Source organism: Pseudomonas sp. NPDC088414, from assembly GCF_044753325.1.
Lineage (GTDB): Bacteria > Pseudomonadota > Gammaproteobacteria > Pseudomonadales > Pseudomonadaceae > Aquipseudomonas.
Genome location: NZ_JBIVMY010000007.1, coordinates 62,328 through 119,557, shown reverse-complemented (window position 1 = coordinate 119,557; position 57,230 = coordinate 62,328). Strand labels below are relative to the sequence as shown.

Sequence of the window (57,230 nt, the reverse complement as noted above, 5' to 3'; positions counted from 1 at the left end):
GCATTTCCTCCGTACACAGTAACGGCCGTCATGGCCCGCGCAGCTTAAGGCCAACGCCGGTTCACGGCTAGGGCCGGCAAGCGCGCGAATCCATTTGCCCAGGCAAATTAAATATTTAACAAAGTTTTCACTATCGATTCACAACCTGACTACAGTGGCGCCGCGACACTCGCGCGCCATTGATATAAGGAAAACGAAACAATGGACTCTTTCAAGACAGCGCCTATGCGCTTTCTGCTGCTGATCACTGGCGCCTGGCTGGTCATCTTTCTTCTGACCCGAGCGGTACTGCTGCTGACTCACCTGGATGAGGCCGGCGGCTTTGCCCTTTCGGTGTTCGGCATTGGCGCGCTCTACGACCTGGGGTTCCTGGCCTACGCGGCATTGCCGCTGGGCTTGTACCTGCTGCTCTGCCCGCCGGGCCTGTGGCGGCGTCGTGGACATCGCGGGTTCCTGCGCGCCCTGTTGACCGTCAGCCTGTTCGCCATGCTGTTCGTGGCGGTGGCTGAATGGCTGTTCTGGGACGAGTTCGGCGTGCGCTTCAACTTCATCGCCGTCGATTACCTGGTGTATTCCGACGAAGTGCTGAACAACGTCCTCGAGTCGTACCCGATCGGCAAGCTGCTAAGCCTCCTCGCGGTACTGGCCGTGGTGATCAGTTTTGCTTTGGGCAAGCCGTTCAATGCCGCCATGAATGCCCCGCTGCCAGCGCTGCGCGGGCGTCTGCTCAGTGCCTTGGGCCTGTTGATCGTCGCGGGTCTGAGCCTGCAACTGCTCAGCCAGGACGCCCCGCGTGCCCAGGGCGGCAACGCCTACCAGAACGAACTGGCCAGCAACGGCCCGTATCAGTTCTTCGCCGCATTCCGTAACAATGAACTGGACTACACCCAGTTCTACAAGAGCCTGCCCGCTGAAAAAGTCGCCAGCCAGATCCGCGCCGAGCTGAGCGAAAGCGACGCGCGCTTCATCGGCAAGGACCCACAGGACATCCGCCGGGTGATCGACAACCCGGGCACCCCGCGCAAGCCGAACATTGTGCTGGTGACCATCGAAAGCCTGAGCGCCAAGTATCTGGGCAGCAATGGCGACGGTCGCAACCTGACGCCGAACCTCGACGCCTTGCGCAAGCAGAGCCTGTATTTCAATAACTTCTACGCCACCGGCACCCGCACCGACCGCGGGCTGGAAGCGATCACCCTGGCCATCCCGCCGACGCCAGGTCGCTCGATCGTCAAGCGCATCGGCCGTGAAAGCGGTTTCGCCAGCCTTGGCCAGCAACTGAGCGCGGTGGGTTACGACAGCGTGTTCGTCTACGGCGGACGCGGCTACTTCGACAACATGAACGCGTTCTTCAGCGGCAACGGCTATCGCGTCGTCGATCAGAGCAGCGTCGATGAAGCCGAAATCCACTTCAAGAACGCCTGGGGCATGGCCGACGAAGACCTGTATCGCCAGACCCTGAAACTGGCGGATGCCGACTACGCCAAGCAGCAACCGTTTCTGCTGCAACTAATGACCACGTCCAACCACCGTCCTTACACCTACCCGGACAACCGGATCGACATCAAGTCCGGCAACGGTCGTGATGGCGCGGTGAAGTACACCGACTACGCGATTGGTCAGTTCCTCGAGCAGGCGCGGCAGAAGCCGTGGTTCGACAACACGATCTTCATCTTCGTCGCCGACCACACCGCGGGCAGCGCCGGCAAAGAAGACTTGCCGATCGCCAACTATCAGATCCCGCTGTTCATTTACGCGCCGAAAATGATCGAAGCTCGCGAGAGCGCGCAGCTGGCCAGCCAGATCGATCTGGCCCCGACGTTACTGGGCTTGCTCAATCTGGATTACACCTCGACGTTCTTCGGTCGCAACCTGCTGCAGGACAACCCGCTGCCACCGCGCGTGGTAGTCGGCAACTATCAGCATCTGGGTCTGTTTGATGGCAAGGATCTGGCGATCCTCAGCCCGCGCCAGGGCTTGCGCCGGCATGACGATGCGCTGACCGAGAGCCGCGAGTCGCGGGTCAGCAGCGATGATCCGCTGGTCAGCCGGGCGATTGCGTATTACCAGGCGGCCAGTTATGGCTTCAAACAGCAGTTGCTGAGCTGGAAGCCGGCGAAAGAAGACACTCCGCAGGTCAGTGATCGTTAACTGAAGATGGACGTTGTTGCGTCAGTCAGCCTCTGTGTTGACTGACATGACGCCATCGCTGGCAAGCCAGCTCCCACAAGGATTGCGCTAAACCTGTGGGAGCTGGCTTGCCAGCGATGGCCTCACCTCGGTTCAGGGTCAACATGAAATCGAAGGCAATAAAAAACCCCGCCTGCTCATCGCAGGCGGGGTTTTTCGTTACAGGGGTAAGGCTGGCTTACATCATGCCGCCCATGCCACCCATGCCGCCCATGTCTGGCATACCGCCGCCAGCCGAGCCTTCTTTCTTCGGTGCATCGGCAACAGCCGCTTCGGTGGTCAGGATCAGACCGCCGATCGAGGCTGCAGCTTGCAGAGCGGAACGAGTGACCTTGGTTGGGTCCAGGATGCCCATTTCGATCATGTCGCCGTATTCGCCCGAAGCAGCGTTGTAACCGAAGTTACCTTTGCCGTTCTTCACTTCGTTGACGACTACGCTTGGCTCGTCGCCGGAGTTGGCAGCGATCTGACGCAGCGGCGCTTCAACAGCGCGACGCAGCACAGCGATACCGACGTTCTGGTCAGCGTTGTCGCCGGTCAGTTCGGTCAGGGCTTCCAGAGCACGGATCAGCGCAACGCCACCGCCAGGTACCACGCCTTCTTCAACGGCTGCACGGGTTGCGTGCAGGGCGTCTTCAACGCGGGCCTTCTTCTCTTTCATTTCGACTTCGGAACCTGCGCCAACCTTGATCACTGCAACGCCGCCGGACAGTTTGGCCAGACGCTCTTGCAGTTTTTCACGGTCGTAGTCCGAGGAAGTTTCGGCAACCTGGGCGCGGATCTGAGCGATACGGGCTTCGATGTCACCTTGTACGCCAGCACCGTCAACGATGATGGTGTTTTCCTTGGACAGGGTCACGCGCTTGGCGTTACCCAGGTGCTCCAGGGTGGTGCTTTCCAGGCTCAGGCCGATCTCTTCGGAGATCACGGTACCGCCGGTCAGAACGGCGATGTCCTGCAGCATGGCCTTGCGACGGTCGCCGAAGCCTGGCGCCTTGACGGCTGCAACCTTGACGATGCCACGCATGTTGTTCACGACCAGAGTCGCCAGGGCTTCGCCCTCAACGTCTTCGGCAACGATCAGCAGTGGACGGCCGGCTTTGGCAACGGCTTCCAGCACTGGCAACATTTCGCGGATGTTCGAGATCTTTTTGTCGACCAGCAGGATCAGCGGGCCGTCGAGCTCGGCAACCATGGTGTCCGGCTTGTTGACGAAGTACGGGGACAGGTAGCCACGGTCGAACTGCATGCCTTCTACAACCGACAGTTCGTTTTCCAGGCCCGAGCCTTCTTCAACGGTGATCACGCCTTCTTTACCGACTTTTTCCATGGCTTCGGCAATGATGTCGCCGATGGAGTTGTCGGAGTTGGCAGAGATGGTGCCAACCTGAGCGATAGCCTTGGTGTCAGCGCATGGCTTGGACAGGGCTTTCAGCTCTTTGACGATGGCGATGGTCGCCTTGTCGATACCGCGCTTCAGATCCATCGGGTTCATGCCGGCAGCGACGGCTTTCAGGCCTTCGTTGACAATCGACTGAGCCAGAACGGTCGCAGTGGTAGTACCGTCACCAGCGTCATCGTTGGCACGGGAGGCAACGTCTTTGACCAGCTGCGCGCCCATGTTTTCGAAGCGATCTTCGAGTTCGATTTCCTTGGCGACGGAAACGCCGTCCTTGGTGATGGTCGGAGCGCCGAAGCTCTTCTCGAGGATCACGTTACGGCCTTTCGGGCCCAGGGTCGCTTTTACCGCGTCAGCCAGAACGTTGACGCCTTTGAGCATCTTGGAGCGAGCGGCATCGCCGAACTTAACTTCTTTAGCAGCCATGATCGATATTCCTTAAATACTTTGTAGTAACGGGAAAATGAACGGGGGGTATCAGCCTTCGATAACAGCGAGGATTTCGTTCTCGCTCATTACCAGCAGGTCTTCGCCGTCGACTTTCACAGTGTTGCTGCCGGAGTAAGGACCGAACACAACCTTGTCGCCTTCCTTCACGGACAGTGCACGCACTTCACCGTTTTCCAGAGCCTTGCCCGGGCCTACAGCGAGAATCACACCGTGGTTGGCTTTTTCAGCAGCCGAACCTGGCAGGACGATACCGCCAGCGGTTTTCTTTTCTTCTTCGCTGCGACGGATGACGACGCGGTCATGCAGAGGACGAAGCTTCATTGTCGATCTCTCCTAATTGTGGTTTTCATCGGCCGGTGTAGTCCCGGCGGGTTTAACGAATCCGGCCTGCGCCGGTTGCGGTTCGTCGAGCGAACCGCGGAAGTCTGTCCGGCTCAACGCCGGAAACCTTTCGGTGACCGATACATAAGGGCGCATAAGCTTATTACAAGGGCGGGGGCAGAAAATTTTTCATCGATTTAGCCCTTGAATGCCGCGCATAAACAAACGGCACCCGAAGGTGCCGTGTCGATGCAGCGGTTATTTGCTGTCGCGATGTTCGAACTCGCCTTCGATCACATCACCCTCGCGGCCCAGAGGCTGACGCGGTGCAGGACCGCCACGGGGTTGCAGGTCGTCGGCGAAGGCACGCTGACGAATTGCCTGTTCTTCGGCGCGCTGGCGCATCTTGTTCGCCAGCAGGCGACGGGTAAACGGCAGCAGCATCATCAGACCGACCACGTCGCTGATGAAGCCCGGCAGGATCAACAGGCCACCGGCCAAGGCGAGCATCAAGCCTTCAAGCATGGTCTGTGCGGGCAACTCACCGCGATTCAGGCTTTCACGGGCACGCAGTGCCGTGGCCAGACCGGCGACGCGCAGTACGAACACACCGAACATCGAGCCGAGAATGATCAGCAGCAGGGCCGGGAAAAACCCGATCGCCCCTGCCACTTTGACGAATACGAACAGCTCCAGCACCGGAAACAGCAGAAAGAGCAACAAAAAAGGGCGCATCAAAGATTCCTCAACGCAAGAAATGCCTTGCAGTAAGCCTTAGATGACGTCGCCCTTTCGTGAATTCAAGCGTCGGCCACCGCATTTTTTGGCCAGACCTCGGCGTGAGCCAGAGAAACCAAGGCTTCGCGCACTTGTATCGGCGTATGACAAGGCGCTGGAAACGGCAGCCAGTACAACGCCTGGCCGATGCGCAAGTGCATGCCTTCGCTGTCGATTCCGGCCAGTTGCGCCGGCAGGGTTTTCGGCAGCCCGCTGAGCTCCACGTAGTGGGCGATGGCTTTGGCGTGATCGCTGTTCATGTGCTCGACCATGCTGATTTCCGCCTTGCCGGCGAACGGGTTGGCCAAGGTCAGTTGATCGACCCAGTGAATCGCACCGAAACCGCCGATGTAGCGGTGACGCACCGGATTGAGCACCCAGAAATCGAAGTCGTGGGCCTTGTGGTAGTTCTGCGAGTCGGGGAAATACCGGTAATAACGCTCGGCGGCAGCTTCGATGACAGCCGGGGCTTCGAGCTTTTGTGCCTCGGCCAGATAGGTCAGGCGACCAACGGCCTGCACGTCGTCGGCTTCGCGCTCACCTACCAGCAGCGAACATTTCGAATCTTTCTGCAGGTTGTGGGTGTGCTGGGCGATGCGGCTGATCAGGATCAGCGGACGGCCCTGCTCATCCAGGCAATACGGCACCACCGAGCCGAACGGGAAACCGGGCATCGATTTGGAGTGGGTGGACAATACGCCACGGTATTCCTTGAGAAGCAATTCTCGGGCATTCTTGGCCGCTTCAACGCTCAATTTATGACTCCTTAAATAGAATCCGTCGAAAAAACGGACAGGCGCCTGGGGATAAGTCCCGGTCACGCCATCGGGCAATGCTCATGTGCAGATCGAGCGTCGCCAATAACAAAAACCACTCAGACCGGCTATCGGGGCATGCGAATGCAACTCAACGACAAAGTAATCATTATCACCGGCGGTTGCCAGGGTTTGGGCCGTTCCATGGCCGAGTATTTCGCCGGCAAAGGCGCGAAGCTCGCGCTGGTCGACCTCAATCAGGAAAAACTCGATGACGCGGTGGCCGCCTGCAAGGCCAAGGGCGTCGAGGCGCGCAGCTATCTGTGCAACGTGGCCAATGAAGAACAGGTCGAGCACATGGTCGCGCAGGTCGCCGAAGATTTCGGCGCGATCCATGGCCTGATCAACAACGCCGGGATCCTGCGTGACGGCCTGCTGCTCAAGGTCAAGGATGGCGAAATGACCAAGATGAGCCTGGCCCAGTGGCAGGCGGTCATCGACGTCAACCTGACCGGCGTGTTCCTGTGCACCCGTGAAGTGGCGGCGAAAATGGTCGAGCTGAAAAACAGCGGCGCGATCATCAACATCTCGTCGATCTCCCGCGCCGGTAACGTCGGCCAGACCAACTATTCCGCCGCCAAGGCTGGCGTGGCCGCCGCCACCGTGACCTGGGCCAAGGAACTGGCGCGTTACGGCATTCGCGTGGCGGGCATTGCACCGGGCTTCATCGAAACCGAGATGACCCTGGGCATGAAGCCGGAAGCGTTGGAGAAGATGACCTCGGGTATTCCGCTCAAGCGCATGGGCAAGCCGGAAGAGATCGCCCATTCGGCGGCGTATATCTTCGAGAACGACTACTACACCGGGCGGATTCTGGAGATGGATGGCGGGTTGCGGATCTAAGCGCCACCTCAAAACCAACTGTAGGAGTGAGCCTGCTCGCGATTGCGGTCATTCATTCAACATTTGCGTTGAATGTTAATCCGCTATCGCGAGCAGGCTCACTCCTACAGGTTTTCAGCGTTACCGATTGATCAATCGTCACTGATGCTGATGTTCGGCATCGCCGGTGTCGCCGCTTCCTGCAACACAATGCGCGCGCCGACGTGGCGGGCCAGTTCCTGATAGACCATGGCGATCTGGCTGTCCGGTTCGGCGATCACCGTTGGCTTGCCGCCATCGGCCTGCTCGCGGATCAGCATCGACAGCGGCAGCGAGGCCAGCAGCTCGACACCATATTGGGTCGCCAGCTTCTCGCCGCCGCCCTCACCGAACAGATGCTCGGCATGTCCGCAGTTCGAGCAGATATGCACCGCCATGTTTTCCACCACGCCCAGCACCGGAATGTTGACCTTGCGGAACATTTCCACGCCTTTGCGCGCGTCGAGCAGCGCCAGATCCTGCGGCGTGGTGACGATCACCGCGCCGGCCACCGGGACTTTCTGCGCCAGGGTCAGCTGGATGTCGCCGGTGCCTGGCGGCATGTCGATCACCAGATAATCCAGATCGCCCCACGCGGTTTGCGTAACCAGTTGCAGCAGCGCACCGGAGGCCATCGGCCCGCGCCAGACCATCGGCGTGTTGTCGTCGGTCAGGAACGCCATCGACATGACTTCCACGCCGTGGGCCTTGAGCGGCACGAACCACTTCTGATCCTTGACCTCGGGGCGGGTGCGCTCGGGGATGCCGAACATGATGCCCTGGCTCGGGCCATAGATGTCGGCGTCGAGAATGCCGACCTTGGCGCCTTCACGGGCCAGCGCCAGCGCAAGGTTGGCCGCGGTGGTCGACTTGCCCACACCGCCCTTGCCCGAGGCCACCGCGACCACATTCTTGACGTTGGCCAGACCCGGGATCTGTGCCTGGGCCTTGTGCGCGGCGATTACGCTGTTGACCTCGACCCTGGCGATCGTCACCCCATCAAGATTTTCGATGGCCAGCTGCAGCAACTGTGCCCAGCCGCTCTTGAACAGACCGGCGGCGTAGCCGATTTCCATCTGAACCTTCACGCGGTCGCCATCGATCTCGATGTGTTTCACGCAACCGGCGCTGACCGGGTCCTGGTTCAGGTAGGGGTCGGTGTATTGGCTGAGGACGGCTTCCACCGCTGCGCGAGTGACGGCACTCATGGGCAACTCCGTTAACAAGACTGGGAAAAGATGGCGGGTATCGTACCCCGCAGATTGATTTGTGGTCAGGCGATTTATGCGTCGACTCGACTTTGTGGCGAGGGAGCTTGCTCCCGCTCGACTGCGCAGCAGTCGCGATCCGATTGATCTGGTCTATCTGCCATTGCCGGATGGGGCGGCTTCGCCACCCAGCGGGAGCAAGCTCCCTCGCCACAATGTATTGCAGTCAGTCCATCCGGTTATTGCAGTGGCCGCATCCGGAAACAGGTGCACAGGGTGAAAAATATGCGCCAGCGCTTTATAGTGGCCGACCTCCGTTTCATCAAGTAGCGAAGCCCCACATGTCCGAACCACGCAAGATCCTCGTCACCAGCGCCCTGCCCTACGCCAACGGTTCGATTCACCTTGGCCATATGCTGGAATACATCCAGACCGATATGTGGGTGCGCTTCCAGAAGCATCGCGGCAATCAATGCATTTATGTCTGCGCCGACGACGCCCACGGTTCGGCGATCATGCTGCGCGCGGAAAAGGAAGGCATCACCCCGGAACAACTGATCGCCAACGTGCAGGCTGAACACAGCGCCGACTTTGCCGAGTTCCTGGTCGATTTCGACAATTTCCACTCCACTCACGCTGAAGAAAACCGTGAGCTGTCGAGCCAGATCTACCTGAAACTGCGTGATGCCGGGCACATTGCCCAGCGTTCGATCACTCAGTATTTCGACCCGGAAAAGAAAATGTTCCTGGCCGACCGCTTCATCAAGGGCACCTGCCCGAAATGCGGCACTGAAGACCAGTACGGCGACAACTGCGAAAAATGCGGTGCGACCTACGCCCCGACCGATCTGAAGGATCCGAAGTCGGCGATCTCCGGCGCCACCCCGGTGCTCAAGGATTCCCAGCACTTCTTCTTTAAACTGCCAGATTTCCAGCAGATGCTGCAGACCTGGACCCGCAGCGGCACCCTGCAGGACGCCGTCGCCAACAAGATCGCCGAGTGGCTGGACGCCGGCCTGCAACAGTGGGACATCTCCCGCGATGCGCCGTACTTCGGCTTCGAGATCCCGGACGAGCCGGGCAAGTATTTCTATGTGTGGCTGGATGCGCCGATCGGTTACATGGCCAGCTTCAAGAACCTGTGCAACCGCACGCCGGAGCTGGACTTCGACGCGTTCTGGGGCAAGGACTCCACCGCCGAGCTGTACCATTTCATCGGCAAGGACATCGTCAACTTCCACGCCCTGTTCTGGCCTGCCATGCTCGAAGGCGCCGGTTTCCGCAAGCCGACCGGGATCAACGTGCACGGCTACCTGACCGTCAACGGCCAGAAGATGTCCAAGTCCCGTGGCACCTTCATCAAGGCTCGCACCTACCTGGATCACCTGTCGCCGGAATACCTGCGCTACTACTACGCGGCCAAACTGGGCCGTGGCGTCGATGACCTCGACCTGAACCTCGAAGACTTCGTGCAGAAGGTCAACTCCGACCTGGTCGGCAAAGTGGTCAATATCGCCAGCCGTTGCGCCGGTTTCATCCACAAAGGCAACGGCGGCCTGCTGGTCGACAACAATGCCGCGCCAGAGCTGACCGAAGCGTTCCTCGCCGCGGCGCCAAGCATTGCCGACGCCTATGAGGCCCGCGACTTCGCCCGCGCCATGCGTGAAACCATGGCCCTGGCCGACCGCGCCAACGCCTGGATCGCCGACAAGGCCCCATGGTCGTTGAACAAGCAGGAAGGCAAGCAGGATGAAGTCCAGGCGATCTGCGCCACTGGCATCAACCTGTTCCGCCAGTTGGTGATCTTCCTCAAACCGGTGCTGCCGCTGCTGGCCGCCGACGCCGAGGCCTTCCTCAACGTCGCCCCATTGACCTGGAACGACCACACCACGCTGCTGGCCAACCATCAGCTGAACGAATTCAAGCCGTTGATGACCCGCATCGACCCGGTAAAAGTGCAAGCCATGACCGACGCCTCGAAAGAAGACCTGACCGCCAGCCAGACCGACACCGGTGCAACCGCCCCTGCGGGCAACGGCGAACTGGCCAAGGATCCGCTGTCGCCGGAAATCGACTTCGACACTTTTGCTGCTGTCGACCTGCGCGTCGCGCTGATCGTCAAGGCTGAACACGTGGAAGGTGCCGACAAGCTGCTGCGCCTGACCCTGGACATCGGTGACGAGCAGCGCAACGTATTCTCCGGGATCAAGAGCGCTTACCCGGACCCGTCGAAACTCGACGGTCGCCTGACCATGATGATCGCCAACCTCAAGCCACGGAAAATGAAGTTCGGCATTTCCGAAGGCATGGTGATGGCGGCCGGCCCTGGCGGTGAAGAAATCTACCTGCTGAGCCCGGACAGCGGCGCCAAGCCGGGTCAACGCATCAAGTAAGGCCCAGCGGTAAAACAATCCCACAGGCATGTTCCGCAGGCCTGTGGGATTTTTCATATCTGGCCCACCCATCGCGGGTGCCGGATAATGCCTAACCTTAAGTGACACCCGCCCGTTGCTGCCGGCAGAACCATGACCGAACTTGCGCTTACGCTGATCAGTGCCGCCCTGCTCAACAACTTCGTGTTGCACTGGCCGCTGGGCGTCGATCCGTTGCTGGCCGGCAGTCGGCGCCAGGTGCATGCGCTAGGGCTGGCGACGGCGTGCCTGATGCTGAGCGTCGGCGTTGTCGGTTACGTGCTCTGGCACTGGCTACTGGTGCCGCTGCAACTGCAGGCCCTGCAGCTGTTTGTGTTCCTGCCGCTCAGCGTGCTGCTGATCGCGCCGCTGCTGAAACTGTTGGCGCGTGCGCTGCCTGACTGGCCGTTTGACGGACTGTGGCCACTGTTGCTCGGTAATGCCGGTGTACTGGGGCTGGCCTTGATCAATGCGCAAAATGATCGCGGCCTGCTGCAAGCAACAGCGCTGAGCATCGGCGCCGGGCTGGGTTTCTGGCTGGTGCTGAGCCTGTTCAACGATTTGCGTGAACGCACGGCGGACAATGACATTCCCCTGCCCTTTCGCGGCTTGCCGATCGACCTGATCGGCGCCGGACTGATCGCAGTGATTTTTCTCGGATTCAGTGGACTGATCAAAACATGAGTCTGATTCAACTCATCGATGCCCTCCTGCCGCAGACCCAATGCGGCAAGTGCGGCCACCCCGGCTGCAAGCCCTATGCGCAAGGCATCGTCGATGGCGAACCGATCAACAAGTGCCCGCCCGGCGGTGACGAAACCGTCGCCGCCCTGGCAGAACTGTTGAACGTGCCGGTGCTGGAGCTGGACGTCAGCCGTGGCTCGGCACCGCCACAAGTGGCGTACATTCGCGAGGCTGAGTGTATCGGCTGTACCAAGTGCATCCAGGCCTGCCCGATCGACGCCATCGTCGGCGCGGCGAAACTGATGCACACCGTACTGATCGACGAATGCACCGGTTGCGACCTGTGCGTGGCGCCGTGCCCGGTGGACTGCATCGAGATGCATCCACTGCCGCTCGGCACATTGCCGGTGGTCGGTGGCCTGGCATCCAGCCTTGAAGAACAGCGCGCACGCGCGGCCAAACGCGATCATGCGCGCCAGCGGTTTGAACGCCGCAACGCCCGCCTGCAACGCGAGGAACAGCAGAAACAGGCTGAGCGCGAAGCCCGGGCGCAGCGCTCAGCGCAACCGGCGGTGGCCACTCTCGATCCGGTGCAGGCCGCTCTGGAACGGGTGCGCGCGCAGAAAGCCGCGACCGCCGACGCCGCGCTGAAAAAAGCCAAGATCGATGTCGCCATGAGTCGCGCGCAACTGCACAAATCGCTGAAAGCCTTCGGCCATCCGCCGACCTTCGAACAGCAATCGCAACTGATCGTGTTGCAACAGCAGTTTGAAGCCGCCGAACAGGCGTTGGCGAAACTCGAAAGCAGCGCCGCCACCGCTCCAGCCGCTGCGGCCCCGGCTCCGGCGAAAGACGCCGACCTGAAGCGGGCGAAAATCCAGTTGGCCATGCGCCGCGCCGAACTGAAAAAGGCTCAGACTGCCGAGGCGCCGCCGGAACAGATCGCCACGCTGGAACAGGCCTTGCGTGATGCCGAGCAAGCCCTTCACGCTGCCGAAGCCGCGAGCGAGCAGGCTGTACCGGATCTGATGCGTGTGGAAAAACGTCCGATCGACAGCCAGCTCCGTCAGTTGAAAACCGAACTGGCCTACGCCCGTGCCGACCTGAGCAAACTCGAGCGCCGCGCCGACACGCCGGACGACATCCTCGACAAGGCCCGCGCGCGCCTGCAAGACGCCGAGCGGCAGGTGCAAGATCATGTCGCCCCGTGAAGCACCGGATGATCGCCTGCAACAGGCGATGAAGCAGGTGCTGCTGGCCACGCTGCCGGGGCTGTTGGCGTTGTTCTGGTTTTACGGCTGGGGCGTGTTGATCAACCTGATCCTGGCGGCGAGCACCGCGCTGCTGATCGAGGCTGGCGTCGCCCGCCTGCGTCGACAACCTTTGCAACCAACGCTCAGTGATGGCAGCGCACTGGTCAGCGCGGCACTGCTGGCCGCTGCGCTGCCGCCGTATTGCCCGTGGTGGCTGACCGTTAGTGCGGTGGCTTCGGGGCTGCTGTTCGGCAAGCATTTATACGGTGGCGTCGGCAAGAACCCGTTCAACCCGGCCATGCTCGGTTTCGCCCTGGCGATGCTGCTGTTCCCGCAGCCAATGACCCACTGGCCGGCGCATGGCATGAATCTGCAGACCGCTTTTGCACACGTCTTGAATCTTGGTCAGGTCCCGGACGCCTGGGTTCAGGCCACCGCGCTGGACAGCCTGCGCATCAACAAAAGCCTGACCATCGATGAATTGTTCGCGGCCAATCCGGCGTTCGGGCGTTTCGGTGGACGCGGTGTGGAGTGGATCAATCTGGCGTTTCTCGCCGGTGGACTGGTTTTATTGCAACGCCGGGTGATTGCCTGGCAAGCGCCAGTTGGCATGTTGGCCAGCCTGTTTGTCGTCAGCCTGCTCTGCTGGAACGGTTCGGGTTCTGATTCCCACGGCTCACCGCTGTTTCATCTGCTGAGCGGCGCAACCATGCTCGGTGCATTTTTCATCATTACCGAACCAGTATCCGGCGCCAAAAGTGCGTTGGCCCGACTGCTGTTCGGCGTGGGTGTCGGCTTGCTGACCTACCTGATCCGCACCTGGGGCGGCTACCCGGACGGTGTTGCGTTTGCGGTGTTGCTGATGAATCTGTGTGTACCGGCTCTGGAACGTTTTGCCGCTGCCCGCCAGACGCAGGTGCAATCATGAACCGCGTGGCTGCAGTCGTGACGCTTGTACTGATGACTGGCGCCGGTCTCGGCCTGACTTATGTGGTGCAGCGCGCCAGTGCGCCGCAGATTGCCAGCGAGCAACGCTTGCTCGACAGCCGCAAGCTGCTGGATGTACTCGCAGCCGATGCCTACGACAACCAGCCACTGGAACAGCCGCTGGCGTTGACTGATATGACGTTGAGCCACAGCACCCTGCTGGCAGGCTACCGCGCTACCAGACTCGGGCAGCCGGCGGCAGTGTTGTTGCGCTCGCAAACCGAGGGCTATGCCGGCGTTATCGAACTGCTGATCGCCATCGATGCCAACGGCAGACTGCTGGGGGTAAAAACCCTGCGGCACTACGAAACGCCGGCGCTCGGCGGACTTATCGGCGACTGGCCGAACCCCTGGTTGGCGACATTCACCGGCAAGTCGCGCAATGCACCTGACGACGCAGGCTGGGCACTGAAAAAAGATCAGGGACAGTTCGATCAACTGGCGGGAGCCACCATTACATCCCGGGCCACCGTCAATGCCATCCATGACGCCCTGCGCTACTTTGATGAGCACCGCGCAACCTTGCTCGGGGGCGGATCATGAACCGACCGGTGAACCTGACGAATGCCTTGTTGCTGGTTCTGCTACTTGGCACCAGTACGACACTGGCTGGCGCGCTGGGCATGCTGCTGATGTCGGGCGCCGTCGTGGCGGTTTACGGCGTATGTATCGCTCCATTGCGCTCGCGACTGTCTGACAGCAACCTGATACTCGCCAGTCTGCTGCTGGCCGCCACCCTGACCAGTTGTGCCAATATCCTCGCGCAGCGTTGGGCGTTGCAGTGGCAACAATCACTCGGAATCTATACCGGGCTGATCGCCTTGCAGTGTGTGGTGCTGGAATACAATGGATTCTTTCGTCAGGCGCTGACCGAATGCCTGAAGTTTTTTGTCCTGTCGAGCGCACTGCTACTCGCGCTGGCTGCGCTGCGTGAACTGTTCGGTCAGGGCCACATCGGTCGTGGCCTGTCTGAGCACTGGCAAGGCCTGATTCTGTTCAGCGACGGGCTGCACTTGCTCACCCTGGTTCCCGGCGCCTTCATCCTGCTCGGACTACTGCTCGCCGCCCGCCAGGCCTGGACCCGCTCGAACGCTACCTCCAAGGAAACACATCATCCATGAATGCCGCAAAACGTCTGGAAATCTTCCGCAGACTTCATGAGGACAATCCCGAGCCGAAGACCGAACTGGCCTATTCCTCGCCGTTCGAGTTGTTGATTGCGGTCATTCTTTCGGCGCAATCAACCGACGTCGGCGTCAACAAGGCCACGGCCAAACTGTTTCCGGTGGCCAATACCCCGGCAGCGATCCACGCGCTGGGCGTCGAAGGACTGTCCGAATACATCAAGACCATCGGCCTCTATAACAGCAAAGCGAAAAACGTGATCGAGACCTGCCGCATGCTGGTCGAGCTGCACAATGGCGAAGTCCCGCAGACGCGCGAAGAACTGGAGGCGCTGCCCGGCGTCGGCCGCAAGACGGCCAACGTGGTCCTCAATACCGCTTTCCGTCAGTTGACCATGGCGGTCGACACGCACATTTTTCGCGTGAGCAACCGCACCGGCATTGCCCCGGGTAAAAATGTGGTTGAAGTGGAAAACAAGCTGATGAAGTTTGTGCCAAAAGACTACCTGCTGGATTCTCACCACTGGCTGATTCTGCACGGTCGCTATGTGTGTCTGGCGCGCAAGCCCCGCTGTGGCAGCTGCCGGATCGAAGATTTGTGCGAGTACAAACACAAAACTTCGGACGATTGATTGGCTATTGGAATAATTGATTCGTCGATTGAAAAAATCTTTTTTACCCGCAGCAGGAATATCGATATAAGGAGCGCCAAAGGCAGTCTTAGCCTGGAGTTCACCTTATGACTGACAGCAAAGAACAACTGGACGTAGATGACGATTTTACCGCTGTGGAAACCGACGACGCCGAACCGGTGGTCGAGGTTGCCAAGACCAATCTGAGCAAACGTCGCACCATCGATAACCTGCTTGAGGAGCGCCGACTGCAAAAGCAATTGGCTGATTACGATTTTGACCTCTGACACTTGAAAGCCTCCCGAACCGGAGGCTTTTTACTGTCTGGGAAATCCGACACTGAGTGGCCCATGATTCCTCGGCAATCAGGATCATCAGACCAGTCCGTTACGTTGCGCCAACTCAATCAGATCCACCAGCGACCGGGCATTGAGCTTCAATAACAGACGCGTCTTGTACGTGCTGACCGTCTTGTTGCTGAGAAACATGCCGTCGGCAATTTCCTTGTTGGTCTTGCCCCGCGCCAATTGCTGCAACACCATCATTTCCCGGCCGGAAAGACGGTCCACCATATCGGCTTCACTGGCATTGCCCAGACTGGTCCGCACAGTATGCAGGGCCTGGTTTGGAAAATAGCTGTACCCGGACAGTACGGCTTTGATCGCACTGAGCAATTCAGTCAGATCCTGTTGTTTACAGACATATCCCGCCGCACCCGACTGCATGCAGCGCATCGAAAAATGTCCCGGTGCCTGGGAAGTCAGCACCAGAACTTTCAAGGGCATCGGTGTCGAGTTCAGACGCGCGATAACTTCCAGGCCGTCAAGCTTGGGAATTCCAATATCCAGAATAACGATATCCGGCATCTGTTCACGAGCAAGTTGTAACGCGTCCACGCCATTATCTGTTTCGGCAATAACTTCGTAGCCATGACGTTCCATCAGCATACGCACAGCAAGACGAATGACGGGGTGATCATCCACGATCAGCACTTTATTCATGGGCAAGTCCAGTTTCGCTGTTCGAATTTTTAGAATCCGCACAATAGCCTAGTCACTTCCGACATGGCACAAGAGAGTTCCATCGCACTCCCAGCCAAAGACATTCCCTACAACAAAAAAAGATTATTCCTACAAAAAACCTGACACCGATGATATTGGCGTGCGCCAACTGTTTCTCTGATAGCGACTTCGACGTGAAAAATACTACGCCCTTGAGGCCATGCCTGGCGACGCCTCCGAGTGGCACGCCCAGCAAAAGTCTGAAAAAGCGCTGTCATTGCATGACTGCGCATTAACGACATCCTGAAAAAATCAGATAACCAATCAATTGCCAAGAAGATAGAAAAAACCATCTGCACACTTTAACAAATCAACATCTGAAACAAGATACTTCTACCCAACGGATTTCTTTTAATATAAAAAATAGCATCAAACGCAAAACCTCACCCACACAAAAACCATTCAACAAACACAATGGAATACACACCTAATGAGCAAACGCCATGATAAAAATCAGAAAGAGAATAACCAATCCCATGACTGTAATTACGATATTTGCATTTATTTCCGAGTCATCGGCAGCCATTTCCTTACCCTTTCTTGATAGCGACGAAAGAGAAGTTTATGTCTGGTTCCTGATCAGTTTCCCGTTTTACTTGCTGCTGCTATTTTTTTTAACGCTCAATTTCAACTACCGATCATTGTATGCCCCCTCGGACTTCGACAATGACGACAGTTTTCTGCAAGTCTTTGACGAGTTGAAACCGGCCGAACCCACACCGTGTGCGCCTACACCAGGCGCTTGTGCTGCGCCAGACGGGACAGCAACTTCAAACGGTCTGCAATGGACGTTGCCTGCACACAATACTGATCCGGGGCGTCGCTATCTGGACGGCACAGGCAAGTCCTGTTCGGAGCGCCTCTGGATTGAGCACAACATTCAACTGCCCAAACCCATGGGCACATTGCGTGCGATAGATGTACGCCCGATGAGCAGCGCGCAGGCGTTCAACATCCTGGCTGAACACTTCCCGCACCTTGGCGGGCAATCGGCCAAGGTGGTGGTTTTTTTGACCGATTCGGCGTCCGGTGTTTTGCTCAAAAAAATCACCCCCAGTCTTATCAAGCAATCGAAAAAAAACGGGGGTGCCAAAATTTTCATTGCCTACAACGTGACCGCGCAAAGTACTACGGTATTAAGAGGCGTATGAAACGCAGAGTTGATGCCTGAAGTGGACATTCGAAAAAATACTGAAATTGACCGTACCGACCAACGCTCCAGAGTCGGGCCGGACACACAGGAAAAAAAATGGCGGCTTTGTCACTGTGACAAGCCGCCATTTCTTCACGGGTCCGCGAGGCTTAGAACAGCTTGCGGCCCTTGTTCGCGGCAATGCGCATGCGCAGCGCGTTGAGCTTGATGAAGCCCGCCGCGTCGGCCTGGTTGTAAGCGCCGCCGTCTTCTTCAAAGGTCGCGATGTTGGCGTCGAACAGCGAATCGTCGGACTTGCGGCCGGTAACGATCACGTTGCCTTTGTACAGCTTCAGGCGAACCACACCGTTCACGTTGACCTGCGAAGCGTCGATCATCTGTTGCAGCATCAGACGCTCCGGGCTCCACCAGTAGCCGGTGTAGATCAGACTGGCGTATTTCGGCATCAGCTCGTCTTTGAGGTGAGCGACTTCGCGGTCCAGGGTGATCGATTCGATGGCGCGGTGCGCGCGCAACATGATGGTGCCGCCCGGGGTTTCGTAGCAGCCACGGGACTTCATGCCCACGTAACGGTTTTCGACGATGTCGAGACGGCCGATACCGTGCTGGCCACCGATCTTGTTCAGCGTTGCCAGTACGGTGGCCGGAGTCATTTCGACGCCGTCCAGCGCAACGATGTCGCCGTTACGGTAGGTCAGTTCCAGGTATTGCGGGGTGTCGGGAGCCTTCTCCGGGGAGACGGTCCAACGCCACATGTCTTCTTCGTGCTCGGTCCAGGTCTCTTCCAGCACGCCGCCTTCATAGGAGATGTGCAGCAGGTTGGCGTCCATCGAGTACGGGGACTTCTTCTTGCCGTGACGTTCGATCGGGATCGCGTGCTTCTCGGCGTAATCCATCAGTTTCTCGCGCGACAGCAGGTCCCACTCACGCCATGGCGCAATCACTTTCACGCCTGGCTTGAGCGCGTAGGCACCCAGTTCGAAACGCACCTGGTCGTTGCCCTTGCCGGTGGCGCCATGGGAAATGGCGTCAGCGCCGGTTTCGTTGGCGATTTCGATCAGGCGTTTGGCGATCAGCGGACGTGCGATGGAAGTACCCAGCAGGTACTCGCCTTCGTAAACGGTGTTGGCGCGGAACATCGGGAACACGAAATCACGCACGAATTCTTCGCGCAGGTCGTCGATGTAGATTTCTTTGACGCCCATGGCCTGAGCCTTGGCGCGTGCCGGCTCGACCTCTTCGCCCTGACCCAGGTCAGCGGTGACGGTCACCACTTCACAGTTATAAGTATCCTGCAGCCACTTGAGGATCACCGAAGTGTCCAGGCCGCCGGAATACGCCAGAACGACCTTGTTTACGTCCGCCATGCCATCACTCCACGGGGTTCTACGGAAAGCCGAGGAGTCTACCGCTCAAATCCGAGAATTTACAGAGGCGCGACAGCTTAAGACGACAAAGCGACAGAATCTGTCGAGAGCGCGACGATGACCGGCGGGTCAGGAAGTCGCCGCAGCGTTGGCTGGCGTACTGGCTTGTGGCGCTGGCGCGGTGGTGGGTGCCACTCGCGCGAGTTTCACGCTGACCCGGCGATTCTTCGCCCGGTTGGCCGCATTGTTGTTCGGCACCAGCGGGTATTGCTCGCCGTGGAAACGCACGGTTATCTGCGCTTCGGCGATGCCATTGGCCTTGAAGAAGTCGACCACTGCCAACGCGCGACGGCGCGACAGTTCACGGTTGGTCAGACGGTTGCCGCTGTTGTCGGAATAGCCATCCAGTTCGATGTGATTGACCGTCGGATCGGCCTTCATGAACTCGAGCATCACCTGCAGCTTGGCTTTGGCGGCAGCATCCAGATCGGTGCCTTCGCCGGGGAAGCCGATCTGCGATTGTTTCACCTGATCGAAATTCTGCGGCAGCAACTTCGCCACACACGTCTGGTAATCATTGAACGCTTTGCTGAACTTCACCGGCAGCAGACGCACTTCCGAAACCCGGCCATCGCCGGACGCACGGCGCACCACCGGGCTGCGACCATCGAGCAGACCGCTGATCAGCCCGCCGGCCTGGGATTGTGAGCTGTTGAACAGCACGTTGCCGGTGCCGATCCTGACGCTGCCCAGGTTGATGTCGTTGCGCCCCGGCTGCCATGGCGCTGCCGCCGCGAGCAAGGTCGCCGAACCGCCACCGAGCATGGCGTTGTAGGCATTGAGGCGGAATATCGCCTGCTCGCCGGCCTTGCGCACGAACTGGCCCGAGCCGAAATCGGTGATCGGCTGGGTCAGGCGGCACTCGAACTTGTCGCCCTCGACCGTCCACTCAATGTTCTCCAGACGCGTCTGGTAGGTGAGCGCCATCGCGGGGAGGCTGGCAAACACACTGAGCAAGGCTAAATATCGCTGGCGCACGGGAGGCTCCATTGGCTTCTGTAACACAAAGACCGATTCACACTATGTTTACGGCATACCTACGGGATATCGGAAGGATCCTGCAAAACTTGATAGCGAGTGCCTGCAAGAGTCTTTTCCGGTAGCATTCCCCTCAGTTTGACCCGCCTGGAATCCCCTCATGTCCGACCGCCTGACCCTGCTGCGTCCCGACGACTGGCACATTCATCTTCGCGATGGTGCCGTGTTGACCAATACCGTTGCCGATGTGGCGCGCACCTTTGGCCGCGCCATCATCATGCCCAACCTGGTACCACCGGTGCGCAACGCCGCTGAAGCCGACGGCTACCGCCAGCGGATTCTCGCTGCCCGCCCGGCCGGCAGTCGCTTCGAACCGCTGATGGTGCTGTACCTCACCGACCGCACCCAGCCCGAAGAAATTCGTGAGGCCAAGGCCAGCGGTTTCGTGCACGCCGCCAAGCTGTACCCGGCCGGCGCCACCACCAACTCCGATTCCGGAGTCACCAGCATCGACAAAATCTTCCCGGCGCTGGAAGCCATGGCCGAAGTCGGCATGCCGCTGCTGATCCACGGCGAGGTCACCCGTGGCGATGTCGACGTTTTCGACCGCGAAAAGATTTTCATCGATGAGCACATGCGCCGTGTCGTAGAGCGTTTCCCGACGCTCAAAGTGGTGTTCGAACACATCACCACCGGCGACGCCGTGCAGTTCGTCAACGAGGCTTCGGCCAACGTCGGCGCGACCATCACCGCGCATCACCTGCTGTACAACCGCAACCACATGCTGGTGGGCGGGATCCGGCCGCATTTCTATTGCCTGCCGATTCTCAAGCGCAATACCCATCAGGAAGCCCTGCTTGACGCCGCCACCAGCGGCAGCGCCAAGTTCTTCCTCGGTACCGACTCGGCACCGCACGCCCAGCACGCCAAGGAAGCCGCCTGCGGCTGCGCCGGCTGCTACACCGCGTATGCCGCTATCGAGTTGTATGCCGAAGCGTTCGAGCAGCGTAATGCACTGGACAAGCTCGAAGCGTTCGCTAGCCTCAACGGTCCGCGTTTCTACGGCCTGCCAGCCAACACCGATCGCATCACCCTGGTTCGTGAAGAATGGACCGCCCCGACCAGCCTGCCATTCGGCGAGCTGAACGTTATCCCGCTGCGCGCCGGTGAAAAACTGCGCTGGCGCCTGCTGGAGGAACACGCGTGAGTGAAGACCATTTCGACGACGAACTGGACGGTCAAGGTGGCGGCGGTTCCCGTCATCCAATGGCAGCACGTTTTCGCGGTTACCTGCCGGTTGTCGTCGACGTAGAGACCGGTGGCTTCAACTCGGCCACCGACGCTTTGCTGGAGATTGCCGCGACCACCATCGCCATGGATGAAAAGGGTTTTGTTTACCCGGACCACACCTATTTCTTCCGCGTCGAGCCGTTCGAAGGCGCCAACATCGAAGCGGCGGCACTGGAGTTCACCGGGATCAAGCTCGATCATCCGCTGCGCATGGCCGTCAGCGAAGAAACCGCGCTGACCGACATCTTCCGTGGCATCCGCAAGGCGCTGAAGGCCAACGGCTGCAAGCGCGCGATCCTGGTCGGCCACAACAGTAGCTTCGACCTCGGTTTTCTGAATGCCGCGGTTGCGCGTCTGGACATGAAGCGCAACCCGTTCCACCCGTTCTCCAGCTTCGACACCGCGACACTGGCCGGTCTGGCTTACGGTCAAACCGTTCTGGCCAAGGCCTGTCAGGCAGCCGATATCGATTTCGACGGCCGTGAAGCGCATTCGGCGCGTTACGACACCGAGAAGACCGCCGAGCTGTTCTGCGGCATCGTCAACCGCTGGAAACAGATGGGCGGCTGGGAAGACTTCGACGACTGATCCTCGTCGGGTATTTCCCGCGCATGAAAAAACCGGCCACATGGGCCGGTTTTTTTTTACCGCGACGTTGCGCCTTACAGGGCAGCAGCGTTCTCGGTCAGGTAAGCCGCAACGCCTTCTGGCGAAGCGTTCATGCCTTTGTCGCCTTTTTTCCAGTTGGCAGGGCAGACTTCGCCGTGCTCTTCGTGGAATTGCAGCGCGTCGACCAGACGGATCAGCTCTTCCCTGTTACGGCCCAGCGGCAGGGCGTTGATGATCTGCGAGCGGACAACGCCCTTGTCGTCGATCAGGAACGCGCCACGGAAAGCCACGCCGCCTTCGGACTCAACGTCGTAGGCCTTGGCGATTTCGTGCTTCATGTCGGCGGCCATGGTGTATTTCACCTGGCCGATGCCGCCGTTGTTGACCGGGGTGTTGCGCCACGCGTTGTGGGTGAAGTGCGAGTCGATCGACACGGCGACCACTTCCACGTTGCGCGCCTTGAAGTCAGCCATGCGGTTGTCCAGAGCGATCAGCTCGGACGGGCAGACGAAGGTGAAGTCCAGTGGATAGAAGAACACCAGGCCGTATTTGCCTTTGATGGCCGAGGACAGGGTGAAGCTGTCAACGATCTCGCCATTGCCGAGTACGGCCGGGACGGTGAAGTCTGGGGCTTGTTTGCCTACGAGTACGCTCATGGATATCTCCTGGTGAATAACTTGAAGTTCAGGGTCCGGGCCAGCCTGCCACCCTGAGGCGACAGCCCTGTGACACGAACCCTCTTCGCAAGGGCCGACCATCATACACTGCGTTTTTCGCCTGTCCTTAACGGTTTTTTACCCAAAGCGGATAACCGGGCAGCATTTTCGGAGCCAGGCAATTCGCCAGTAATCACCGTTCGTCAGTGACCCGCCTTCCGATCGAAAACCATTCAGAAAGCACTTTGACAATCATTCTCGTTAACATTAAGATCCATCGCAATTGAGTCACAACCAGCGACGGTTCTCACTTATGTATGTTTGTCTCTGCACTGGCGTCACCGACGGACAGATCCGCGAAGCGATCTATGAAGGTTGCTGCAGCTACAAAGAAGTCCGCCAGGCCACCGGCGTCGCCAGTCAATGCGGCAAATGTGCCTGCCTTGCCAAGGAAGTGGTGCGCGAAACCCTGACCAAGCTGCAAACCGCTCAGGCCGCAATCCCCTATCCGGTAGAATTTACTGCCGCGTAATTGCCCCCCATTTCGAAGAACCGGACTTATGTCCGGTTTTTTTATGCCCGCAAATCAATCGGTTAGACGCTAGACGCGGAACACAAACATTCTTATTCAGATTTAATTTCATTTATTATTCAATAACTTAGGTTTGACACTTATAAATACCAAGCTCAAACTCCGCCTTATATACAGCTATTACAGGGCAGGACTCCCATCATGAAAGGCGACATTACAGTCATCCAGCATCTCAACAAGATCCTTGCCAATGAACTGGTCGCGATCAATCAGTACTTCCTGCATGCGCGCATGTATGAAGATTGGGGCCTGAACAAGCTGGGCAAGCACGAGTACCATGAATCCATCGACGAGATGAAGCACGCGGACAAGCTGATCAAGCGCATCCTGTTCCTTGAAGGCCTGCCGAACGTGCAGGATCTGGGTAAGCTGCACATCGGCGAGCACACCCGGGAAATGCTCGAGTGCGACCTGCGGATCGAGAAGACCGGCCACGCCGACCTGAAAGCCGCCATCGCCCATTGCGAATCGGTTGGCGACTTTGGCAGCCGTGAACTGCTCGAAGACATTCTCGAATCCGAAGAAGAGCATATCGACTGGCTGGAAACCCAACTGGGCCTGATCGATAAAGTCGGTCTCGAGAACTACCTGCAATCGCAGATGGGCGAAGAGTAGGAGCTGCCGCAGGCTGTGATCTTTTTCGATTGCGCCGGTAACTCGGGTTAACTTTTCCAACGCACTAAAAAGCCCCGCCCTCTTATGAGGTGCGGGGCTTTTTATTGGCTGAAGATCAAAAGATCGCAGCCTCGTTTCACTCGACAGCTCCTACAGCAGAAGCCTGTGCCGAGTGAACGCCGGATCAGGCTTCGGACTTGGCCGCAGCAGCCTTGGCCGATGCTTCCTTGACCAGAGTCTGCAGCTCACCATTGGCGAACATTTCAGCCATGATGTCGCTACCGCCGACCAGCTCACCACCGACCCACAGTTGCGGGAAAGTCGGCCAGTTGGCGTACTTCGGCAGGTTGGCGCGGATTTCCGGGTTCTGCAGGATGTCGACGTAGGCGAACTTCTCGCCACAGCCCATCACAGCCTGCGCAGCTTTCGCGGAGAAGCCACACTGCGGGGCATTCGGCGAGCCTTTCATGTAAAGCAGAATGGTGTTGTTGGCAATCTGCTCTTTAATCGTTTCGATGATATCCATGGAGCACCTCGGCTGAACTTTCCGACTCATGGGTCGGCACGGTGACGCATTGTAACGGAATCCCGAGCGCCATGCTCGGTCTCCCCGACGGTCACGCTCAAGCCGCCGCCACCGTCACCGGCACGCCATTGAGCGCGGCGTTGCCCGACAGTTCATCAAGCTGACACTCATCGGTCAGATCATTAGCACTCGAACCTGGCTGCCCACTGGCGATTGCCATTTGCACACCTGGCCGCGCATGCCCCCAACCGTGCGGCAGGCTAACCACGCCTTTCATCATGTCCAGACTGCCGAGCACCTCGACCTCGATCTGCCCTACCCGCGAGCTGACGCGAACTAACTGACCATCGTTGAGCCCACGGCTGGCGAGGTCATCCGGGTGCATCAGCAATTGATGCCGTGGCTTGCCCTTCACCAGACGATGATAATTGTGCATCCAGGAATTGTTACTGCGCACATGCCGACGACCAATCATCAGCAGTTCATCGGCGGCCGGCGCCTGCAAGGCCGCAAAGCGTGCGAGATCAGCAAGAATTTCCGGCGGCGCAGCCTGCACCCGTTGATCTGGCGTTTTGAGGCGAGCTGCAAGATTCGGTTTCAACGCCCCAAGATCAATCCCGTGTGGATGATCGAACAACGTCGCCAATGACAGCTTTTGCTCGGACGCGTCTCCGTACAGCCCCATGCGCAGGCCCATGTCGATCATCTTCGCCGGCGGCATCGTCGGTTTCAGTTCCTTGCCGGCCTTCTCGGCAAACGCCTTGGCCAGGCCGACAAAGATCTCCCAATCGTGCAATGCGCCCTCGGGTTTGGCGAGAATCGCGCGGTTGAAGCGAGTGACGTTGCGCACCGCGAACAGGTTGAACGTGGTGTCGTAGTGATCGTTCTCCAGCGCCGAGGTCGATGGCAGGATCAAGTCGGCGTAGCGCGTGGTTTCGTTAATGTACAGATCAATGCTGAGCATGAACTCCAGACCGTCCAGCGCCTGCTCCAGTTGCCGGCCGTTCGGCGTCGACAACACCGGATTGCCGGCGACGGTGATCAGCGCGCGAATCTGCCCTTCACCTTCAGTGAGCATCTCTTCAGCCAGCGCCGACACCGGCAGTTCGCCGCCGTACTCGGGCCGCCCGGACACGCGGCTCTGCCATTTGTTGAAATGCCCGCCCGAGGTCGATGCCACCAGATCCACCGCCGGCTCGGTGCACAAGGCACCGCCGACGCGATCAAGATTGCCAGTCACCAGATTGATCAACTGCACGACCCAATGGCACAGCGTGCCGAAGGCCTGAGTGGAAACGCCCATCCGGCCGTAGCAGACCGCACTCGGCGCGGCGGCGAAGTCCCGGGCCAGTTGGCGGATCTGTTCAGCGGGAACGGCGCACAGCGGGCTCATGGCTTCGGCAGTGAACGTGGCGACAGCTGCGCGCACTTCATCGAGACCATCAACCGGCAAGTGACTGTCACGGGTCAGGCCTTCGCTGAACAAAGTGTTGAGCACCCCGAACAACAACGCCGCGTCGCCACCGGGCCGCACGAACAGATGCTGATCGGCGATGGCTGCCGTTTCGCTGCGCCGGGGATCGACCACCACCACTTTGCCGCCGCGCGCCTGAATCGCTTTCAGGCGCTTCTCGACATCCGGCACGGTCATGATGCTGCCGTTCGACGCCAGCGGATTACCGCCGAGGATCAGCATGAAATCGGTGTGATCGATGTCCGGGATCGGCAACAGCAAACCGTGGCCGTACATCAGGTAACTGCTCAGGTGATGCGGCAACTGATCGACCGAAGTCGCCGAGAAGCGGTTGCGCGTCTTCAGCAGGCCGAGGAAATAATTGCTGTGGGTCATCAGCCCGTAGTTGTGCACGCTCGGGTTGCCCTGATAGACCGCTACCGCGTTCTGCCCGTGACGCTGCTGAATCGCCGCCAGACGTTCGGCCACCAGCGCGAAGGCTTCGTCCCACGCGATCGGCAGCCATTCGCTGCCGACCCGGCGCATCGGCTGGCGCAGGCGGTCGGGATCGTTCTGGATGTCTTGCAGGGCCACGGCCTTGGGGCAGATGTGCCCACGACTGAACGTGTCGAGCGCGTCACCCTTGATCGAGGTGATCGCGACATTGCCATCGGTTTCAGTGGTCTCGATGGTCAGACCGCAGATGGCTTCGCACAGGTGGCAGGCACGGTGATGGAGAGTCTTGGTCATGGCCAGTCTCTGTCTTGTTCTGGGCAGGCAATCACGCCTGCGGGAACAAAACTATGGCCCGCGACCCGGTGCAGCGCCAGCGACGTTCGTCTTGTGAATCGGCGGCCATCAGGCCGGCCGATAGACGCGTCAGTTCGCCGGAAGCTGGGGCGGCGCGGCCAGCTGGATTTCCTGGATGGTCTCGATCTGCTCGTGGGCGACGTGGACGCCGGTGAGTTCGCCGATCAGTCGCCAGTGCTCGTCGAGCCCGGCGCTGATGGTCGCCATGCGGTCGATCATCTGGCGACTGGCAGCCTTGACCACGTCATCTTCACTGCGCAGCAGTTCGAAGGACATCGAGGTCATCGAGGCGGTGAGGTGGGTCAATGAGCGTGCCGTGTGGCCCAGCAGTTCCATTAACAGTTTTTCTTTCGATTCCATGCGGAGGCTTCCTGCGTCGCTCGTGATTTATTTATAACCCAGCACTTTGCTTTAGCAAATGTTTCAACCTGCGCATCCGACCAAGCGAACCGGTGGCTCTCGGGTCACAAACCGACCAGGGCTGTGCCATCCCCGCCGCGCCTGATTGCCAAGCCCGATGGGGCCAGTGTACAAATGCCTCGCTGGCCTCTCGAAAACTGACCGGAAATCACAGTGTTCGCCCTGTTTTCCCCCGGCGCATTTCTGCAAAAACCGTAGCCTATTGGAAAAACGCGACATTTAGTGTCAATATCGCGCCTCCCCCTATTTCGTCGCCCCGTGCGGCTTACGCCGCAGGTCTCGCCCGTTGTTCCGTTAAACAAGGCTTTGAGCATCTGCGGTCTGTAGCAAAAAGGTAGTCAATGATGAGCGCAAGGCACTTTCTCTCCCTGATGGATTGCACGCCCGAAGAGCTGGTCAGCGTGATCCGTCGAGGCGTTGAGCTCAAGGACCTGCGTAACCGCGGCGTACTGTTCGAGCCGCTGAAAAACCGCGTCCTGGGGATGATCTTCGAGAAATCCTCGACCCGTACCCGAATCTCCTTCGAGGCCGGCATGATCCAGCTCGGTGGCCAGGCGATCTTTCTCTCGCCACGCGACACCCAACTGGGCCGTGGCGAGCCGATCGGCGACTGCGCCATCGTCATGTCGAGCATGCTCGACGCGGTGATGATCCGTACCTTTGCCCACAGCACCCTGACCGAATTCGCCGCCAACTCGCGCGTGCCGGTGATCAACGGCTTGTCCGATGACCTGCATCCGTGCCAGTTGCTGGCCGACATGCAGACCTTCCTTGAGCACCGTGGCTCGATCCAGGGCAAGACCGTGGCGTGGATCGGCGACGGCAACAACATGTGCAACAGCTATATAGAAGCGGCAATCCAGTTCGACTTCCAGTTGCGCGTTGCCTGCCCGCAAGGCTATGAGCCCAACCCTGAATTCGTCGCACGTGCAGGCGATCGCGTGACCATCGTCCGTGATCCGCAAGACGCCGTGCGCGGTGCGCATCTGGTGAGCACCGATGTCTGGACTTCGATGGGTCAGGAAGAGGAAACTGCCAAGCGCCTGAAGTTGTTCGCACCGTTTCAGGTGAACCGCGCCCTGCTCGATCTGGCGGCTGAAGATGTGCTGTTCATGCATTGCCTGCCGGCGCACCGCGGTGAAGAAATCAGCCTCGACCTGCTCGATGACCCGCGCTCCGTCGCCTGGGATCAGGCAGAAAACCGTCTCCACGCACAGAAGGCCCTGCTCGAGTTCCTCGTCGAACCGGCATATCACCACGCATGAGCCATGAATTACTGCTGAACCTGCGCAACCTTGCTTGCGGCTATCAAGATCAACGTGTGGTGCAGAACCTCAATCTGCACCTCAACGCCGGTGACATCGGCTGCCTGCTCGGCTCGTCCGGCTGCGGCAAGACCACCACCCTGCGCGCCATCGCCGGTTTCGAACCGGTGCACGAAGGCGAAATCACCCTCGGCGGCGAGACCATCTCAAGCGCCGGTTTCACCCTGGCGCCGGAGAAACGCCGGATCGGCATGGTGTTTCAGGACTACGCGCTGTTCCCGCACCTGAGCGTCGCGGACAACATCGCCTTCGGCATCCGCAAGCACCCGAACAAGGAGCGCGTCACCGATGAGCTGCTGGAACTGGTCAACCTGAAGAATCTCGGCAAGCGTTTCCCGCACGAACTCTCCGGCGGCCAGCAGCAACGTGTCGCCCTCGCCCGCGCTCTGGCGCCGGAACCGCAGTTGCTGCTGCTCGACGAACCGTTCTCCAACCTCGATGGCGAACTGCGCCGCAAGCTCAGCCACGAAGTGCGCGACATCCTCAAGGCCCGTGGCACCAGTGCGATTCTGGTGACCCACGATCAGGAAGAAGCCTTCGCCGTCAGTGATCACGTTGGCGTGTTCAAGGAAGGTCGGCTGGAGCAGTGGGACACGCCCTACAACCTCTACCACGAGCCGGCCACGCCGTTTGTTGCCAGCTTCATCGGTCAGGGTTATTTCATTCGCGGCCAGCTCGGCAGCCCGGAATCGGTGCAGACCGAGCTCGGTGAACTGCGCGGCAACCGGGCCTACACCTGGCCGGTGGGTGGTGCGGTGGATGTACTGCTGCGTCCGGATGACATCGTTTATGCGCCGGACAGCGGGTTGAAAGCGCGGATCGTCGGCAAGACCTTCCTCGGCGCCTCGACTCTGTATCGCCTGCAACTGCCGACCGGTGCGCAGCTGGAATCGATCTTCCCGAGCCATGCCGATCATCAAGTGGGCGCGGAGGTGGGCATCCGTGTTGCCGCCGAACACCTGGTCCTGTTCCAGGCCAGCGGCAGTACCGCGGCACAAATCCCGGCGGTGGAAAACGGCGTCCGCCGCTACAGCACCGCAGTTTAAAGATCAAAAGATCGCAGCCTGCGGCAGCTCCTACATCAATCCCTGTAGGAGCTGCCGAAGGCTGCGATCTTTCAGCTTTTAACCGAGGATCAACGTGCCGCTGGCCACCAGCGTCGCATTCCCGCCAATCTTGACCCGCTCCCCCTCCAGCCGACAGAACAACTCCCCGCCCCGCGCCGAGCGCTGGCACGCGGTCAGACTGGATTTGCCCAGACGTTTCGACCAATACGGAATCAAGCTGCAATGCGTCGATCCAGTGACCGGATCTTCATTGATGCCGATCGCCGGGGCGAAGTAGCGCGAGACGAAATCGTGCTGATTGCCGCGCGCGGTCACAATGGCGCCGAGCCACGGCAGTTTCGCCAGTGCAACCATGTCCGGCGTGCAGTCGAGCACTGCCTGCTCCGACTCCAGCACCACAAACAATTCGTTGGAACCGAGTACATCTACAGCCTCGACACCCAGCGCACGCTCGACATCCAGCGTCACGCCAATCTCTGACGGCACAATCGACGGGAAGTCCAGCCACAGACGACCACCCTCGCGGCTGACACTCAACGGCCCGGACTTGCAGGTGAAGTCCAGCCGCTCGGCATTTTCCTTGTAGACCTCGAACAACACATAAGCGCTGGCCAGCGTCGCATGCCCGCACAACGGCACCTCGGTGGTCGGGGTGAACCAGCGGATGTGCCACGCCGTACCTTCGCGCACCACAAACGCGGTTTCTGCCAGATTGTGTTCGGCGGCGATCTTTTGCATCAGCTCATCCGCAAGCCATGCGTCGAGCCGATACACCATGGCCGGGTTGCCACTGAACGGCCGGTCACTGAACGCGTCCACCTGATAAAACTCGAGCTGCATAACTTTCTCCCTGAGTCAGTCGGCGAAGCATGCCGCCCGGATCGGCTCAGCGCCAGTGACAGAACCGGCCAATTTTCCTCATACAGAAATGAGTGTTACGCGCGACCGATGTCGGCGAATCTGGCCTGGGTGTGCTCGGCCAGTACCGCGGGCGCCAGTTCGACTTCCAGGCCACGTCGGCCGGCACTGACATAAATAGTCGCAAAGCCCTGGGCCGAGTTATCGATGAAGGTGCGCAGACGCTTCTTCTGCCCCAGCGGACTGATACCGCCCAACAGATAACCGGTGGAGCGCTGTGCCGCGGCCGGGTCAGCCATTTCGACTTTCTTCACCCCTGCCGCGTGTGCCAGGCCCTTGAGGTCAAGGCTTCCGACGACCGGCACCACCGCCACCAGCAATTCACCTTTTTCGCTGGCAGCGAGCAGCGTCTTGAACACCTGCGCCGGCTCCAGCGCCAGTTTCTCTGCGGCCTCCAGCCCATAGGACGCGGCCTTGGGGTCATGTTCGTAACTGTGCACGCGATGTTCGGCACGAACTTTTTTCAACAAGTCCAACGCGGGGGTCATGGCAGCTCCAGGTTCGGCATCAACAGAAAAATCCTGCGCCGGATTCTAGGCTATCACATCGCAAAAGGCTCTAGCGCAGGCTCCGGTTTCCGGGCGTTGCAGACGAATCACCGGGCTATCGCCGCCGTCCTCCGCAGGATCATTCAGCAGGCTGATAGTTTAATTGTGACCGATGGTTCACTTTCGACCTTTGACAGGTTTGTTTCTTGTCTATATTTTTTCGAATCTGAATAATGTAAGAATTATCGTCACCGCAGCACCCAGCAGTAAACCGGGAACAGGATGGGGATCCTGCCCCGGGGAAAATCGCGCCTTGCCCTGACGGCAAATGCGCCAGACAACAACAAAAATCGAGGTTTTCAATGACAACTGCTTTACCGCAACCATCGCTATCGGGCCAATGCCTGGCCGAATTTCTGGGTACTGCACTGCTGATCTTTTTCGGCACCGGGTGTGTCGCCGCGCTCAAGGTCGCGGGCGCCAGCTTCGGCCTGTGGGAAATCAGCATCATCTGGGGCGTCGGCGTGAGCATGGCGATCTACCTCACCGCCGGGGTTTCCGGCGCGCATCTGAACCCCGCTGTCAGCATTGCCCTGAGCATTTTCGCTGACTTCGAAAAGCGCAAACTGCCGTTCTACATCCTGTCGCAGATCGCCGGCGCCTTTTGCGGCGCGCTGTTGGTGTACACGCTGTACAGCAACCTGTTCTTCGATTACGAACAAACTCACCAAATGGTTCGTGGTTCGACTGCGAGCCTGGAACTGGCGTCGGTGTTCTCCACTTTCCCGAACCCAGTGCTGTCCACCGCCCAGGCGTTCCTGGTCGAGATGATCATCACCGCGATCCTGATGGGTGTGATCATGGCCCTGACCGACGACAACAACGGTCTGCCGAAAGGCCCGATGGCCCCGCTGCTGATCGGTTTGCTGATTGCCGTGATCGGCAGCTCGATGGGCCCGCTGACCGGTTTTGCGATGAACCCGGCGCGTGACTTCGGTCCGAAACTGATGACTTTCTTCGCCGGCTGGGGTGAAATTTCCTTCACTGGCGGCCGCGATATTCCGTACTTCCTGATTCCGATTTTTGCACCGATTGTCGGTGCCTGCCTCGGCGCTGCCGGGTATCGCGGGCTCATCGCCCGTCACCTGACCGGCGCCACACCTGCTACAAAGGATGCAGAACCGGCCATTGACGGCAAACCAAGAACTTCTTGAAACAGTCGGCGCGGGGTCCTGCCCATTTCGAGCCCGCGCCACGGCCCACTCTCCCTTATTTCGTCCAAGGCAATCGACATGACCGACATTCAGAACAAGAACTACATCATTGCCCTTGATCAGGGTACGACCAGCTCCCGCGCGATCATTTTCGACCGCGACGCGAACGTGGTCTGCACCGCCCAGCGCGAATTCGCCCAGCACTACCCGCAAGCCGGTTGGGTCGAACACGATCCAATGGAAATCTTTGCGACCCAGAGCGCGGTGATGGTCGAAGCACTGGCCCAGGCCGGTCTGCATCACGATCAGGTCGCCGCCATCGGCATCACCAACCAGCGTGAAACCACCGTGGTCTGGGACAAGACCACCGGCCGCCCGGTGTACAACGCCATCGTCTGGCAGTGCCGCCGCAGCACCGAGATCTGCCAGCAGCTCAAACGCGATGGCCACGAAGACTACATCCGTGACAACACCGGCCTGGTCACCGACCCGTACTTCTCCGGCACCAAGCTCAAGTGGATCCTCGACAACGTCGAAGGCAGCCGCGAGCGTGCGCGCAACGGCGAACTGCTGTTCGGCACCGTCGATAGCTGGCTGATCTGGAAATTCACCGGCGGCAAGGTGCACGTCACCGACTACACCAACGCCTCGCGCACCATGCTCTTCAACATCCATTCGCTGGAATGGGATTCGAAGATGCTGGAAATCCTCGATATCCCGCGCGAGATGCTCCCGGAAGTCAAAGCGTCGTCGGAAATCTACGGTCGCACCAAGAGCGGCATCGCCATCGGCGGTATCGCCGGCGACCAGCAGGCGGCGTTGTTCGGCCAGATGTGCGTCGAGCCAGGCCAGGCGAAAAACACCTACGGCACCGGCTGCTTCCTGCTGATGAACACCGGCGACAAAGCGGTGAAATCGCAGCACGGCATGCTCACCACCATCGCTTGCGGCCCGCGTGGCGAAGTGGCTTACGCCCTGGAAGGCGCGGTGTTCAACGGTGGTTCGACCGTGCAGTGGCTGCGCGATGAGCTGAAAATCATTAATGACGCCCACGACACCGAATACTTCGCCAATAAAGTGAAGGACAGCAACGGCGTGTACCTGGTACCGGCCTTCACCGGTCTGGGCGCACCGTACTGGGACCCGTATGCCCGTGGCGCATTGTTCGGTCTGACCCGCGGCGTGCGCGTGGATCACATCATCCGTGCCGCGCTGGAATCGATCGCCTACCAGACCCGCGACGTGCTCGACGCCATGCAACAGGACTCCGGCGAACGCCTCAAGGCCCTGCGCGTGGACGGCGGCGCGGTCGCCAACAACTTCCTCATGCAATTCCAGGCCGACATCCTCGGCACCCAGGTCGAGCGTCCGCAAATGCGCGAAACCACCGCGCTGGGTGCAGCGTATCTGGCCGGTCTGGCCTGCGGTTTCTGGGGCAGCCTGGAAGAACTGCGCGGCAAGGCAGTGATCGAACGCGAATTCGAACCGAGCCTGGAAGAAGTCGAGAAAGAGAAACTGTACAAAGGCTGGAAAAAAGCCGTCAGCCGCACCCGTGACTGGGCGCGTGAAGACGCTGAATAAGCCAACCTTCAGAGACTGATAGGCAACTAACTGGTCGGGAGCGGATTCCTGCGGCATCATGGGCAAATTTTGCACGGCAGCCCAAAGGAAGCCCCATGAATCTGCCTCCCCGTCAGCAGCAAATCCTCGAGCTGGTCCGCGAACGCGGCTATGTGAGCATCGAGGAAATGGCGACGCTGTTCGTTGTTACCCCGCAAACCATCCGCCGCGACATCAATCAGCTCGCGGAAGCCAATCTGTTACGCCGCTACCATGGCGGCGCGGCCTATGATTCCAGCGTCGAAAACACTGCCTATGCGATGCGCGCCGACCAGATGCGCGACGAAAAACAACGCATCGGCGAAGCCATTGCCGCGCAGATCCCCGATCACGCCTCGCTGTTCATCAACATCGGCACCACCACCGAATCGATTGCCCGCGCCCTGCTCAACCATAGTCACCTGAAAATCATCACCAACAACCTGAACGTCGCCTCGATGCTCAGCGCCAAGGATGATTTCGATGTGCTGCTGACCGGCGGCAATGTGCGTCGTGACGGCGGTGTGGTGGGTCAGGCGAGTGTGGATTTCATCAATCAGTTCAAGGTCGATTTCGCATTGGTGGGTATCAGTGGCATCGACGAAGACGGCAGCCTGCTGGACTTCGATTATCAGGAAGTGCGGGTTTCCCAGGCGATCATCGCCAATGCGCGGCAGGTGATCCTGGCGGCGGACTCCAGCAAATTCGGGCGTAACGCGATGATTCGCCTCGGTCCGATCAGCCTGATCGATTGCCTGGTGACCGATCAGCAACCGGTGCCGGCCTTGGCGCAACTGCTGAGCCAGCACAAGATTCGTCTGGAAGTCGTTTAACCCCCACTTGGCGCAGCTCCCCTGTGGCGAGGGAGCTTGCTCCCGCTGGGCTGCGAAGCGGCCCCCCAAACCATATAATCCAGTGCCTCCAGTCACGTCTTGCGCACCGGATGTACGACGGCTCCGCCGCCGAGCGGGAGCAAGCTCCCTCGCCACAAAGATCATCTGCGCCTTGATAATGTTCGAAAATTTTCTTTTTACCGCCCTTCGATGAGTTTTTTCAATCGAAGGCGACTGGCTGCGCGCGGCTTTATGGGCTACCATTTTCGCAAATGAACATTTATGTTCGATTTCCAAGACAGAAAATCAAAAGAGCCCGAGGCCAGCCGATGTCCACCTCTACCTTGCGTACGCCCCCTATCTCCGAGATCTACGATGTTGCCGTGATTGGCGGCGGGATCAATGGCGTGGGGATCGCAGCGGATGCCGCCGGTCGCGGTCTGTCGGTGTTCCTTTGCGAAAAAGATGACCTGGCCAGCCACACCTCGTCGGCCAGCAGCAAGCTGATCCACGGTGGCCTGCGCTACCTGGAACATTACGAATTCCGACTGGTGCGTGAAGCACTGGCCGAGCGCGAAGTGTTGCTGGCCAAGGCGCCGCACATCGTCAAGCCGATGCGCTTCGTGCTGCCGCATCGTCCGCACCTGCGTCCGGCGTGGATGATCCGCGCCGGTCTGTTCCTCTATGACAACCTCGGCAAGCGTGAAAAGCTGCCAGGTTCGAAAAGCCTGAAGTTCGGTGCCGACAGCGCACTGAAAAGCGAAATTACCAAGGGCTTCGAATATTCCGATTGCTGGGTCGATGACGCCCGCCTCGTCGTCCTGAATGCCATGGCCGCCCGGGAAAAAGGCGCCCACGTGCACACCCAGACGCGTTGCGTCAGCGCCCGCCGCGCCAAGGGCCTGTGGCACCTGAGCCTGGAGCGCGCTGACGGCAGCCTGTTTTCGATCACCGCCAAGGCGCTGGTGAACGCCGCCGGTCCGTGGGTCGCCAAGTTCATCCGTGACGACCTGAAGATGGAATCGCCGTACGGCATCCGCCTGATTCAGGGCAGCCACATCATCGTGCCGAAACTGTACGAAGGTGATCACGCGCACATCCTGCAAAACGAAGATCAGCGCATCGTCTTCACCATTCCGTACCTGAACCACTTCACCCTGATCGGCACCACCGACCGTGAATACACTGGCGATCCGGCGAAAGTGGCAATCACCGACGGCGAAACCGATTACCTGCTGAAAGTGGTCAACGCCCACTTCAAGAAGCAGATCAGCCGCGATGACATCCAGCACAGCTACTCGGGCGTCCGTCCGCTGTGCAATGACGAATCCGACAACCCGTCCGCTGTGACCCGCGACTACACCCTGGCGCTGTCCGGTGGCGGCGAAGAAGCACCGCTGCTGTCAGTGTTCGGCGGCAAGCTGACCACCTACCGCAAACTCGCCGAGTCGGCGATGGCCCAGCTGATGCCGTACTTCACCCAGATGCGCCCGAGCTGGACCGCCACCGCGACCCTGCCCGGCGGCGAAGACATGACCACCCCGCAGGCCTTGAGCGCGCAGATTCGCGACAAGTTCGATTTCGTCCCGACCGAGATCGCCCGCCGCTGGGCCACCACCTACGGCAGCCGCACCTGGCGCATGCTCGAGGGCGTCGAGTCCCTGAACGACATGGGCGAACACCTTGGCGGCGGCCTCTACACCCGTGAAGTCGATTACCTGTGCAGTGAAGAATGGGCCACCAGCGCTCACGACATCCTGTGGCGCCGCAGCAAACTGGGCCTGTTCACCACCCCGGCCGAGCAGGAGAAACTGGCGGCGTACCTGGGCAAGGTCGAGCAGAACCGCAAAATCGAAGCGGCGTGATTTGAACATCGCTTAAACGAAAGCCCCTGAATTGAGAGATTCAGGGGCTTTTTTGTTTATCCGCGCCGGACACTGAACCTGTGGCGAGGGAGCTTGCTCCCGCTGGGTCGCGTAGCGGCCCTTTCATAAAAGCGGGCCTGCTGCGCAGTCCAGCGGGAGCAAGCTCCCTCGCCACAACAGCGTTCGGTTTTCCGAACGCGACCTCCCGGTCAATTCGGATAACCGGATCAGTTCCAGCCAAAAATACCGAAACAAAACTTTAATCACCTTATTAATCAAGCCATTAGCCACTAGCGACTGCTCTGGCACGACTCATGCTCTACACTCTCTCGACGAATGCCTGCCGTGCCAACACTTCAGGAGCCGTCAGGCATTCGAAGCACAAAAGGGCCGACGAACTGGCTCCATAAAAAAAACAATTCGAGGAAAATTTGATGCGCATCGTTCCCCATATCCTGGGCGCAGCCATTGCTGCCGCTCTGATCAGCACACCAGTTTTCGCCGCCGAACTCACCGGCACCCTGAAGAAAATCAACGATTCCGGCACCATCACCCTCGCTCACCGCGACAGCTCCATCCCGTTTTCCTACATCGCGGATGCTTCCGGCAAGCCAGTGGGCTACTCCCACGACATTCAACTGGCCATCGTTGAAGCCCTGAAAAAAGACCTGAACAAGCCAGACCTGCAGGTCAAATACAACCTGGTGACCTCGCAGACCCGTATCCCGCTGATCCAGAACGGCACCGCGGATATCGAGTGCGGTTCCACCACCAACAACGCCGAACGCGCCCAACAGGTCGACTTCACCGTCAACATCTTCGAAATCGGCACCCGTCTGCTGGTCAAAAAAGACAAGGAAGGCAACCCGTCCTACAAAGACTTTGCCGACCTCAAAGGCAAAAACGTCGTGACCACCGCTGGCACCACGTCCGAGCGCATCATCAAAGCGATGAACGCCGACAAGCAGATGGGCATGAACATCATCTCCGCCAAGGACCACGGTGAATCCTTCAACATGCTGGAAAGCGGCCGCGCCGTTGCCTTCATGATGGACGACGCCCTGCTGGCCGGCGAAGAAGCCAAGGCCAAGAAGCCGGACGACTGGGTCATCACCGGTACTCCACAATCCTTCGAAGCCTACGCGTGCATGGTTCGCAAGGACGACCCGGCCTTCAAGAAGGCAGTGGATGACGCCATTGTCGGCCTGTTCAAATCCGGCAAGATCAACGAGATCTACAAGAAGTGGTTCGAAACCGCGATTCCGCCAAAGGGCCTGAACCTCAACTTCCCGATGAGCGACAAGGTCAAGGAACTGATCGCCAACCCGAGCGACAAGCCGGCGCCTGACGTAAAAATCTGATTCCTGACTAACCTTATCCCCTGAGGGAGCCACCCTCCCTCAGGCGTCTGTTACCTGCTGGTTTTACAGTGGAACACTCGACCTGGCGGTTTTCGAGCCGATCGCGTGTGCCCGGCGTTCAACGTCGGACGGGAAAGGATCTTCCCCAAGCGGGTGCTTGTACATCGATCGATTTCGAGGGGAGACCCTAATGAATTACAACTGGGACTGGGGCGTGTTCTTCAAGTCCACCGGCGTGGGCAGCGAGACTTATCTCGACTGGTACATCGCCGGCCTGGGCTGGACCATTGCCATCGCTGTCGTGGCATGGATCATCGCCTTGCTGCTGGGCTCCATTCTGGGGGTCATGCGCACGGTGCCGAACCGCCTCGTATCGGGCATCGCGACCTGCTACGTCGAACTGTTTCGCAACGTGCCGCTGCTGGTGCAGCTGTTCATCTGGTACTTCCTGGTGCCCGACCTGCTGCCGCAGAACCTGCAGGACTGGTACAAGCAGGATCTGAACCCGACCACCTCGGCCTACCTGAGCGTGGTCGTGTGCCTGGGCCTGTTCACCGCCGCCCGGGTCTGCGAGCAAGTGCGCACCGGTATCCAGGCGCTGCCACGCGGTCAGGAATCCGCCGCCCGCGCCATGGGCTTCAAGCTGCCGCAGATCTACTGGAACGTGCTGCTGCCCCAGGCCTACCGCATCATCATTCCGCCGCTGACCTCGGAATTCCTCAACGTCTTCAAGAACTCCTCCGTGGCGTCCCTGATCGGCCTGATGGAACTGCTGGCGCAAACCAAGCAGACCGCCGAGTTCTCGGCCAACCTGTTTGAAGCCTTCACCCTGGCCACGCTGATCTACTTCACCCTGAACATGAGCCTGATGTTGCTGATGCGCATGGTCGAGAAGAAAGTCGCAGTGCCCGGCCTGATCTCCGTGGGGGGTAAATAATGGACTTCGATTTCAGCGGCATCATCCCCGCGATTCCGGGCCTGTGGAACGGCATGCTCATGACCTTGCAGCTGATGGTCATGGGCGTGATCGGCGGCATCGTGCTGGGGACCATCCTCGCGCTGATGCGCCTGTCGTCCAGCAAACTGCTGTCGCGGGTCGCCGGCGCCTACGTGAACTACTTCCGCTCGATCCCCCTGCTGCTGGTGATCACCTGGTTCTACCTGGCGGTGCCGTTCGTGCTGCGCTGGATCACCGGCGAAGACACCCCGATCGGCGCGTTCACCTCCTGCGTCGTGGCTTTCATGATGTTCGAAGCCGCGTACTTCTGTGAGATCGTCCGGGCCGGCGTGCAGTCGATCCCCAAAGGCCAGATGGCCGCGGCCCAGGCGATGGGCATGACCTATGGCCAGACCATGCGGCTGATCATCCTGCCCCAGGCGTTCCGCAAGATGACCCCGTTGCTGCTGCAACAGTCGATCATCCTGTTCCAGGACACCTCGCTGGTCTACACCGTGGGCCTGGTGGACTTCCTCAACTCCGCCCGCTCCAGCGGCGACATCATCGGTCGTTCCAACGAGTTCCTGATCTTCGCCGGTGTCGTCTACTTCATCATCAGCTTTTCCGCCTCGCTGCTGGTCAAGCGTCTGCAAAAAAGGTTTGCCGTATGATCTCCATCAAGAACATCAACAAGTGGTATGGCGACTTCCAGGTGCTGACTGATTGCAGCACCGAGGTCAAGAAAGGCGAAGTGATCGTGGTCTGCGGTCCGTCGGGTTCGGGCAAGTCGACCCTGATCAAGTGCGTCAACGCGCTGGAGCCGTTCCAGAAAGGCGACATCGTCGTCGACGGCACCTCGATTGCCGACTCCAAGACCAACCTGCCGAAACTGCGTTCGCGCGTCGGTATGGTGTTCCAGCATTTCGAGCTGTTCCCGCACCTGACCATCACCGAAAACCTGACCATCGCGCAGATCAAGGTGCTGGGCCGCAGCAAGGAAGAGGCGACCAAGAAAGGTCTGCAACTGCTCGAGCGCGTCGGCTTGTCGGCGCATGCGCACAAGCACCCGGGGCAACTGTCCGGCGGTCAGCAGCAGCGTGTGGCGATTGCCCGAGCGCTGGCGATGGATCCGATCGTCATGCTGTTCGACGAACCGACCTCGGCGCTCGATCCGGAAATGGTCAACGAAGTGCTCGACGTGATGGTGCAACTGGCCCACGAGGGCATGACCATGATGTGCGTGACCCACGAAATGGGTTTCGCGCGCAAAGTGGCTGACCGGGTGATCTTCATGGACGCCGGCAAGATCATCGAAGACTGCCCGAAAGAGGAATTCTTCGGCGACATCAGCGCCCGCTCCGAACGCGCGCAGCATTTCCTCGAGAAAATCCTGCAGCACTAAAAGCAACACCGATTTGCCCTTGTGGCGAGGGAGCTTGCTCCCGCTGGGTCGCGCAGCGGCCCCAAAACCTGCCAATGCGATCTATCTGAAACACCGCATTGAATGGATTTACGACTGCTTCGCAGCCGAGCGGGAGCAAGCTCCCTCGCCACAGGTTCCAGGCTCGACCAAACCAGTGCGTCGTCCGCGGCAGCGCTGGTTGACCCAAGGCAACTGTGATGAAATGCGACCCCAATCTCTATCGCGCAGCGCCGCCATCACTTGCCGTGAAGCCCCGTCTGATTCGCCATCTGTTCCTGCCGCCGCTGATCATCATCCTGATGATCGGCCTGGGTTACGCCGGCTTCTGGACCAGTGAACATTTCGGCATCCGCAGCCTCAGCGAAAACGGCCAGCGTCAGCTCGAACTGCACGCGCGCACCGTCGAAAGCGAGATCAGCAAATACACTTACCTGCCCAGCCTGCTGGAACTGGAAACCAGTGTCCCGCAACTGCTGGCCGACCCGACCCCGGAACACCGGCAAACGGTCAATGCTTACCTTGAAGGCCTGAACCGGCGCAGCCGCAGTCGGGCCATCTACGTGATGGACACCACCGGCCGCGTGATGGCCACCAGCAACTGGCGCGACGTCGACAGTTACCTCGGCGAAGACCTGTCCTTCCGCGCCTATTTCCAGAAAGCCGTACGCGGCGAGCCCGGACGTTTCTACGGCATCGGCAGCACCAGCGGCGAACCCGGTTACTACCTCGCCCATGGCCTGGAAGAACACGGAAAGATCATCGGCGTCGCCGTGGTCAAGGTGCGCCTCGAAGCCCTGGAGGAACGCTGGCAACGCGCCCGCCTGGAAGCCTTCGTCAGCGACGAGAACGGCATCATCATTCTTTCCAGCGATCCGGCGCGGCGCCTGAAATCGGTGGTGCCGTTGAGCGATGAAACCAAAGAAAAACTCGCGCGCAGCCTGCAGTACTACTGGTTTCCGCTCAACGAACTGCAACCGCTGGCCCGCGAAACCCTGGCCGACGGTGTGGAGAAACTGACCTTCCCGGCCAACAGTGAACTGAGCGCCGATGACGACAGCATCAGCTATCTGGCGCAGACCCGGCCGCTGAGCGATACGCCATGGAATTTCACCCTGCTCACGCCGTTGCAGGACTTGCGTCGTGAAGCGATCAATCAGGGAATCCTGGTGGCGGTGGCCTTCGCGCTGGTGGCGTTCCTGCTGATCGCCTGGAACGAACGGCGCAAGGTCATCGCCACCCGCCTCGCCGCCCGCGAAGCCTTGCAGGAAGCCAACAATCAGCTGGAGCGTCGGATTACCGAACGCACCGGCGATCTGCGCGCCAGCAACGAACGGCTGAAGAGCCAGATCCGCGAACGGCGCCAGGCCGAAGAGACCTTGCGCCGCGCCCAGGACGAGCTGGTGCAGGCCGGCAAACTCGCGGCCATCGGCCAGATGTCGACCAGCATCGCCCACGAACTGAACCAGCCGCTGGCGGCGATGCGCACCCTGTCCGGCAACACCATTCGCTTTCTGGAACGCGGCCAGCTCGACATCGCCAGCACCAACCTCAAGACCATCAACGACCTGATCGACCGCATGGGCCGGATCACCGCCAGCCTGCGTTCGTTCGCCCGGCGCGGCGACGACAAGGGTCAGGCCAGTCTCGGCAAAGCGGTGGATGCTGCGCTGCAATTGCTCGGGGCGCGGGTGGACAGCATGGCGCTGCAACTGCACCGGCAGTTCAGCGATGTTCAGGTGCAGATTGACCAGACCCGCCTCGAACAGATTCTGGTCAACCTGATCGGCAACGCCCTCGACGCCATGCAGGCGCAACCCGCACCGCAGCTGTGGCTCGAAGGCGAAGAGTTCAACGGCAAATATCGCCTGCGGGTGCGCGACAACGGCCACGGTGTCGACGCCGAAGCACGCAAGCATCTGTTCGAGCCGTTCTTCACCACCAAACCCGGCGAACAGGGTCTGGGCCTCGGCCTGACCCTCTCCGCCAGCCTCGCGGCCGCCACCGGCGGACACCTGGGTGTCGAACACCCGGTCAGCGGTGGCACCACCTTCGTCCTCAGTTTACCGTTGGTAAGCCCTACTCCTGCCGAGCCAATATGAACCACGACCTTAGTGTGCTGATCGTCGAAGACGACCCCCATGTGCTGCTCGGCTGCCAGCAGGCGCTGACCCTGGAAGACATTCCCTGCATCGGCGTCGGCAGTGCCGAAGAAGCGCTGGAGCGGGTCGGCGACAACTTTGCCGGGATCGTCATCAGCGACATTCGCCTGCCCGGCATCGATGGCCTGGAACTGCTGACGCGTCTGAAGGCGCGCGACCGCAGTCTGCCGGTGGTGCTGATCACCGGTCATGGCGATATCTCCATGGCGGTCGGCGCGATGCAGAAAGGCGCCTACGATTTCATGGAGAAACCGTTCTCGCCGGAGCGTCTGGTGGACGTCGCTCGTCGCGCACTGGAGCAACGCAGCCTGGCTCGGGAAGTGTCTTCGCTGCGTCGGCAACTGGCCGAACGCGATTCCCTCGAAGGCCGGATCATCGGGCGCTCGCCAGCCATGCAGAACCTGCGCGAACTGATCGCCAACGTCGCCGACACCTCGGCCAACGTATTGATCGAAGGCGAGACCGGCACCGGCAAGGAACTTGTCGCCCGTTGCCTGCACGACTTCAGTCGCCGGCATGCCAAGCAGTTCGTCGCGCTGAACTGCGGCGGCCTTCCGGAAAACCTCTTCGAGAGCGAGATCTTCGGCCACGAGGCCAACGCCTTCACCGGCGCCGGCAAACGGCGCATCGGCAAGATCGAACACGCCGACGGCGGCACGCTGTTCCTCGATGAAGTGGAAAGCATGCCCCTGCCCCTGCAGATCAAATTGCTGCGGGTGTTGCAGGAACGCACCCTCGAGCGCCTCGGTTCGAACCAGAGCGTGGCGGTGGATTGCCGGGTGATTGCCGCGACCAAATCCGACCTCGACGAAGCGAGCAAGGCCGGCGAGTTTCGCAGCGACTTGTACTACCGCCTCAACGTGGTGACGCTGGAATTGCCGCCGCTGCGCGAGCGCCGTGAAGACATCCTGCAACTGTTCGAACACTTCACCCAGCAGTCTGCGCTGCGTTTCGACCGCGCGCTGCCGGAGCTGGACAACCAGACCCTGTCGAACCTGATGAGCCACGACTGGCCGGGCAACGTGCGCGAACTGCGTAACGTCGCCGAGCGCTTTGCCCTCGGCCTGCCGGCGTTCAAGAAATCCGGCGCCGGCAGCGGTAGCCAGGGTCTGGCGTTCGCCGAAGCGGTGGAAGCCTTCGAGCGCAACCTGCTCAACGATGCCTTGCAACGCAGTGGTGGCAACCTGACCCAGGCCAGCCTGGAACTGGGCATGGCCAAGACCACGCTGTTCGACAAAGTGAAAAAGTACGGGTTGAGCCACTGATGGATCTGATTCTCAAAGCCGCCCTTGGTGCGGCAGTGGTGGTGATCCTCGCCGCGCTGTCGAAGACCAAAAACTATTACATCGCCGGGCTGGTACCCCTGTTTCCGACCTTCGCGCTGATCGCCCATTACATCGTCGGCAACAGCCGTTCGATCGATGATCTGAAGGCGACCATCGTGTTCGGCATGTGGTCGATCATTCCGTACTTCATCTATCTGGCGACGCTGTACGTGATGGTTGACCGGATGCGCCTGGAGACGTCACTGGCGGTGGCGGTTGTCGCGTGGTTGATCGCCGCCAGCGTATTGGTCTCGGTGTGGGTGCGCCTGCACAGCTGATCCCTGCGGCAGCTCCTACAGGGTTGGCATTCAGTTGTTGACGGTGCCGCCCGGGGGTGGGGATTCAGTTGCTGACGGTGCCGCCCCGGGTTTCACTGATGATCTGCCGGATCGCCCCGACAAAGGTGTCCACCGGTTGCCCGCCCGTCACCGCGTACTGACCGTTGAACACCACGGTCGGCACTGAACTCACGCCGCGTTGCAGCCACAGTTGCTCTTCTTCGCGCACTTCATCGGCAAATTCGTCGCTGGCCAGAATCGCTTCGGCACGTTGCCGGTCCAGACCCACGCTTTCGGCAATCTGCGCCAATTGCGCATGATCGGACGGATTGCCGCCATCGGTGAAATAGGCCTTGAACAGCGCCTGCTTCAACGGCAACTGCAACCCCTCAAGGCCGGCCCAATGCAACAGACGATGGGCATCGAAGGTGTTGTAGATGCGGCTGTTGCCATCGGTACGAAAGGCAAACCCGACCTCGGCGCCACGGGCACGAATCGCTTCGCGGTTTTTCTGTGACTGCTCCGGGGTCGAGCCGTACTTTTCGCTGATGTGTTCGGTGATGTTCTGCCCGTCCGGGCCCATCTTCGGGTTCAGTTCGAACGGTTGGAAATGAATCTCGGCCTGTACTTCATCGCGCAGAATCTCCAGCGCCTGCAGCAAGCCATTCAGACCAACGATGCACCACGGGCAGGACACGTCGCTGACAAAATCGATTTTCAAAGCGGAACTCATCACACACCTCGCGGGCAGATCACACATCGCAAAGTCTGAAAGATACACCTGTAGGAGCTGCCGCAGGCTGCGATCTTTAGCTTTTTAAAATCAAAAGATCGCAGCCTGCGGCAGCTCCTACAGGGGTGCATGCCAGTGTAGGAGTGAGCCTGCTCGCGATGGTTACAACAGATTCCCCGCCGCCACCGGCTCGATCTGCGCCCAGTGCGAAGTGTCTTCACGGTGCTGTTGCAGATACGGCAACACCGCCGCCAGCAACGGTGCCTTGAACGCCTCTTGAAAACGGTGGGCCAGCCCCGGAATCAGCTTCAACTGACTGCCACGGATGTGCGCCGCCAGGTGCACGCCATGCATTACCGGCAACAACGGATCGGCCGTGCCGTGCACCACCAGGGTCGGCACCCGCAGTTGATTGAGCAAAGTCACCCGGCTCGGCTCGGCGAGGATCGCCATGATCTGGCGCTTCACACCTTCAGGATTGAATGCCCGGTCGTAAGCAATCGCCGCCTGATGCAGCAGTGCTTGCCGATCATCAGTGACTGACGGGCTACCGAGCGCCGCCAACAGATCGGCCTGTTGCTCCAATGCCACCTCGCGATTCGGTGCGCCACGCCGCGCCAGCAGTTGCACCAGCGCCGCACTGGGCGCCGGCAACCCTTCGGCGCCGGAACTGGTCATGATCAGCGTCAGACTCTCCACCCGTTGCGGAGCCATCGCCGCCAGATGTTGGGCGATCATCCCGCCCATGCTCGCGCCCAGCACGTGAAACTGGTCGATGTGCAACGCGTCCATCAAACCCAGCGCATCGTCGGCCATGTCGGTCAGCGAATACGGCGCCGACACCGGCAAGCCGAGCTTGTAGCGCAACACCTCGAACGTCAGGTTGGCCTCGGCCGGGGCCTGACGCCAAGTGGACAGACCAACATCGCGATTGTCATAGCGGATCACCCGAAAACCCTGCTGACACAGCGCAACCACCACTTCGTCGGGCCAGTGAATCAACTGGCCTCCCAGGCCCATGACCAGCAACAGCGCCGGATCCGAAGCACGACCGATGCTCTGGTACGCCAGGCTCACCTGTGCCAGATCGACCCGTTCGGTCGGTACATTGACGTCGCAACGCGAAGCCGCCATCGACGGCAGGCCGAACAACAGCGCGGCCAACAAAAGAAATAAACGCATGAAGAAACACCGAAACGCAGAACCCCAGTAGAGCGCGAGTCTGATGAAGTTTGTTCAAGCGCGCTGCCACAGTTGCGTGACAGTTTGATGAAGATTGCCGAGCGGTCATTCTGCACAGCGTCCCGACGTCCGGCACGCTCTTCTATGCCAAAGCGATGACGGCAACGAATCAGGCCGGAGCGGTCTGTACATCCTCTGAAACAAAAGCACTAGCAAGCGATAACCATGTACCGCATGAGCTTGTGACAGCGCGCCTCTAATAGGCATGAAAACCGGAATCACCCGGCCCGCATGCCTTTTGGAGCCTTGTCGCATGTCCCACGCACTGCCACCTGCAACGGCCGACTTCGGCCTTGATCAACGATTGCAGCCATACGTCGATCAAACGCTTTACCTGTTGGCGACGGCTCGTTTGAACGAGTGTCACCAGCAATGGCTGGATCTCCTGGCCCACCATTCCCAACAGCCCGAAAGCGCCTGGTGGGGTGCCCGCGCCCCCGGCACGGCGCTGTCGCGGCGCGAGCATGCCCTGAGCCTGTATCACCTGCATTTCGAGGCCGCGCTTCAATGGGCGGGGGCCGAGGGCAAGCTCGACACCTCACAACGACACAGGCTGGCGCAGCTCCTCACCCCATCGAACATGGTCGCGGCGGACCTGCGGGTCGCGCAACCGGTGCTCAACCGCGTCGATAACAGCCGCCTGCGCGTGTACGGCACGTTGCTGATCCAGCTGGAGGAAACGCTGCTGCTTTATCTGCCCGCGCACCCGCAACCGTTGATGCGTTTTCAACAGCAGACCGCGCTTGAACGCTGGTTGATTGACCAGCACCCGGATCCGCTACGCATCACCTCGCTGGACTTCATCGAGTTCGGTAGCGATCCGCTCACACGCGGATTTGTACCACTGATGTCCTCATCGGCAAGCACTGGTGCCAATCGGGCCGCGCTCGACAAATTGTTTCCGGTCGCGCCCACCCGGCCAGAGAGTGCCGGGCCAACCGCCAGTGAGGTCGCGCCCTTCGGCCTGCTGGTTGCCGACATTCCCCTGGACCTGCGTCTGCAGACGCTGGCGCTTGAACAGCGTGCTCTTGACCGTTTGTTCGGCGACGCCGATCCGGACAGCCCGCAACGTCAACAACAGAGACAACGACTCGACGCCTTGAACGCGGCCCGGCAAGCCAGTCATGACGCGGCATCGGCCCTGCTCGAAAGCCATCATCCGTTGACGATGCTCGAATTGCGCCATGCCACAAACGTGCATTACCAGGCCCTGCTGGAGGCCCGCGTCGCGGGGTTGCGCGCCGAAGTCGAAGTGCAACGGGCGCTGGAGCAACTGTCCGTCGAGGAGCATCGGCGTGTCATCGCGATGCTCGACGCGCCCGAGCGCAACCTGCCGACAGCGGACGGGGTCATCGCGCGCGTTTCGTTGGCGGCGACAGATGAGGGCGTTACCGCCGTCGAGGAGCTGCATGGTGTGCTGATCATCGCGACAACTGCGGCGCTGGCCCCCGGTTCGACTGACAGCCTGCTGCTTTACTGGCCCGGCCAGTTCGGCGGCCTGCAACGTTTTGCTTCGCGTGCGGCGCTGGAGCAGGACCTGTTCAAACACTCGCCCGGCGATGGCGGGCTGACCCTGCACCTGACCCCGCTCACTGTTGACCCGCTCGTCTGGTCCCTCGATCAGCAGCTTTATCTGTGCGAACGGCAAGCCGCGCAGATTCTGCGCGATAACCCGCTGCCCGAATGGGCCGACGAGCGTCGGGCCGAAATGGAAAAGCTGCGCGAACAACACCTGCCGCGCCTGACCGTACCGATCGCGCAGGCCCGTGAGCGGGCATTTGCCGAACGTCAGGCGCAAGACCACAGCGCCGCGCTGGCCGGTAGCCTGCCCGGGTGGTTTGACAACCTGGACACTGCGCAACGTGCGCAGATCAAAGCGCTGATCAACCGCTACCTCGGCGCCATGCAACGCGCTCATGCCTTGCTCGAACGGGAATTGCCGCCACGTCAGGCCTTCGCCGAAAAGCGTATCGACGCTCGTTTGCGCGCAGACTTCGCGCTCAAACAACGGGTGAGTGTGAGTCTCGACCTGCCCGACTCGACTTTCTGGCGTAGAACCGTGATGGAAGCCCCCGGGCCCGGCACGCCGCAACGCAACATCCTGACCGCGAGCGACAAGCGCAGTGTCGTCCCTCTCGAACAACTGGCACAGGACAATGTCGATCAGGACATGTGGTGGCGCCTGTCGTTCATGCAGGCCAGGATCAGCGCCGAGGACCCAAGTGATCGGCAGAGCCTCGAAGCCGGGCTCAACCCGGTCTATTTGCGCAAACTGGTAACGGAACTGGATCTGCCCGGACGTTACGAAGAACTGATTCGCCTGGCGTTTTTCGGCGCGCCGGAAGAACCGGCGTTTCAGCAGGCCTGGCGCCGCGAATGCCTGAGTGAACCATGGCGGCTGATGCTCCGCTTGCAAGGCGAATTCGCTTTGCTGCAACGGCACATCGACAGTGCCGGCCACGCTGTGCTGAAGGTCGCCATCGAGGCGACTACATCTCAGGCGTATGCCGTCGACGGACAACGCATCGCGCTGCTGCCGGTGCACCTGACGGTCGGTGGAGAGGACACCGCGCATCAGGGGACGAGCACGCTCGCGGGGGTCACGTTCATTGTCGAGCAAACCAGTGGCCTGACCCTGCTGTACCTGCCCGACAGCACCGACGCCATCTTCCTGCGTCAGTACGAAACGCTGGAACTGGCGCGGATGGATCTGTTCAGGCGTTGTGTGGACAGCAAAATGGTCAATTACCTGGCCGGACGCGCCGTGAGTGGCGATTTTGCCAGTCATGTCAGCCGGATCAACCAGGCTCAGCTGCGCAATTTCGATGCACTGATCGGCGTCGGGATGGCCTGGCCGGCGACCACCTCGCTGGCCATTCACCTGTTGAACGTGCACATGGGCCGACTACTGGAGGCCCATCGCGGCAGTTCGCGTTCCAACGATGCGTTGTATCTGGAGCGCTGTGCACTGAAATCCGGGGCGTTGGTCAACTACCTGAAAATGGCCATCGGCATGTTGCCGTTCGTGGGCGCGGCCGTGGCCCTGTATGACGCCTGGAACAGCGCCAATCTGGCCGTCGCGGCGTTCTTGCGCGGCGAGCTCGGGCATGGGCTGGCGGAGGTAGAGGCGGTGCTGCTGTCATTGATCGACGCGGCAATGGATGTGCTGCCCGGAACAGTCTCGGCCCCCACGGCCGCGCGCCTGGTCACCCGTCAGCGGCAACGCGCGGCATTGGGCAGATCCGCCGCGATGCCGACGTCCTGGCAATGGGCCAGACGGTCGCTCGACCGCTTCAAGGGATACGAGTACGAATACGAAATTTCCCTCGCCGGCCTGCACCCGGCCACCCACGGTGTCTATCGCAACATCTACCGCCACGCCGATGGCGACTTCATCGTTCGTCAGGGTCGCATCTATCAGGTTCAGCTCAGCGATGCGCCGCGTGGCTGGAGGCTCTATGGCTCACGGATACGCAGCTACAAACAACCAATCGCCCTCGAAGAAAATGGCCAGTGGAACACCCACCATGCGGTGCACGGCACGCTGATGGACGGTGGCGGTGCTGGCGGCGGCGCCGTGCTCGGACATCTGGCCGACGGCATGGACCCACTCTGGCCCGCGCCGATCCGCCAGTGGCTACCGCGCTGGTGGACCGATCGGCAACTGCGCAGGCAATTGACCCTGACCAACACCGCCGACGCCTATACCCGGCGCCTTGATACCCAGACACGCGCTTCCAACCAGTTGCTGGAGAACTACCAGAAACTCGACGTTGCCCAGCGCAAGCCACTACAGGCAGCGGTCGACACAGCGTGCCTCAACGACATCGACATCGCGATCGCCCAATATGAAAACCTTGCCGAACTGTTGCCCTTGAGCCACGGCCGCAAGCGTCTGCAAATCGAAGACATCCAGAGCCGCTGTGCCTGGATCGTGGTCGATCGCGCCGTACAGCGCGTCACCGTCGCCCGTGATCGCTTGCTGGAACACTTGAACCGGATCGACGCACTGGTCGCCGAGTCCGATGCCACCCACTTCAGCAATACAGCGGCCCATATAGCACTCATGGCCCGACGCAAGCGGGTACGCAAGGATTTCCTCAAGGAGTTCGATCAACTGCACGCAATCACCGAGCAGGCCAACCTGTGGAACAACCGCATCAGCAATCGCGCGCAGAAAGCCCGAATGGCGACAGACATGAGCAATCTCAACCGCAACCTTGGCGACAACACGCACCACTACCTGAGAACTGCACATCTGCTGGAAATCATTACCCGCTACGACGCAGTCACCGACCTGTCCTGGGTGTATTTTCATACCCAGCTCAAAGACGCCCGGGTCAAGGTCGGGCGCGCACTGCTGACCCAGCATCACCTGCCAGAGGTCAGCGCCAGCCTGACCCAGCGTAATCGGGTGATCGAGGATTGCCTGCAGATCTATGCCGATTTTCGCCGTCAGCTCCACGCCTGGACGCTCGGTTATGCGCAGCATCTGGATCTGGAACAGGTCGGGCCGTTTCTCGACGGTCTGAGCAAGGTTGAAGAGCACGCGCGGCATGCGATCAAACAGCGTCCGCCAATCAAGCCTAAAGAGCCCGGCGGCAAGCAACTGTTCGAAACCGAGGACAACCAGTTGCTGATCGGTACGGAAAGCATCGACGCCGGCACCCGGGAGAAACGCTTCACTGTCGAAGGCATCGACGGGTTCCGCGAAACCTGGTTGCCGCGCTCTACTGGCAAGTACCACCTGCAAGCTCAGAGCACGCCGGCCGCTGCCCCCCTGACAGGCGACGTTCAGCCATTGCTGACCGAAGCCCGAAAACGTCTTGCGGCAGTTCCCGCCTACAGCGACAAGGTTCAGGCCTACGCCCCCCAGGACATGCTGCCAGTGGATCTGGAACATATGCTCGGCAGCGAAGCGACGGAACTGAGTACCCGCGCGCAGGCCATCGAGCGATTGTCACCGACCGAGCCGATGGTGCGCCAACTGCACGACACGGCCGCAGAATTGCGGCGAACCGGCCGTACTTTGCGCATCGATCAGTCAATGCGCAGCAAGACGCCTACCGAAGGCTATCTGGATTATTTGCTGCAACAGCATGTGGTGGAAATCCGCAAGGAAGGCGCACTGCGGGCACTGGGCAAACGCGCTGACGGGCGCAAGGATTACCTTCAGGAATACGAGGTGCGCGACCTCACCAGCACACCGCCGCGCACGCTGTGGTATGCGCACTTTCACTACACCTCGGACAAGGTGCCATTCACCGACTTCGTCAAAGCGCATCTGAAACTGCCGGAGCAACGCAATCTCGGCCTGCAATGGCAGCAGGCCCGGGCCGCCGGCGGTGCGCAGGTCGAGGCGATCTGGCGCGGCGATATCGGCAAACCGCTGGGCATCCGGCATTTCGCAGATCTCTAGGGCAAAAAGCAGCGGGGCACTGGCTATGCCCCGCTGCTGCTGGAGCGGTCGACAGCGCCGTCAACATGAGACAAACTCACCGCTTTCGTCATGATCACAAATTTTCTTCATGGGGCCAGCAGTGCTTGAAATCCGTCATCTAAAAACCCTGCACGCCCTGCGCGAGGCCGACAGCCTGGTCGACGCCGCCGACCGTCTGCACCTGACCCAATCGGCGCTGTCGCACCAGTTCAAGGAACTGGAGGAACGCCTGGGCATGCCGTTGTTCGTGCGCAAGACCAAACCGGTGCGTTTCACCAGCGCCGGCTTGCGCCTGCTGCAACTGGCTGACGCGACCCTGCCGCTGCTGCGCGCCGCCGAACGCGACATCAGTCGTCTGGCCGGCGGCACCGCCGGGCGCCTGCACATGGCAATCGAATGCCACAGCTGTTTCCAGTGGCTGATGCCGACCATCGACCAGTTCCGCGACGCCTGGCCGGAGGTCGAACTCGATCTGGCCTCGGGTTTTGCCTTCGCCCCGCTGCCGGCACTGGCCCGCGGCGATCTGGACCTGGTGGTGACCTCCGATCCGCTGGACATCGCCGGCATCACCTACGTGCCGCTGTTCACCTACGAAGCAATGCTCGCGGTGGCCAACCAGCACCCGCTGGCGAGCAAACCGTACATCGTCCCCGAAGACCTGCTGACTGAAACCCTGATCACCTACCCGGTGGAACGCGATCGGCTGGACATCTTCACCCGCTTCCTCGAACCGGCCGACATCGAACCGGCGCAGGTGCGCACCTCGGAGCTGTCGGTGATGATGATGCAACTAGTCGCCAGTGGTCGTGGCGTCTGCGGCATGCCGCACTGGGCACTGCATGAATACAGCTCGCGCGGCTACGTGAAGGCCAAGCGCCTGGGCGAGAAAGGTCTGTTTGCCACGCTGTACGCGGCGATCCGCGCCGACATGCTCGATGCGCCGTACATGCGCGATTTCCTGCTGACGGCCAAGGACACTTCGTTCTCGACGCTGGATGGGGTCAGCGCGGTGCGCTGACACCAAGGTGCCTCATGGCTGACGGTAAACCGAGAACATTTGCGGGACAAAAAGATTCATTGTGGCGAGGGGATTTATCCCCGATGGGCTGCGCAGCAGTCCTGAAAGCTGTGCACGCGGTGTTGCAGATAGCCCGCGTTTAGGGTCTCGGGCTGCTCGCCGCCCATCGGGGATAAATCCCCTCGCCACAAAAACCTCGCACTTAGGTGGACGATCAGAGTTCACGCCACATGTGGATCTTGTCGAAGTAGTCTTCGCCGACCCGCACCGCCAGCGGCTCCAGACCGAACTGGATGAAGCCGCAGCGCCGGTACAGGTTGAACGCGGCGTCGTTGCCGGCGGTGACGGTCAGTTGGATGAGTTTCAGTGCAGGATGGCTTTGGGCTTCGGCGATGGTCGCCTCGACCAGTTTCTGCCCCAGACCGTGCTGGCGAAAGTCCGCTGAAACGTACATCCCGAACAAGGTCGATTTGTGCCTGGCCTTTTCACGCGGTTCCAAGGCCAGACCGACGATACCGGCGAGTGCACCGTTCTCGAACGCGCCAAGTACCACGTCGAGCTTGCTGGTCAGCCGCCCTTCCCACCAGCTCAACGGCATCACCGCGCGCTCACGCACGCTGGAGGTGAAGGCCTGCGGATGGCGGTCATAGGCTTCGAGCATCAGCTCGCGGTAAGCCAGTGCATGACTGGCGTCGAGGCGTTCGATCCACATGCTCAGGCCGTCCTGCGTTGTTCAAGCATCAGCCGTACCGCCAGAGCGGCGAGTACAAAGCCCATGAAATAACGCTGCGCCGCCAGCCAGGTCGGGTTGCTGACGAACCACGAGGCAATGCCCGCCGCGAACAGTGCGATCAGCAGATTGACGCTGAAACTGACGCTGATCTGGGTCAGGCCAAGAATGATGCTTTGAGTAAACACCGAACCGTGTTCAGGCGTGATGAACTGCGGAAACACCGAGAGGTAGAACACGGCGATTTTCGGGTTCAGTGCACTGGTGAGAAAGCCCATGCTGATCAGTTTGCGCGACGAATCCGCCGGCAATTGCTGCGCCTCGAACGGCGAGCGCGCACCGGGTTTGACCGCTTGCCAGGCCAACCACAGCAGATACAGTGCACCGGCCCATTTCAGCACTTCATAAGCCATCGGCACCGCCAGAAACACCGCGGTCAAACCCGCAGCCGCGGCAAACATGTGCACGAAGAATCCTGCCACCACACCGAGCAACGAGGTGACCCCGGCCTTGCGTCCCTGACAGATCGAACGCGAGATCAGGTAAATCATGTTCGGCCCTGGCGTCAGGACCATCAACAGCGCGGCGGCGGCGAAGATCAGCAGGTCGTGGAGCGGGATCATGGTGAGCGTCCTGTGCGTGGATGATCAGGCAATCGCCGTCAGCGAGTTGCGATAAAACGGCAGGATCAGGTCGCGTGTCAATGGCGCCAGAACGACAGCGGGATCAGTAGCGGGATCGATCCAGAGCACTTCCTCGATTTCGGCAGCGGGCATCACATCGGCGTCGATGGTCAGCTGAAATATCTGCGCTTGCACCACAAACCCCGGCTCGTTGGCGGCCGGCGCCGAAAACTGGCCGAGAAAAGCGGCCTGCGCCGGATCGATCTGCAAGCCCAGCTCTTCCTCCAGCTCACGGGCCAGCGCGTGCACCGGCAACTCATGCGCTTCGATCTTGCCGCCCGGTTGCATGAACGCCGTGGTGCCGCGCTTGCGCACCAGCAGGGTCCGGCCTTCGGGGTTGAGCAACAGTGCGGCGGCAATACGAATGAGGCCGGAAGGTGGAGCGGAAAAAGTCGACATGTCAGACAAAGCCTTTGGTGCAAAAACGGCAAGCATCACATGCTTGCCGTTGCGCAGCAAAGCCGCTGCCGAGATCTTACGTGGCTTCCTGGAAATCCATCTCCGGTGGCTGACAACGAAAGCCGCCGGTGAGCACCGCCAGATACACCACGCCAATCGCCAGCCAGCTCAGGCCCAGATACACCGCCAGGTGATCGAGGCTGACCATCAGCCACAAGTCCGCGACCAGCCCGATGAACGGGAACACCAGAAACAGCACCAGCTCACGCGGGCCTTTTTTCTCGCCACCGATCCAGTAGTGAAAAATCACCGACAGGTTGACCAGACTGAACGCCAGGAACGCGCCGAAGTTGATGAACGAAGTGGACGTGGTCACGTCGAGTTTCAGTGCCAGCAACGCCACCGCTGCACACAGCAGGATGCTGTTGACCGGTGTGCCGAAGCGCGCATGCAAGGTGCCGAAAAACGACTTGGGCAACACGCCGTCGCGGCCCATGGCAAACAGCAGGCGCGAACCACTGGCCTGAGCGGACAGCCCCGAGGCGAACTGGCCGACGATCAGGCCAATGAGGAAGATCGAGACGAACAGATCGCCGCCGATGTTGCGCGCAATCTCATAGGCCGCCGAGTCGACGCTGTCGAACTGGACCGACGGGTGGGCGATCTGCACGAAGTACGACACACCGACGAAGATCAGCCCGCCGATCAGGGTGATCAACATGATCGCCCGTGGAATGGTGCGGCGTGGGTCGCGGGTTTCTTCAGTCAGCGTGCTGACCGCATCGAAACCGAGGAACGAGTAGCAGGCGATGGCCGCGCCGCTCATGATCAGCGGCAGCTGCATGTCGCCGTTGAAGAACGGTTTGATCGACCACAGCGGCGTGCGCGCATCGCCACCCACGTAGTGCACGCACAGCGCGACGAAGGCGATCAGCACCAGAAATTGCACGAGCATCAGCAAGGCGTTGATGCCGTTGGCCAGTTTCAGGCCGATGATGTTGATCGCGCTGGTGATGCCGATGAACGCCAGTACCCAGATCCACTGCGGGATCGACGGGAACGCCGACGCCAGATACGCCGCGCCGATCAGCCAGATGGCCATCGGCAGAAACAGGTAATCGAGCAATACCGCCCAGCCGGCGATGAAGCCGAGCTTGGGGCTGATCGCCTTGCGCACATAGCTGTAGGCGGAACCGGCGACCGGGAACGCAGCGGCCATGCGCCCGTAGCTCATGGCGGTGAAGAACATCGCCACCAGTGCCGCCAGATACGCGGCCGGGACCATGCCGGCGGTGGATTGCGCGAGGATGCCAAAGGTGCCGAGGACAATGATCGGCGTCATGTAGGCGATGCCGAACAGCACCACCGAGCCTAATGACAGGGTGCGTTGCAAACGAGCCATGAGCGACTTACTCCGAATTTTATTGGATTTATGGCAGAGCCGAGTTCGGCGAATGTTTCGGGTGTGGCTTTGTTTTTTTTTCGATCAAGCAGGTGTGTTGTCTGGACTGGCCTCTTCGCGAGCAAGCTCGCTCCCACAGTGACCCCGCTCCCCCTGTGGGAGCGAGCCTGCTCGCGAAGGCGTCAGCCCGACCGACACAGAACCCGGATCAGCGCGCAGGAATCAGCAACTCACGCAATCCAGAAGCGTGCTCCACCACCTCCCCCGGCAGCTTCAACCGCTGATCATCCAGATAGCGATAATCCTTGCGCGCAATCTCCAACCGGTCGAAATCCAGCTCGACGCTGAACTGCCCTTCTTCGCGTCCTGCCTCGAACAGCAACGTCCCCAGCGGATCGACCAGCGCACTGCCGCCGGCAAACATCAAGCCGTCATCCCCGGCCTCGACGCGGTTGACCATCAACGCAAACGCCTGATTCTCCTGCGCCCGGGCCATGATCGCGGTGCGGTGGGTCGGGGCGTACGGGTCCATGTTGCCGTTGGTCACGATCAGCAACTCGGCGCCCAGTTGTGCCAGGGCGCGGGCGGATTCGGGGAACTCGATGTCGTAGCAGATCAGCAGGCCGACGCGTACGCCGTTCCACTCGCAAGTGGCATAGCGGTCGCCGGGCTCGAACACGCCGCGATCCGACGCCCAGAGGTGGGTCTTGCGATATTTGAGCGCGATGCCTTCTGGGGTGATCAACAGCGTGGTGTTGTAGAAGCGCCCGTTGTCGCTTTCGGCCATACCGATCACCACGGCGATGTTGCGCTCGCGGGCGGCGGCCAGCACCGCGCTGACGGTCGGGCCATCCAGCGGTTCGGCGATCTGCGCCACGGTGTCGGCGCTCGGGAAGCCCATCAGGTGGGTTTCCGGGAACACGATCAGTTGTGTGTCGGCGGCGCACGCGGCAATCGCCGCGAGGGCACGTTCGAGGTTATACGCCGTGTCTTTGTCACGGCCCGCCAGTTGGGCGAGTTCGACTTTCATCGCGAGTCCTTGTGGTCATGGCCGGGCGCTGAAAGATTGCCCGGTGGCTGTCTGTGGGCCAGTATGCGCAGCAAGCAACCGGCCAGGGAATCACGCGGCCGGGGTAACCCGATAGGGGTAGTCCATGTCCGTTTCGTTTGATGACATCACCTGGCACCGCGCCGTCGGGCAACTGATCGACGCGCTCGACAAGCCGAATTTCTGGGCGCAACTGGTGCGTCTGCTTGACCAGTACGTGGCATTCGATAGCTGGGTGGCGCTGCTGTTCAGTGCCGACCAGCACCCGCAGGTATTCGCCGAATGCCCCGGCGAAGACGGCAGTCCCGACCCGCTGTTTCAGGATTATCTGCGCGGGTTGTACCTGCTCGACCCGTTCTACATCGCCTGCCGCGAGCAGTCGCGCACCGGGTTGTACCGCCTGTCGGAGGTGGCGCCGGAGCATTTCGAGCTGACCGAGTATTACCAGCGATACTTTCGTCTGAATGTGGTCGCTGACGAAATCCAGTTCAATTGTCAGCTCGAAGGTGAGCGCACCTTGTGCCTGTCGCTGGGCAGTGAAGAACGTTTCACTGGCGAACAGATCGCTTTGCTGTCTTTGATCCAGCCGTGGGTGCTGGGCCTGTTGCGCCAGCGCCTGCCGTACGAGATCAACCAGACCGTGGCCCTCGCTGCCGCGCCTGCACCGGCGGACTGGCGGGTGCAACTGGAAGCGTCGGTGCAACAACTCAAAGGCGCGCAACTGACCGCCCGGGAGCTGGATGTCGGGCGGTTGATGCTCAGCGGTTGCTCCAGTAAAGAAATCGCCCGTAAGCTGGAAATCTCCGTCGAAACCGTGAAAGTCCATAAGAAACACATGTACAGCAAGCTGGGGATCAAATCCCAGTCGGAGCTGTTTTCGATTTTTCTCCAGGCGCAGAACGCCTGAAAAAGCCTTGGTACGCAGGAGATCTCTGAAGCTTGGAATCCCCTGTGGCGAGGGAGCTTGCTCCCGCTCGACTGCGCAGCAGTCGCAAAATCTGGACACGCGATGCAGCAGACAGACCGTGATGGCCGGGTTTG

The 57,230-nt window shown here is 60.2% G+C and carries 52 protein-coding genes; 31 read left to right on the top strand and 21 right to left on the bottom strand.

Annotation, left to right across the window (positions count from 1 at the left end; genetic code table 11):
• The first annotated feature begins 201 nt into the window (after positions 1-201).
• Positions 202-2,151: an LTA synthase family protein gene (locus ACIP8I_RS09930; RefSeq protein ID WP_400760644.1), complete on the top strand. Its 1,950-nt coding sequence runs from the start codon at positions 202-204 to the stop codon at positions 2,149-2,151.
• A gap of 217 nt (positions 2,152-2,368) precedes the next feature.
• On the opposite strand, the gene groL is transcribed toward ACIP8I_RS09930, so the two are convergent.
• The 4 genes from groL to ACIP8I_RS09910 all read right to left on the bottom strand — a co-directional run bounded on the left by groL (position 2,369) and on the right by ACIP8I_RS09910 (position 5,892).
• Entirely contained in the window at positions 2,369-4,015 is a 1,647-nt protein-coding gene (groL, locus tag ACIP8I_RS09925) for a chaperonin GroEL (protein ID WP_007964008.1), read from the bottom strand.
• A 51-nt stretch (positions 4,016-4,066) separates the two neighbouring features.
• Positions 4,067-4,360, bottom strand: a complete 294-nt coding sequence (locus ACIP8I_RS09920) for a co-chaperone GroES (RefSeq protein WP_007916610.1) — start codon at positions 4,358-4,360, stop codon at positions 4,067-4,069.
• A 258-nt stretch (positions 4,361-4,618) separates the two neighbouring features.
• Complete coding sequence (locus ACIP8I_RS09915) at positions 4,619-5,095, bottom strand: FxsA family protein (RefSeq protein WP_400760641.1); 477 nt, start codon at positions 5,093-5,095, stop codon at positions 4,619-4,621.
• Positions 5,096-5,160: 65 nt separating this feature from the next.
• On the bottom strand, positions 5,161-5,892 hold the full coding sequence (locus ACIP8I_RS09910) for a HugZ family protein (protein WP_400760638.1): 732 nt from the start codon (positions 5,890-5,892) through the stop codon (positions 5,161-5,163).
• 144 nt (positions 5,893-6,036) lie between these two features.
• Here ACIP8I_RS09910 and ACIP8I_RS09905 point away from each other — a divergent pair, with 144 nt between their 5' ends.
• Positions 6,037-6,795 carry an SDR family oxidoreductase gene (locus tag ACIP8I_RS09905; RefSeq protein ID WP_016773416.1) on the top strand — a complete coding sequence of 253 codons (759 nt, stop codon included), beginning with the start codon at positions 6,037-6,039 and terminating at the stop codon, positions 6,793-6,795.
• Between the two features lie 131 nt (positions 6,796-6,926).
• Here the strand turns inward: ACIP8I_RS09905 and apbC are convergent, their stop codons facing one another.
• Positions 6,927-8,021 (bottom strand): iron-sulfur cluster carrier protein ApbC, encoded by a 1,095-nt coding sequence (gene apbC, locus ACIP8I_RS09900; RefSeq protein ID WP_400760635.1) that lies wholly within the window; start codon positions 8,019-8,021, stop codon positions 6,927-6,929.
• Between the two features lie 341 nt (positions 8,022-8,362).
• On the opposite strand from apbC, the gene metG reads away from it, so the two are divergent.
• The 8 genes from metG (at position 8,363) to ACIP8I_RS09860 (ending at position 15,399) form a co-directional block, all read left to right on the top strand.
• The gene (metG, locus tag ACIP8I_RS09895; protein ID WP_400760633.1) at positions 8,363-10,414 is read left to right on the top strand and encodes a methionine--tRNA ligase; all 2,052 of its coding nucleotides are present in this window, start codon (positions 8,363-8,365) and stop codon (positions 10,412-10,414) included.
• Between the two features lie 132 nt (positions 10,415-10,546).
• The gene (locus ACIP8I_RS09890; protein ID WP_400760630.1) at positions 10,547-11,116 is read left to right on the top strand and encodes an Rnf-Nqr domain containing protein; all 570 of its coding nucleotides are present in this window, start codon (positions 10,547-10,549) and stop codon (positions 11,114-11,116) included.
• A complete protein-coding gene (gene rsxB / locus ACIP8I_RS09885; protein WP_400760628.1) occupies positions 11,113-12,327 on the top strand; it encodes an electron transport complex subunit RsxB in 1,215 nt (404 codons plus the stop codon). Before ACIP8I_RS09890 ends, rsxB begins: the two co-directional genes overlap by 4 nt.
• The gene (locus tag ACIP8I_RS09880; protein ID WP_400760626.1) at positions 12,314-13,297 is read left to right on the top strand and encodes an RnfABCDGE type electron transport complex subunit D; all 984 of its coding nucleotides are present in this window, start codon (positions 12,314-12,316) and stop codon (positions 13,295-13,297) included. The genes rsxB and ACIP8I_RS09880 overlap by 14 nt, the downstream gene beginning before the upstream one ends.
• The gene (locus ACIP8I_RS09875) at positions 13,294-13,899 is read left to right on the top strand and encodes an RnfABCDGE type electron transport complex subunit G (protein WP_400760624.1); all 606 of its coding nucleotides are present in this window, start codon (positions 13,294-13,296) and stop codon (positions 13,897-13,899) included. Before ACIP8I_RS09880 ends, ACIP8I_RS09875 begins: the two co-directional genes overlap by 4 nt.
• Positions 13,896-14,477: an Rnf-Nqr domain containing protein gene (locus ACIP8I_RS09870; protein WP_400760621.1), complete on the top strand. Its 582-nt coding sequence runs from the start codon at positions 13,896-13,898 to the stop codon at positions 14,475-14,477. The genes ACIP8I_RS09875 and ACIP8I_RS09870 overlap by 4 nt, the downstream gene beginning before the upstream one ends.
• Complete coding sequence (nth, locus tag ACIP8I_RS09865; RefSeq protein ID WP_367085586.1) at positions 14,474-15,112, top strand: endonuclease III; 639 nt, start codon at positions 14,474-14,476, stop codon at positions 15,110-15,112. Before ACIP8I_RS09870 ends, nth begins: the two co-directional genes overlap by 4 nt.
• 107 nt (positions 15,113-15,219) lie before the next feature.
• A complete protein-coding gene (locus ACIP8I_RS09860) occupies positions 15,220-15,399 on the top strand; it encodes a PA3496 family putative envelope integrity protein (RefSeq protein WP_041068377.1) in 180 nt (59 codons plus the stop codon).
• An 87-nt stretch (positions 15,400-15,486) separates the two neighbouring features.
• Here ACIP8I_RS09860 and ACIP8I_RS09855 read toward each other — a convergent pair whose 3' ends face one another.
• Positions 15,487-16,113 (bottom strand): response regulator transcription factor, encoded by a 627-nt coding sequence (locus ACIP8I_RS09855; protein ID WP_003227711.1) that lies wholly within the window; start codon positions 16,111-16,113, stop codon positions 15,487-15,489.
• Between the two features lie 503 nt (positions 16,114-16,616).
• Here ACIP8I_RS09855 and ACIP8I_RS09850 point away from each other — a divergent pair.
• The gene (locus tag ACIP8I_RS09850) at positions 16,617-17,324 is read left to right on the top strand and encodes a hypothetical protein (RefSeq protein WP_400760618.1); all 708 of its coding nucleotides are present in this window, start codon (positions 16,617-16,619) and stop codon (positions 17,322-17,324) included.
• A 151-nt stretch (positions 17,325-17,475) separates the two neighbouring features.
• On the opposite strand, the gene ACIP8I_RS09845 is transcribed toward ACIP8I_RS09850, so the two are convergent.
• Both ACIP8I_RS09845 and ACIP8I_RS09840 read right to left on the bottom strand, forming a co-directional pair.
• A complete protein-coding gene (locus ACIP8I_RS09845; protein ID WP_400760615.1) occupies positions 17,476-18,693 on the bottom strand; it encodes an argininosuccinate synthase in 1,218 nt (405 codons plus the stop codon).
• Between the two features lie 129 nt (positions 18,694-18,822).
• Entirely contained in the window at positions 18,823-19,731 is a 909-nt protein-coding gene (locus tag ACIP8I_RS09840) for an OmpA family protein (RefSeq protein ID WP_007963975.1), read from the bottom strand.
• Positions 19,732-19,891: 160 nt separating this feature from the next.
• Between ACIP8I_RS09840 and pyrC the strand changes: the two genes are divergently transcribed.
• Both pyrC and rnt read left to right on the top strand, forming a co-directional pair.
• Entirely contained in the window at positions 19,892-20,938 is a 1,047-nt protein-coding gene (pyrC, locus tag ACIP8I_RS09835) for a dihydroorotase (protein WP_047296199.1), read from the top strand.
• Positions 20,935-21,609: a ribonuclease T gene (rnt, locus tag ACIP8I_RS09830; RefSeq protein ID WP_095136951.1), complete on the top strand. Its 675-nt coding sequence runs from the start codon at positions 20,935-20,937 to the stop codon at positions 21,607-21,609. Before pyrC ends, rnt begins: the two co-directional genes overlap by 4 nt.
• 74 nt (positions 21,610-21,683) lie before the next feature.
• On the opposite strand, the gene ACIP8I_RS09825 is transcribed toward rnt, so the two are convergent.
• Positions 21,684-22,286, bottom strand: coding sequence for a peroxiredoxin (locus tag ACIP8I_RS09825; protein WP_400760611.1), 603 nt, complete (start codon positions 22,284-22,286; stop codon positions 21,684-21,686).
• A 313-nt stretch (positions 22,287-22,599) separates the two neighbouring features.
• Here ACIP8I_RS09825 and ACIP8I_RS09820 point away from each other — a divergent pair, with 313 nt between their 5' ends.
• Together ACIP8I_RS09820 and bfr are read left to right on the top strand one after the other, a co-directional pair.
• Positions 22,600-22,818 carry a bacterioferritin-associated ferredoxin gene (locus ACIP8I_RS09820; protein WP_003227725.1) on the top strand — a complete coding sequence of 73 codons (219 nt, stop codon included), beginning with the start codon at positions 22,600-22,602 and terminating at the stop codon, positions 22,816-22,818.
• A 201-nt stretch (positions 22,819-23,019) separates the two neighbouring features.
• Entirely contained in the window at positions 23,020-23,493 is a 474-nt protein-coding gene (gene bfr, locus ACIP8I_RS09815) for a bacterioferritin (RefSeq protein WP_007963971.1), read from the top strand.
• A gap of 184 nt (positions 23,494-23,677) precedes the next feature.
• Here the strand turns inward: bfr and grxD are convergent, their stop codons facing one another.
• The 3 genes from grxD to ACIP8I_RS09800 form a co-directional block, all read right to left on the bottom strand.
• The gene (gene grxD / locus ACIP8I_RS09810) at positions 23,678-24,019 is read right to left on the bottom strand and encodes a Grx4 family monothiol glutaredoxin (RefSeq protein WP_003227729.1); all 342 of its coding nucleotides are present in this window, start codon (positions 24,017-24,019) and stop codon (positions 23,678-23,680) included.
• Between the two features lie 97 nt (positions 24,020-24,116).
• Positions 24,117-26,222, bottom strand: a complete 2,106-nt coding sequence (locus tag ACIP8I_RS09805; protein WP_400760608.1) for a molybdopterin oxidoreductase family protein — start codon at positions 26,220-26,222, stop codon at positions 24,117-24,119.
• A 129-nt stretch (positions 26,223-26,351) separates the two neighbouring features.
• The gene (locus ACIP8I_RS09800; RefSeq protein WP_007963969.1) at positions 26,352-26,642 is read right to left on the bottom strand and encodes a hypothetical protein; all 291 of its coding nucleotides are present in this window, start codon (positions 26,640-26,642) and stop codon (positions 26,352-26,354) included.
• Between the two features lie 404 nt (positions 26,643-27,046).
• On the opposite strand from ACIP8I_RS09800, the gene argF reads away from it, so the two are divergent.
• Together argF and ACIP8I_RS09790 are read left to right on the top strand one after the other, a co-directional pair.
• Positions 27,047-27,967 (top strand): ornithine carbamoyltransferase, encoded by a 921-nt coding sequence (gene argF / locus ACIP8I_RS09795; RefSeq protein WP_095136949.1) that lies wholly within the window; start codon positions 27,047-27,049, stop codon positions 27,965-27,967.
• Positions 27,964-29,073: an ABC transporter ATP-binding protein gene (locus ACIP8I_RS09790; RefSeq protein ID WP_400760604.1), complete on the top strand. Its 1,110-nt coding sequence runs from the start codon at positions 27,964-27,966 to the stop codon at positions 29,071-29,073. The genes argF and ACIP8I_RS09790 overlap by 4 nt, the downstream gene beginning before the upstream one ends.
• A gap of 78 nt (positions 29,074-29,151) precedes the next feature.
• Here the strand turns inward: ACIP8I_RS09790 and ACIP8I_RS09785 are convergent, their stop codons facing one another.
• Together ACIP8I_RS09785 and ybaK are read right to left on the bottom strand one after the other, a co-directional pair.
• Positions 29,152-29,934, bottom strand: a complete 783-nt coding sequence (locus ACIP8I_RS09785; protein WP_400760602.1) for a PhzF family phenazine biosynthesis protein — start codon at positions 29,932-29,934, stop codon at positions 29,152-29,154.
• Positions 29,935-30,029: 95 nt separating this feature from the next.
• Positions 30,030-30,500, bottom strand: coding sequence for a Cys-tRNA(Pro) deacylase (ybaK, locus tag ACIP8I_RS09780; RefSeq protein ID WP_367085590.1), 471 nt, complete (start codon positions 30,498-30,500; stop codon positions 30,030-30,032).
• A 362-nt stretch (positions 30,501-30,862) separates the two neighbouring features.
• On the opposite strand from ybaK, the gene ACIP8I_RS09775 reads away from it, so the two are divergent.
• The 11 genes from ACIP8I_RS09775 (at position 30,863) to ACIP8I_RS09725 (ending at position 43,494) form a co-directional block, all read left to right on the top strand.
• Positions 30,863-31,714: an MIP/aquaporin family protein gene (locus ACIP8I_RS09775; RefSeq protein WP_007963961.1), complete on the top strand. Its 852-nt coding sequence runs from the start codon at positions 30,863-30,865 to the stop codon at positions 31,712-31,714.
• Between the two features lie 78 nt (positions 31,715-31,792).
• Positions 31,793-33,295 carry a glycerol kinase GlpK gene (gene glpK, locus ACIP8I_RS09770; RefSeq protein WP_367085592.1) on the top strand — a complete coding sequence of 501 codons (1,503 nt, stop codon included), beginning with the start codon at positions 31,793-31,795 and terminating at the stop codon, positions 33,293-33,295.
• Between the two features lie 95 nt (positions 33,296-33,390).
• A complete protein-coding gene (locus ACIP8I_RS09765; RefSeq protein ID WP_007963957.1) occupies positions 33,391-34,146 on the top strand; it encodes a DeoR/GlpR family transcriptional regulator in 756 nt (251 codons plus the stop codon).
• Between the two features lie 329 nt (positions 34,147-34,475).
• Entirely contained in the window at positions 34,476-36,011 is a 1,536-nt protein-coding gene (glpD, locus tag ACIP8I_RS09760; protein ID WP_400760599.1) for a glycerol-3-phosphate dehydrogenase, read from the top strand.
• 434 nt (positions 36,012-36,445) lie between these two features.
• A complete protein-coding gene (locus ACIP8I_RS09755; RefSeq protein ID WP_400760597.1) occupies positions 36,446-37,372 on the top strand; it encodes a glutamate/aspartate ABC transporter substrate-binding protein in 927 nt (308 codons plus the stop codon).
• 190 nt (positions 37,373-37,562) lie between these two features.
• Positions 37,563-38,309, top strand: coding sequence for an amino acid ABC transporter permease (locus tag ACIP8I_RS09750; protein ID WP_007963952.1), 747 nt, complete (start codon positions 37,563-37,565; stop codon positions 38,307-38,309).
• On the top strand, positions 38,309-38,980 hold the full coding sequence (locus tag ACIP8I_RS09745; protein ID WP_108592302.1) for an amino acid ABC transporter permease: 672 nt from the start codon (positions 38,309-38,311) through the stop codon (positions 38,978-38,980). The genes ACIP8I_RS09750 and ACIP8I_RS09745 overlap by 1 nt, the downstream gene beginning before the upstream one ends.
• Positions 38,977-39,711 (top strand): amino acid ABC transporter ATP-binding protein, encoded by a 735-nt coding sequence (locus tag ACIP8I_RS09740; protein ID WP_007963947.1) that lies wholly within the window; start codon positions 38,977-38,979, stop codon positions 39,709-39,711. The genes ACIP8I_RS09745 and ACIP8I_RS09740 overlap by 4 nt, the downstream gene beginning before the upstream one ends.
• A 218-nt stretch (positions 39,712-39,929) precedes the next feature.
• The gene (locus ACIP8I_RS09735; RefSeq protein ID WP_400760593.1) at positions 39,930-41,831 is read left to right on the top strand and encodes an ATP-binding protein; all 1,902 of its coding nucleotides are present in this window, start codon (positions 39,930-39,932) and stop codon (positions 41,829-41,831) included.
• The gene (locus tag ACIP8I_RS09730) at positions 41,828-43,156 is read left to right on the top strand and encodes a sigma-54-dependent transcriptional regulator (RefSeq protein ID WP_400760590.1); all 1,329 of its coding nucleotides are present in this window, start codon (positions 41,828-41,830) and stop codon (positions 43,154-43,156) included. The genes ACIP8I_RS09735 and ACIP8I_RS09730 overlap by 4 nt, the downstream gene beginning before the upstream one ends.
• 8 nt (positions 43,157-43,164) lie before the next feature.
• On the top strand, positions 43,165-43,494 hold the full coding sequence (locus tag ACIP8I_RS09725; RefSeq protein ID WP_400760714.1) for a GlpM family protein: 330 nt from the start codon (positions 43,165-43,167) through the stop codon (positions 43,492-43,494).
• 64 nt (positions 43,495-43,558) lie between these two features.
• Here ACIP8I_RS09725 and ACIP8I_RS09720 read toward each other — a convergent pair whose 3' ends face one another.
• Positions 43,559-44,227: a DsbA family oxidoreductase gene (locus tag ACIP8I_RS09720; protein ID WP_400760588.1), complete on the bottom strand. Its 669-nt coding sequence runs from the start codon at positions 44,225-44,227 to the stop codon at positions 43,559-43,561.
• 162 nt (positions 44,228-44,389) lie between these two features.
• Positions 44,390-45,409, bottom strand: a complete 1,020-nt coding sequence (locus ACIP8I_RS09715; RefSeq protein WP_400760586.1) for an alpha/beta fold hydrolase — start codon at positions 45,407-45,409, stop codon at positions 44,390-44,392.
• Between the two features lie 313 nt (positions 45,410-45,722).
• On the opposite strand from ACIP8I_RS09715, the gene ACIP8I_RS09710 reads away from it, so the two are divergent.
• On the top strand, positions 45,723-50,888 hold the full coding sequence (locus tag ACIP8I_RS09710) for a dermonecrotic toxin domain-containing protein (RefSeq protein ID WP_400760584.1): 5,166 nt from the start codon (positions 45,723-45,725) through the stop codon (positions 50,886-50,888).
• Positions 50,889-51,009: 121 nt separating this feature from the next.
• Positions 51,010-51,927, top strand: coding sequence for a transcriptional regulator MetR (metR, locus tag ACIP8I_RS09705; RefSeq protein ID WP_007968856.1), 918 nt, complete (start codon positions 51,010-51,012; stop codon positions 51,925-51,927).
• A 214-nt stretch (positions 51,928-52,141) separates the two neighbouring features.
• Here the strand turns inward: metR and ACIP8I_RS09700 are convergent, their stop codons facing one another.
• From ACIP8I_RS09700 to ACIP8I_RS09680, 5 genes are all read right to left on the bottom strand, one after another.
• A complete protein-coding gene (locus tag ACIP8I_RS09700) occupies positions 52,142-52,639 on the bottom strand; it encodes a GNAT family N-acetyltransferase (protein ID WP_400760581.1) in 498 nt (165 codons plus the stop codon).
• A gap of 2 nt (positions 52,640-52,641) precedes the next feature.
• Positions 52,642-53,280: a LysE family translocator gene (locus tag ACIP8I_RS09695; protein WP_400760579.1), complete on the bottom strand. Its 639-nt coding sequence runs from the start codon at positions 53,278-53,280 to the stop codon at positions 52,642-52,644.
• A gap of 24 nt (positions 53,281-53,304) precedes the next feature.
• The gene (locus ACIP8I_RS09690) at positions 53,305-53,739 is read right to left on the bottom strand and encodes an NUDIX domain-containing protein (RefSeq protein WP_007968850.1); all 435 of its coding nucleotides are present in this window, start codon (positions 53,737-53,739) and stop codon (positions 53,305-53,307) included.
• 76 nt (positions 53,740-53,815) lie between these two features.
• Positions 53,816-55,141: an APC family permease gene (locus ACIP8I_RS09685; protein WP_400760577.1), complete on the bottom strand. Its 1,326-nt coding sequence runs from the start codon at positions 55,139-55,141 to the stop codon at positions 53,816-53,818.
• A 208-nt stretch (positions 55,142-55,349) separates the two neighbouring features.
• Positions 55,350-56,171 carry a carbon-nitrogen hydrolase family protein gene (locus tag ACIP8I_RS09680; RefSeq protein ID WP_400760574.1) on the bottom strand — a complete coding sequence of 274 codons (822 nt, stop codon included), beginning with the start codon at positions 56,169-56,171 and terminating at the stop codon, positions 55,350-55,352.
• Between the two features lie 124 nt (positions 56,172-56,295).
• Here ACIP8I_RS09680 and ACIP8I_RS09675 point away from each other — a divergent pair, with 124 nt between their 5' ends.
• On the top strand, positions 56,296-57,096 hold the full coding sequence (locus ACIP8I_RS09675; RefSeq protein ID WP_400760572.1) for a response regulator transcription factor: 801 nt from the start codon (positions 56,296-56,298) through the stop codon (positions 57,094-57,096).
• The last annotated feature ends 134 nt before the right edge of the window (positions 57,097-57,230 follow it).

Excerpts from the sequence above, each read along its gene's own strand:
- ACIP8I_RS09680 (WP_400760574.1), bottom strand. The coding sequence starts at position 56,171 with ATGAAAGTCGAACTCGCCCAACTGGCGGGCCGTGACAAAGACACGGCG.
- metG (WP_400760633.1), top strand. The coding sequence starts at position 8,363 with ATGTCCGAACCACGCAAGATCCTCGTCACCAGCGCCCTGCCCTACGCC.
- ACIP8I_RS09915 (WP_400760641.1), bottom strand. The coding sequence starts at position 5,095 with ATGCGCCCTTTTTTGTTGCTCTTTCTGCTGTTTCCGGTGCTGGAGCTG.
- ACIP8I_RS09740 (WP_007963947.1), top strand. The coding sequence starts at position 38,977 with ATGATCTCCATCAAGAACATCAACAAGTGGTATGGCGACTTCCAGGTG.
- ACIP8I_RS09880 (WP_400760626.1), top strand. The coding sequence starts at position 12,314 with ATGTCGCCCCGTGAAGCACCGGATGATCGCCTGCAACAGGCGATGAAG.
- argF (WP_095136949.1), top strand. The coding sequence starts at position 27,047 with ATGAGCGCAAGGCACTTTCTCTCCCTGATGGATTGCACGCCCGAAGAG.
- ACIP8I_RS09805 (WP_400760608.1), bottom strand. The coding sequence starts at position 26,222 with ATGACCAAGACTCTCCATCACCGTGCCTGCCACCTGTGCGAAGCCATC.
- ACIP8I_RS09775 (WP_007963961.1), top strand. The coding sequence starts at position 30,863 with ATGACAACTGCTTTACCGCAACCATCGCTATCGGGCCAATGCCTGGCC.
- ACIP8I_RS09845 (WP_400760615.1), bottom strand. The coding sequence starts at position 18,693 with ATGGCGGACGTAAACAAGGTCGTTCTGGCGTATTCCGGCGGCCTGGAC.
- ACIP8I_RS09755 (WP_400760597.1), top strand. The coding sequence starts at position 36,446 with ATGCGCATCGTTCCCCATATCCTGGGCGCAGCCATTGCTGCCGCTCTG.
- glpD (WP_400760599.1), top strand. The coding sequence starts at position 34,476 with ATGTCCACCTCTACCTTGCGTACGCCCCCTATCTCCGAGATCTACGAT.
- ACIP8I_RS09860 (WP_041068377.1), top strand. The coding sequence starts at position 15,220 with ATGACTGACAGCAAAGAACAACTGGACGTAGATGACGATTTTACCGCT.
- ACIP8I_RS09820 (WP_003227725.1), top strand. The coding sequence starts at position 22,600 with ATGTATGTTTGTCTCTGCACTGGCGTCACCGACGGACAGATCCGCGAA.
- ACIP8I_RS09825 (WP_400760611.1), bottom strand. The coding sequence starts at position 22,286 with ATGAGCGTACTCGTAGGCAAACAAGCCCCAGACTTCACCGTCCCGGCC.
- ACIP8I_RS09920 (WP_007916610.1), bottom strand. The coding sequence starts at position 4,360 with ATGAAGCTTCGTCCTCTGCATGACCGCGTCGTCATCCGTCGCAGCGAA.
- ACIP8I_RS09855 (WP_003227711.1), bottom strand. The coding sequence starts at position 16,113 with ATGAATAAAGTGCTGATCGTGGATGATCACCCCGTCATTCGTCTTGCT.
- ACIP8I_RS09870 (WP_400760621.1), top strand. The coding sequence starts at position 13,896 with ATGAACCGACCGGTGAACCTGACGAATGCCTTGTTGCTGGTTCTGCTA.
- ACIP8I_RS09720 (WP_400760588.1), bottom strand. The coding sequence starts at position 44,227 with ATGAGTTCCGCTTTGAAAATCGATTTTGTCAGCGACGTGTCCTGCCCG.
- ACIP8I_RS09730 (WP_400760590.1), top strand. The coding sequence starts at position 41,828 with ATGAACCACGACCTTAGTGTGCTGATCGTCGAAGACGACCCCCATGTG.
- ybaK (WP_367085590.1), bottom strand. The coding sequence starts at position 30,500 with ATGACCCCCGCGTTGGACTTGTTGAAAAAAGTTCGTGCCGAACATCGC.
- ACIP8I_RS09690 (WP_007968850.1), bottom strand. The coding sequence starts at position 53,739 with ATGTCGACTTTTTCCGCTCCACCTTCCGGCCTCATTCGTATTGCCGCC.
- ACIP8I_RS09875 (WP_400760624.1), top strand. The coding sequence starts at position 13,294 with ATGAACCGCGTGGCTGCAGTCGTGACGCTTGTACTGATGACTGGCGCC.
- ACIP8I_RS09715 (WP_400760586.1), bottom strand. The coding sequence starts at position 45,409 with ATGCGTTTATTTCTTTTGTTGGCCGCGCTGTTGTTCGGCCTGCCGTCG.
- ACIP8I_RS09685 (WP_400760577.1), bottom strand. The coding sequence starts at position 55,141 with ATGGCTCGTTTGCAACGCACCCTGTCATTAGGCTCGGTGGTGCTGTTC.
- bfr (WP_007963971.1), top strand. The coding sequence starts at position 23,020 with ATGAAAGGCGACATTACAGTCATCCAGCATCTCAACAAGATCCTTGCC.
- grxD (WP_003227729.1), bottom strand. The coding sequence starts at position 24,019 with ATGGATATCATCGAAACGATTAAAGAGCAGATTGCCAACAACACCATT.
- ACIP8I_RS09790 (WP_400760604.1), top strand. The coding sequence starts at position 27,964 with ATGAGCCATGAATTACTGCTGAACCTGCGCAACCTTGCTTGCGGCTAT.
- rsxB (WP_400760628.1), top strand. The coding sequence starts at position 11,113 with ATGAGTCTGATTCAACTCATCGATGCCCTCCTGCCGCAGACCCAATGC.
- apbC (WP_400760635.1), bottom strand. The coding sequence starts at position 8,021 with ATGAGTGCCGTCACTCGCGCAGCGGTGGAAGCCGTCCTCAGCCAATAC.
- ACIP8I_RS09905 (WP_016773416.1), top strand. The coding sequence starts at position 6,037 with ATGCAACTCAACGACAAAGTAATCATTATCACCGGCGGTTGCCAGGGT.
- ACIP8I_RS09785 (WP_400760602.1), bottom strand. The coding sequence starts at position 29,934 with ATGCAGCTCGAGTTTTATCAGGTGGACGCGTTCAGTGACCGGCCGTTC.
- ACIP8I_RS09675 (WP_400760572.1), top strand. The coding sequence starts at position 56,296 with ATGTCCGTTTCGTTTGATGACATCACCTGGCACCGCGCCGTCGGGCAA.
- ACIP8I_RS09800 (WP_007963969.1), bottom strand. The coding sequence starts at position 26,642 with ATGGAATCGAAAGAAAAACTGTTAATGGAACTGCTGGGCCACACGGCA.
- ACIP8I_RS09750 (WP_007963952.1), top strand. The coding sequence starts at position 37,563 with ATGAATTACAACTGGGACTGGGGCGTGTTCTTCAAGTCCACCGGCGTG.
- ACIP8I_RS09890 (WP_400760630.1), top strand. The coding sequence starts at position 10,547 with ATGACCGAACTTGCGCTTACGCTGATCAGTGCCGCCCTGCTCAACAAC.
- groL (WP_007964008.1), bottom strand. The coding sequence starts at position 4,015 with ATGGCTGCTAAAGAAGTTAAGTTCGGCGATGCCGCTCGCTCCAAGATG.
- ACIP8I_RS09700 (WP_400760581.1), bottom strand. The coding sequence starts at position 52,639 with ATGTGGATCGAACGCCTCGACGCCAGTCATGCACTGGCTTACCGCGAG.
- ACIP8I_RS09745 (WP_108592302.1), top strand. The coding sequence starts at position 38,309 with ATGGACTTCGATTTCAGCGGCATCATCCCCGCGATTCCGGGCCTGTGG.
- ACIP8I_RS09710 (WP_400760584.1), top strand. The coding sequence starts at position 45,723 with ATGTCCCACGCACTGCCACCTGCAACGGCCGACTTCGGCCTTGATCAA.
- ACIP8I_RS09850 (WP_400760618.1), top strand. The coding sequence starts at position 16,617 with ATGATAAAAATCAGAAAGAGAATAACCAATCCCATGACTGTAATTACG.
- pyrC (WP_047296199.1), top strand. The coding sequence starts at position 19,892 with ATGTCCGACCGCCTGACCCTGCTGCGTCCCGACGACTGGCACATTCAT.
- ACIP8I_RS09765 (WP_007963957.1), top strand. The coding sequence starts at position 33,391 with ATGAATCTGCCTCCCCGTCAGCAGCAAATCCTCGAGCTGGTCCGCGAA.
- glpK (WP_367085592.1), top strand. The coding sequence starts at position 31,793 with ATGACCGACATTCAGAACAAGAACTACATCATTGCCCTTGATCAGGGT.
- nth (WP_367085586.1), top strand. The coding sequence starts at position 14,474 with ATGAATGCCGCAAAACGTCTGGAAATCTTCCGCAGACTTCATGAGGAC.
- ACIP8I_RS09930 (WP_400760644.1), top strand. The coding sequence starts at position 202 with ATGGACTCTTTCAAGACAGCGCCTATGCGCTTTCTGCTGCTGATCACT.
- ACIP8I_RS09735 (WP_400760593.1), top strand. The coding sequence starts at position 39,930 with ATGAAATGCGACCCCAATCTCTATCGCGCAGCGCCGCCATCACTTGCC.
- ACIP8I_RS09695 (WP_400760579.1), bottom strand. The coding sequence starts at position 53,280 with ATGATCCCGCTCCACGACCTGCTGATCTTCGCCGCCGCCGCGCTGTTG.